The organism is Flavobacterium sp. B167r, from assembly GCF_056824315.1.
In genome coordinates, this window is sequence record NZ_CP124859.1 from 1,319,413 (window position 1) to 1,377,083 (window position 57,671).

The 57,671-nt window shown below is 33.8% G+C and carries 54 protein-coding genes and 2 tRNA genes (1 of these 56 running past the window's edge); 21 read left to right on the forward strand and 35 right to left on the reverse strand.

All coding sequences use genetic code 11. The features are described 5' to 3' along the window. From QLQ96_RS06020 to aspS, 18 genes are all read right to left on the reverse strand, one after another. Window positions 1-681, reverse strand: the start of a protein-coding gene (locus tag QLQ96_RS06020) for a pectate lyase family protein (RefSeq protein WP_482495520.1). The gene continues 2,163 nt to the left of window position 1, outside the view; only the first 681 of its 2,844 coding nucleotides appear in the window; the start codon lies at window positions 679-681; the stop codon falls past the left edge of the window. Between the two features lie 476 nt (window positions 682-1,157). Continuing rightward, window positions 1,158-1,931 (reverse strand): Bax inhibitor-1/YccA family protein, encoded by a 774-nt coding sequence (locus QLQ96_RS06025; protein WP_482495521.1) that lies wholly within the window; start codon window positions 1,929-1,931, stop codon window positions 1,158-1,160. 163 nt (window positions 1,932-2,094) lie between these two features. Further along, a complete protein-coding gene (locus QLQ96_RS06030; RefSeq protein WP_482495523.1) occupies window positions 2,095-3,486 on the reverse strand; it encodes an NADH-quinone oxidoreductase subunit N in 1,392 nt (463 codons plus the stop codon). A 65-nt stretch (window positions 3,487-3,551) separates the two neighbouring features. Beyond that, a complete protein-coding gene (locus tag QLQ96_RS06035; protein WP_482495525.1) occupies window positions 3,552-4,991 on the reverse strand; it encodes a complex I subunit 4 family protein in 1,440 nt (479 codons plus the stop codon). A gap of 10 nt (window positions 4,992-5,001) precedes the next feature. Next, a complete protein-coding gene (nuoL, locus tag QLQ96_RS06040; protein WP_482495527.1) occupies window positions 5,002-6,891 on the reverse strand; it encodes an NADH-quinone oxidoreductase subunit L in 1,890 nt (629 codons plus the stop codon). 6 nt (window positions 6,892-6,897) lie between these two features. Next, window positions 6,898-7,218, reverse strand: a complete 321-nt coding sequence (gene nuoK / locus QLQ96_RS06045) for an NADH-quinone oxidoreductase subunit NuoK (RefSeq protein WP_008466103.1) — start codon at window positions 7,216-7,218, stop codon at window positions 6,898-6,900. Beyond that, a complete protein-coding gene (locus QLQ96_RS06050) occupies window positions 7,218-7,757 on the reverse strand; it encodes an NADH-quinone oxidoreductase subunit J family protein (protein ID WP_482495530.1) in 540 nt (179 codons plus the stop codon). Before QLQ96_RS06050 ends, nuoK begins: the two co-directional genes overlap by 1 nt. After that, entirely contained in the window at window positions 7,758-8,303 is a 546-nt protein-coding gene (locus tag QLQ96_RS06055) for a NuoI/complex I 23 kDa subunit family protein (RefSeq protein WP_482495532.1), read from the reverse strand. Between the two features lie 160 nt (window positions 8,304-8,463). Further along, window positions 8,464-9,522 (reverse strand): NADH-quinone oxidoreductase subunit NuoH, encoded by a 1,059-nt coding sequence (nuoH, locus tag QLQ96_RS06060; protein ID WP_482495533.1) that lies wholly within the window; start codon window positions 9,520-9,522, stop codon window positions 8,464-8,466. Beyond that, a complete protein-coding gene (locus QLQ96_RS06065; protein WP_482495534.1) occupies window positions 9,522-10,553 on the reverse strand; it encodes an NADH-quinone oxidoreductase subunit G in 1,032 nt (343 codons plus the stop codon). The genes nuoH and QLQ96_RS06065 overlap by 1 nt, the downstream gene beginning before the upstream one ends. A gap of 90 nt (window positions 10,554-10,643) precedes the next feature. Then, a complete protein-coding gene (gene nuoF, locus QLQ96_RS06070; RefSeq protein WP_482495535.1) occupies window positions 10,644-12,014 on the reverse strand; it encodes an NADH-quinone oxidoreductase subunit NuoF in 1,371 nt (456 codons plus the stop codon). Between the two features lies 1 nt (window position 12,015). Continuing rightward, window positions 12,016-12,546, reverse strand: a complete 531-nt coding sequence (locus QLQ96_RS06075) for a complex I 24 kDa subunit family protein (RefSeq protein WP_294784027.1) — start codon at window positions 12,544-12,546, stop codon at window positions 12,016-12,018. Between the two features lie 198 nt (window positions 12,547-12,744). Continuing rightward, complete coding sequence (locus QLQ96_RS06080; protein ID WP_482495536.1) at window positions 12,745-13,983, reverse strand: NADH-quinone oxidoreductase subunit D; 1,239 nt, start codon at window positions 13,981-13,983, stop codon at window positions 12,745-12,747. A gap of 21 nt (window positions 13,984-14,004) precedes the next feature. Beyond that, the gene (locus QLQ96_RS06085) at window positions 14,005-14,526 is read right to left on the reverse strand and encodes an NADH-quinone oxidoreductase subunit C (RefSeq protein ID WP_482495538.1); all 522 of its coding nucleotides are present in this window, start codon (window positions 14,524-14,526) and stop codon (window positions 14,005-14,007) included. Window position 14,527: 1 nt separating this feature from the next. Continuing rightward, window positions 14,528-15,076, reverse strand: a complete 549-nt coding sequence (locus QLQ96_RS06090) for an NADH-quinone oxidoreductase subunit B (RefSeq protein ID WP_026727108.1) — start codon at window positions 15,074-15,076, stop codon at window positions 14,528-14,530. A gap of 157 nt (window positions 15,077-15,233) precedes the next feature. Further along, window positions 15,234-15,599, reverse strand: a complete 366-nt coding sequence (locus tag QLQ96_RS06095; RefSeq protein ID WP_306154575.1) for an NADH-quinone oxidoreductase subunit A — start codon at window positions 15,597-15,599, stop codon at window positions 15,234-15,236. Window positions 15,600-15,845: 246 nt separating this feature from the next. Further along, on the reverse strand, window positions 15,846-16,040 hold the full coding sequence (locus QLQ96_RS06100) for a cold-shock protein (RefSeq protein WP_007137066.1): 195 nt from the start codon (window positions 16,038-16,040) through the stop codon (window positions 15,846-15,848). A 308-nt stretch (window positions 16,041-16,348) separates the two neighbouring features. Beyond that, the gene (gene aspS / locus QLQ96_RS06105; protein ID WP_482495539.1) at window positions 16,349-18,100 is read right to left on the reverse strand and encodes an aspartate--tRNA ligase; all 1,752 of its coding nucleotides are present in this window, start codon (window positions 18,098-18,100) and stop codon (window positions 16,349-16,351) included. 157 nt (window positions 18,101-18,257) lie between these two features. On the opposite strand from aspS, the gene QLQ96_RS06110 reads away from it, so the two are divergent. After that, window positions 18,258-19,253, forward strand: coding sequence for a TlpA family protein disulfide reductase (locus tag QLQ96_RS06110; protein ID WP_482495540.1), 996 nt, complete (start codon window positions 18,258-18,260; stop codon window positions 19,251-19,253). 209 nt (window positions 19,254-19,462) lie between these two features. Continuing rightward, complete coding sequence (locus QLQ96_RS06115) at window positions 19,463-19,810, forward strand: toxin-antitoxin system YwqK family antitoxin (RefSeq protein WP_482495541.1); 348 nt, start codon at window positions 19,463-19,465, stop codon at window positions 19,808-19,810. A gap of 195 nt (window positions 19,811-20,005) precedes the next feature. Here the strand turns inward: QLQ96_RS06115 and QLQ96_RS06120 are convergent, their stop codons facing one another. From QLQ96_RS06120 to QLQ96_RS06145, 6 genes are all read right to left on the reverse strand, one after another. Beyond that, complete coding sequence (locus QLQ96_RS06120; protein WP_482495542.1) at window positions 20,006-21,556, reverse strand: PepSY-associated TM helix domain-containing protein; 1,551 nt, start codon at window positions 21,554-21,556, stop codon at window positions 20,006-20,008. Between the two features lie 5 nt (window positions 21,557-21,561). Continuing rightward, on the reverse strand, window positions 21,562-21,861 hold the full coding sequence (locus QLQ96_RS06125) for a hypothetical protein (protein WP_482495543.1): 300 nt from the start codon (window positions 21,859-21,861) through the stop codon (window positions 21,562-21,564). 19 nt (window positions 21,862-21,880) lie between these two features. After that, window positions 21,881-22,213, reverse strand: coding sequence for a hypothetical protein (locus QLQ96_RS06130; RefSeq protein WP_482495544.1), 333 nt, complete (start codon window positions 22,211-22,213; stop codon window positions 21,881-21,883). Between the two features lie 59 nt (window positions 22,214-22,272). Beyond that, window positions 22,273-24,765: a TonB-dependent siderophore receptor gene (locus QLQ96_RS06135; RefSeq protein ID WP_482495545.1), complete on the reverse strand. Its 2,493-nt coding sequence runs from the start codon at window positions 24,763-24,765 to the stop codon at window positions 22,273-22,275. Window positions 24,766-24,983: 218 nt separating this feature from the next. Next, window positions 24,984-26,222: a 2-oxoglutarate dehydrogenase complex dihydrolipoyllysine-residue succinyltransferase gene (gene odhB / locus QLQ96_RS06140; protein ID WP_213258454.1), complete on the reverse strand. Its 1,239-nt coding sequence runs from the start codon at window positions 26,220-26,222 to the stop codon at window positions 24,984-24,986. A gap of 74 nt (window positions 26,223-26,296) precedes the next feature. Beyond that, window positions 26,297-29,071, reverse strand: coding sequence for a 2-oxoglutarate dehydrogenase E1 component (locus tag QLQ96_RS06145; RefSeq protein WP_482495546.1), 2,775 nt, complete (start codon window positions 29,069-29,071; stop codon window positions 26,297-26,299). 116 nt (window positions 29,072-29,187) lie between these two features. Between QLQ96_RS06145 and QLQ96_RS06150 the strand changes: the two genes are divergently transcribed. Beyond that, entirely contained in the window at window positions 29,188-29,739 is a 552-nt protein-coding gene (locus tag QLQ96_RS06150; RefSeq protein WP_482495547.1) for a hypothetical protein, read from the forward strand. 68 nt (window positions 29,740-29,807) lie between these two features. Next, window positions 29,808-30,389 (forward strand): hypothetical protein, encoded by a 582-nt coding sequence (locus tag QLQ96_RS06155; protein ID WP_482495548.1) that lies wholly within the window; start codon window positions 29,808-29,810, stop codon window positions 30,387-30,389. A gap of 125 nt (window positions 30,390-30,514) precedes the next feature. Here QLQ96_RS06155 and QLQ96_RS06160 read toward each other — a convergent pair whose 3' ends face one another. Both QLQ96_RS06160 and QLQ96_RS06165 read right to left on the reverse strand, forming a co-directional pair. After that, complete coding sequence (locus tag QLQ96_RS06160; RefSeq protein ID WP_482495550.1) at window positions 30,515-30,868, reverse strand: hypothetical protein; 354 nt, start codon at window positions 30,866-30,868, stop codon at window positions 30,515-30,517. Window positions 30,869-30,933: 65 nt separating this feature from the next. Then, window positions 30,934-31,908 (reverse strand): polyprenyl synthetase family protein, encoded by a 975-nt coding sequence (locus QLQ96_RS06165; RefSeq protein ID WP_482495552.1) that lies wholly within the window; start codon window positions 31,906-31,908, stop codon window positions 30,934-30,936. Between the two features lie 266 nt (window positions 31,909-32,174). Between QLQ96_RS06165 and QLQ96_RS06170 the strand changes: the two genes are divergently transcribed. The 6 genes from QLQ96_RS06170 (at window position 32,175) to QLQ96_RS06195 (ending at window position 40,510) form a co-directional block, all read left to right on the forward strand. Further along, on the forward strand, window positions 32,175-32,696 hold the full coding sequence (locus QLQ96_RS06170; RefSeq protein WP_095929669.1) for a YceI family protein: 522 nt from the start codon (window positions 32,175-32,177) through the stop codon (window positions 32,694-32,696). Between the two features lie 108 nt (window positions 32,697-32,804). Continuing rightward, entirely contained in the window at window positions 32,805-33,404 is a 600-nt protein-coding gene (locus tag QLQ96_RS06175; RefSeq protein ID WP_482495554.1) for a TetR/AcrR family transcriptional regulator, read from the forward strand. A 96-nt stretch (window positions 33,405-33,500) separates the two neighbouring features. Continuing rightward, complete coding sequence (locus tag QLQ96_RS06180) at window positions 33,501-34,835, forward strand: TolC family protein (protein WP_482495556.1); 1,335 nt, start codon at window positions 33,501-33,503, stop codon at window positions 34,833-34,835. 9 nt (window positions 34,836-34,844) lie between these two features. Further along, window positions 34,845-35,912: an efflux RND transporter periplasmic adaptor subunit gene (locus QLQ96_RS06185; protein WP_482495557.1), complete on the forward strand. Its 1,068-nt coding sequence runs from the start codon at window positions 34,845-34,847 to the stop codon at window positions 35,910-35,912. A gap of 64 nt (window positions 35,913-35,976) precedes the next feature. Further along, window positions 35,977-39,153, forward strand: coding sequence for an efflux RND transporter permease subunit (locus tag QLQ96_RS06190; protein WP_482495559.1), 3,177 nt, complete (start codon window positions 35,977-35,979; stop codon window positions 39,151-39,153). A 118-nt stretch (window positions 39,154-39,271) separates the two neighbouring features. Continuing rightward, window positions 39,272-40,510, forward strand: coding sequence for a TCR/Tet family MFS transporter (locus QLQ96_RS06195; protein WP_482495561.1), 1,239 nt, complete (start codon window positions 39,272-39,274; stop codon window positions 40,508-40,510). A gap of 82 nt (window positions 40,511-40,592) precedes the next feature. Here the strand turns inward: QLQ96_RS06195 and QLQ96_RS06200 are convergent, their stop codons facing one another. Then, entirely contained in the window at window positions 40,593-41,030 is a 438-nt protein-coding gene (locus QLQ96_RS06200; protein ID WP_482495562.1) for a retropepsin-like aspartic protease, read from the reverse strand. Window positions 41,031-41,225: 195 nt separating this feature from the next. Between QLQ96_RS06200 and QLQ96_RS06205 the strand changes: the two genes are divergently transcribed. The 6 genes from QLQ96_RS06205 to QLQ96_RS06230 all read left to right on the forward strand — a co-directional run bounded on the left by QLQ96_RS06205 (window position 41,226) and on the right by QLQ96_RS06230 (window position 47,262). Next, complete coding sequence (locus QLQ96_RS06205; protein ID WP_482495564.1) at window positions 41,226-42,179, forward strand: tetratricopeptide repeat protein; 954 nt, start codon at window positions 41,226-41,228, stop codon at window positions 42,177-42,179. A gap of 130 nt (window positions 42,180-42,309) precedes the next feature. Beyond that, window positions 42,310-43,155, forward strand: a complete 846-nt coding sequence (locus QLQ96_RS06210) for a hypothetical protein (protein ID WP_482495566.1) — start codon at window positions 42,310-42,312, stop codon at window positions 43,153-43,155. A 60-nt stretch (window positions 43,156-43,215) separates the two neighbouring features. Continuing rightward, complete coding sequence (locus QLQ96_RS06215) at window positions 43,216-43,956, forward strand: S41 family peptidase (RefSeq protein ID WP_482495568.1); 741 nt, start codon at window positions 43,216-43,218, stop codon at window positions 43,954-43,956. A 308-nt stretch (window positions 43,957-44,264) separates the two neighbouring features. Further along, the gene (locus tag QLQ96_RS06220; RefSeq protein WP_482495570.1) at window positions 44,265-45,044 is read left to right on the forward strand and encodes a TatD family hydrolase; all 780 of its coding nucleotides are present in this window, start codon (window positions 44,265-44,267) and stop codon (window positions 45,042-45,044) included. Window positions 45,045-45,107: 63 nt separating this feature from the next. Further along, complete coding sequence (locus QLQ96_RS06225; RefSeq protein ID WP_482495572.1) at window positions 45,108-46,244, forward strand: 1-acyl-sn-glycerol-3-phosphate acyltransferase; 1,137 nt, start codon at window positions 45,108-45,110, stop codon at window positions 46,242-46,244. Next, window positions 46,234-47,262 carry an asparaginase gene (locus tag QLQ96_RS06230; RefSeq protein WP_482495574.1) on the forward strand — a complete coding sequence of 343 codons (1,029 nt, stop codon included), beginning with the start codon at window positions 46,234-46,236 and terminating at the stop codon, window positions 47,260-47,262. The genes QLQ96_RS06225 and QLQ96_RS06230 overlap by 11 nt, the downstream gene beginning before the upstream one ends. 36 nt (window positions 47,263-47,298) lie before the next feature. Here the strand turns inward: QLQ96_RS06230 and QLQ96_RS06235 are convergent, their stop codons facing one another. Next, a complete protein-coding gene (locus QLQ96_RS06235; RefSeq protein WP_482495576.1) occupies window positions 47,299-48,537 on the reverse strand; it encodes an MFS transporter in 1,239 nt (412 codons plus the stop codon). Between the two features lie 90 nt (window positions 48,538-48,627). Here QLQ96_RS06235 and QLQ96_RS06240 point away from each other — a divergent pair, with 90 nt between their 5' ends. The 5 genes from QLQ96_RS06240 to QLQ96_RS06260 all read left to right on the forward strand — a co-directional run bounded on the left by QLQ96_RS06240 (window position 48,628) and on the right by QLQ96_RS06260 (window position 51,497). After that, window positions 48,628-49,497, forward strand: a complete 870-nt coding sequence (locus QLQ96_RS06240; protein ID WP_482495577.1) for a LysR substrate-binding domain-containing protein — start codon at window positions 48,628-48,630, stop codon at window positions 49,495-49,497. A 61-nt stretch (window positions 49,498-49,558) separates the two neighbouring features. Continuing rightward, a tRNA-Ser gene (locus QLQ96_RS06245) sits at window positions 49,559-49,645 on the forward strand. A gap of 119 nt (window positions 49,646-49,764) precedes the next feature. Continuing rightward, the gene (locus tag QLQ96_RS06250; RefSeq protein WP_482495578.1) at window positions 49,765-50,769 is read left to right on the forward strand and encodes a virulence RhuM family protein; all 1,005 of its coding nucleotides are present in this window, start codon (window positions 49,765-49,767) and stop codon (window positions 50,767-50,769) included. Between the two features lie 7 nt (window positions 50,770-50,776). Next, a tRNA-Ser gene (locus tag QLQ96_RS06255) sits at window positions 50,777-50,863 on the forward strand. 130 nt (window positions 50,864-50,993) lie between these two features. Then, entirely contained in the window at window positions 50,994-51,497 is a 504-nt protein-coding gene (locus QLQ96_RS06260) for a hypothetical protein (RefSeq protein ID WP_482495579.1), read from the forward strand. 72 nt (window positions 51,498-51,569) lie between these two features. Here QLQ96_RS06260 and QLQ96_RS06265 read toward each other — a convergent pair whose 3' ends face one another. The 7 genes from QLQ96_RS06265 to QLQ96_RS06295 all read right to left on the reverse strand — a co-directional run bounded on the left by QLQ96_RS06265 (window position 51,570) and on the right by QLQ96_RS06295 (window position 57,597). Continuing rightward, window positions 51,570-51,971: a helix-turn-helix domain-containing protein gene (locus tag QLQ96_RS06265; protein ID WP_482495580.1), complete on the reverse strand. Its 402-nt coding sequence runs from the start codon at window positions 51,969-51,971 to the stop codon at window positions 51,570-51,572. 138 nt (window positions 51,972-52,109) lie between these two features. Beyond that, complete coding sequence (locus QLQ96_RS06270) at window positions 52,110-52,616, reverse strand: GNAT family N-acetyltransferase (RefSeq protein ID WP_482495581.1); 507 nt, start codon at window positions 52,614-52,616, stop codon at window positions 52,110-52,112. Window positions 52,617-52,686: 70 nt separating this feature from the next. Continuing rightward, window positions 52,687-53,652 (reverse strand): nitrilase family protein, encoded by a 966-nt coding sequence (locus QLQ96_RS06275; RefSeq protein ID WP_482495583.1) that lies wholly within the window; start codon window positions 53,650-53,652, stop codon window positions 52,687-52,689. A 67-nt stretch (window positions 53,653-53,719) separates the two neighbouring features. Continuing rightward, complete coding sequence (locus tag QLQ96_RS06280; protein ID WP_482495584.1) at window positions 53,720-54,541, reverse strand: AraC family transcriptional regulator; 822 nt, start codon at window positions 54,539-54,541, stop codon at window positions 53,720-53,722. 182 nt (window positions 54,542-54,723) lie between these two features. Beyond that, window positions 54,724-55,482, reverse strand: coding sequence for an SGNH/GDSL hydrolase family protein (locus QLQ96_RS06285; protein WP_482495586.1), 759 nt, complete (start codon window positions 55,480-55,482; stop codon window positions 54,724-54,726). Between the two features lie 65 nt (window positions 55,483-55,547). Then, window positions 55,548-56,330 carry a DUF3050 domain-containing protein gene (locus QLQ96_RS06290; protein ID WP_482495588.1) on the reverse strand — a complete coding sequence of 261 codons (783 nt, stop codon included), beginning with the start codon at window positions 56,328-56,330 and terminating at the stop codon, window positions 55,548-55,550. 88 nt (window positions 56,331-56,418) lie between these two features. Then, window positions 56,419-57,597, reverse strand: a complete 1,179-nt coding sequence (locus tag QLQ96_RS06295; RefSeq protein WP_482495589.1) for an acyl-CoA dehydrogenase family protein — start codon at window positions 57,595-57,597, stop codon at window positions 56,419-56,421. Window positions 57,598-57,671: the final 74 nt, after the last annotated feature.

Sequence of the window (57,671 nt, forward strand, 5' to 3'; positions counted from 1 at the left end):
TCTAACTCCCCATCCGTTTGCAACAGCATCATCACCAACACCTTCAATCGTAACATAGCTTGAAGCGTTGTTTGAGTTTTCAATTACAACATCACCGCCTTCCATAACCGACATATCAGTAATGTTTCCGATTAGACGAATAATAAACGGACGAGTATCTTTTCCTTTTTTAATAGCATAAAGAATGTTTTGTAAACCAATACAAGGATTTGCGCTAGCTCCAGTAATATTCATCGAAATTGTGTTTTTCGTATTTTGAGTAATGTAGAGGATTACCGCATTATCTTTTGGAGTTCCATCTGCTTTGTATCCTCCTGGAACACGACCGCTATCAAAAGCAAATCCATTTCTGTCATGCGCTGTTACAGTTAAGTTGCCTGTTGTAGTTTCTGTTCCTTCTGTACCGTTTATAACGGGCTTTACTTTGACGGTATAAGTTCCAGCTTTAAGGCCTGGAATATCAGCGCGAAAATAAGAGCCATAACTTCTAATAAGCTGGTCGTCTATTTTTTTGTCTGTAAATCCGTTACCAGTGTAGTAAACGTTGTAAGTCTGGGCGCCGCTGACTGGTTGCCATTTTACAAATGCTGATTCTAACCAGCCAGAAGCTTCATTAATACTTTGTGCCCATAATTGGACTGTCATAAGAAAGACAGCCACGAAAAGTAGGTTTTTTTTCATAGTGTTTGTTTTAGATAGTTAATAATAAGTAAGTGGTTTTACTTTCGACTCCAAGCGGTTTAATTGTAATCGATTACACGAAATTATATATTAATTTTTAATACCGTAAATTTTTTACTAAAAAAAATAATATACTTTATTTTTATGGTTCATTAAATGTTAAAAATGCAACAAATTGCACTAATTGTAATTTATTGCATATTTATTTTGGTTTGAGGAAAGCCGTATTTTCTAGCTTTTGATGATTTAGAGGTTAAAGCCTACTGAATTTAGGAGATTCGTAATTTTTTTTAATTACATAAATTACATTTCAAATTTTTGTAAGAAATGGATTATTTTTGAATTTTGAATAACAGATTATTCTTAGAAGTTTTAAGTCAGATTTTATAATTACAAGCTAAAATAGTTTGTAGAAATAAAAAAAGCCTTTCTGATTTTACTCAAAAAGGCTTATGGATTATTTAAAAGAGACTTTATTAGTCTTTACTAGAAAGTTTTGATAAAAGTCTTAAGAATTCAATATATAACCAAACTAATGTGATCATTAATCCCATTGCTCCGTACCATTCCATGAATTTTGGCATTTTTTCTTTTGCACCTTTTTCAATTAAATCAAAATCTAAGAAAAGGTTAAGAGCTGCTATAATGATAACAAAAACACTGATACCAATACTCATCATAGAATTTCCGTAATGAACTGGAACATAGCTCGACGCAAACATTGAAACAATCCAAGAAATTAGATAATAAGTAGCAATTGCTAATGTTGCGGCAACAACAACCGATTTAAATTGCTCTGTAACTTTAACAATTTTGAATTTATATAAACCAAGACAAACTAAAAAAGTAACAAGAGTTGCACCAACCGCATTGATTACGATTCCAGGAAATTTTAATTCAAATATTGCAGAAATACCTCCTATGAATAATCCTTCAAATAAAGCATATCCTGGAGCTAGGTAAGGAGACAACTGCGGTTTAAATGAAGAAACTAATACTAGAATAAAACCAACAATTGCACCTCCAATTGTAGGTAACATTGGATTCATTCCGTTAAAAGCCATCCACCATGTCACCATAGCAGCACCGCTCAAAATAAGAAATAAAATAGCTGTTTTGTTGATTGTTCCAGACACCGTCATTTCTTGATTGTAATCAATAATCTGAGCTTGGTGTACTTCTGTTCTTGGTTCGGCATTTGATGAAAAACGCTTACTGTTTAAGAATGGATTTTTTGAATTAAAGTTCATATTTTAATACATTTAATTGAATTCAAATATATGGAGATTTTTTGAAGCGCAATCTTTGGAAAGAATTTTTTAACATGAATTTCGGTTCTTTATTTAAGGCATAAAAAAATCCATTAAAAACTAATTTAATGGATTTGTAAATATTTTAATTAAAGAGACAATCTTATTTTAATAAGTCTAAAACCAATGAAGGGAATAAACCTAAAGCAATGTTTAAAACAATTGATACTATCGCTGTAGCATAAATAAGGAATGGTCTTCCTGTTCTTTCTTGATTTGGCTCTTTAGAATACATTGCGATGATCAATTTGAAATAGTATCCAACACTAATGATAGAATTGATTACTGCTACGATTACTAAACCAATATATCCTGCTTGGATAGTTTGGTTGAATAAGAATAACTTAGCAAAGAATCCAGAGAAAATAGGAATTCCGGCCATTGATAATAATGAAGCTGTAAGAACAGCAGCCAATAGCGGATTTGTTTTTCCTAAACCGTGGAAGTTTGTAATATCTTCATTATCTTGATCTCTGCATACATATAAAATTACACTGAAAGCTGCAATACCAGCTAATGCATAAGCAGCAGTGTAGTATAATAAAACTCCAGCTGAAGCAGAAACAGTTAATAATGTCATTAACATGAAACCTGCGTGAGAAATTCCAGAGAAAGCAAGCATACGTTTTACGTTTACTTGTCTAAGTGCCATAATATTACCAACAGACATAGAAGCGATAGAAAGAACAACTACTATTACTTCAAATGTGTGTAAAAGGTCTTGATTATCTAATGAAGCAATTAAGTTCATACCAGAAACCAATTTAAATAAAGTTGCAATTGCTACAACTTTAGCCAATGTACTCATTAAAGCTGTTGTTAAAGCTGGAGAACCTTCGTAAACGTCTGGAGCCCAGAAGTGGAAAGGAACAGCAGCTACTTTAAATAACATTCCAACAACCATTAAAATCATTCCGATTGGAAACCAGATCGGCAATTCTGCAGAAAGTGCGCTTTCGTGAATATCACTAATGTCAAAGCTTCCCATTGCACCGTAGATCAAACAGATTCCGAAAAGAATAATTCCTGAAGCGAAAGATCCCATTAAGAAATATTTCATACCTGCTTCGTTACTTTTTATATTCAAACGATCACTTGCGGCAAGTACATATAAAGCAATAGATAAAATTTCAATTCCTAAAAAGAACATTGCTAAGTTTCCAAAAGAAACCATTGCTACAGCTCCGGCCAATAAGAAAACCTTAATTGCAACGAAATCTGAAATTTTTGATTGGTGGTTTTGGTAAAAATTATGGCTTAATGCTACAAGGAAAATAGTCAAAACGATAAACAATGATGAAAAAGCTGTAGAAAACTTACTCACTGCTATCATATTGTTGTAATAACTTTGTTCTGTTCCAAATTCACAGTAATTAAGTGCCAATACACCTATTAAACCTAAAATGGTAATAGGAACAATGGCCTTTCTTAAATTAAGAATTTCAAACAATAGGCAAAAAATACCCAATCCTGTTATAGCTATTAATGTATTCATTTTTATCTTTTTGATTTAGGATTTCAATTTTAAGTGAAATCCTAATTTATTTTTTGTTTAAAATATTAGTTCTTATTGATAACTTGTAAAATAGTTTCCAAGCTTGGTGTAATCAAATCTGTGATTGGTTTTGGATAGAAACCAAAGAATAATAAAACTGCTATGATTACTGCAAATGAAATTCCTTCGTTAAGCGTAACATCGGCAAAAGTTTTAGAATTAGTTTCGCCTAACATTACATGTTGGAACATTTTTAACATATAGTAAGCTCCTAAAATAATAGTAGTTCCGCCAAGAATAGCAAACCAGATATTGATTTGAGATAAACTGTATAATACTGTAAACTCTCCAACGAAGTTAAATGTACTTGGTAATGCAACAGAAGCTAATACTAAGATTAAAAACATTGAGGTGAATTTTGGAGACTGAGTACGGATTCCGCCCATTTCTGCAATTTCTCTAGTTTCATATCTTCTGAAAATTACTTCAGCAGCAAAGAACAATCCTACTACAACAAAACCGTGAGCAATCATTTGAAGAACAGCTCCTCTTAACCCATCAAGTGTTAATGTATAAGATCCAGCAGCGATTAATCCAACGTGAGCAAGAGAAGAATAAGCCAATAATTTCTTTAAATCTTTTTGTCTCAAAGCTACAATAGAACCGTAGATAACTCCAGCAATTCCTAAAGCGATAAAGATGTACATATATTCTTTTGCAGCGATTGGCGCAAGTGGCAATTGCCAACGAATTACACTGTACAATCCCATTTTAAGCATGATACCAGATAAAAGCATTGTTCCAACTGTTGGTGCTTTTTGGTACACATTTGCTTGCCAAGTGTGGAAAGGAATAATTGGAATTTTGATAGCATAAGCTAAGAAGAAAGCCAAGAAAATCCAGAATTGTTCGCAAGCAGATAAGTTTACTTTGTATAAATCTTCAATTAAGAAAGAACCTGCTTTTTGGTATAAATAAATGAAAGCAGTTAACATGAATAATGAACCAGCAAGTGTGTAAATAAAGAATTTAACCACTGCTTTTCTTCTTTCTTCAGCATCACCATTACCCCAAATTAAAGCAATAAAGTAGATTGGAATAAGTGCTAACTCCCAGAAAATGTAATATAAAAGACCATCAGAAGCTAAGAAAGTTCCTGTCATAGCAAAAGCCATGAATAAGATCAAAGCATAAAAACCTTTTGCATTTTTATATTCATTTCCAAAAGAAGAAAATATGATAATTGGAGTTAAAGCGACAGTTAGCAAAAGCATTGCAATTCCTAAACCATCAGCATTTAGCGCAAATGAAATTTTAGGCTGATTGATCCATGCATTAATTAAGCTAATGTTTTCACCAGCTAAAAAATGATTCAACAATACAACCGAACAGCCCAAAGCCGTTAAACTAAAGAACAAAGCTACTTTTGAAGCGAGTTTGTCACCAACAAAATAAGTGGCAAATGCACCAACTAAAAGAATAATTAATATAAGAGAAACGTTCATAGTTATAAAATTATTGAGCTAAAAATATATAAGATACAATGGCACAAAGACCTAACACGAAAACAAATAAATATAATCCGATGCTTCCTGTTTGTAATTTTTTTCCTTGAAAAGCAATTTCGTTTGCTATTTTACCTAATCCAAAAACAAGTGCAGATAATCCTGTCTCAATATAGTCTCTAAAGAATTTAGACAAACTATTAATTGGCTGTACAAATACTGCATCGTAAACTTCGTCTACATAATATTTGTTGTATAATACTTTGCTCAAACCAGTAATGTTTTCATCAGATTCTGGAATATTATCTTGCTTAAAGTATTTAACATAAGCAATTAAAATACCTAATAATCCACCAAGAACTGCAACACCCATTAAAGTGTATTCAGTTGTACCTAAATGGTGTTCTTCACCAGCCGCTTTTGTGAAAAGAGGAGCCAAGTAATGATTCAACCAGCTATTTCCAGGTAAACTAATTAACCCGCCAAAAGTTGCTAAAATAGCTAAGATGATAAGCGGAATAGTAATTAATGAACCACTTTCGTGTAAATGATGTTTTTGCTCTTCAGTTCCTCTAAATTCTTTGAAGAAAGTCAAGAACATTAAACGAAACATGTAAAAAGCTGTCATAATTGAAGCAACCGATCCAACAACATATAATGGAATGCTATGGTGGAAAGCAGTCATTAAAATTTCGTCTTTAGAAAAGAATCCTGAGAACAATGGAACTCCAGAAATTGCTAATGAAGAAATCAACATTGTCCAGAATGTAATTGGCATTGCTTTTCTAAGTCCACCCATTTTACGCATATCTTGCTCACCATGTAAACCGTGAATTACAGATCCAGATCCTAAGAATAAACAAGCTTTAAAGAAAGCGTGAGTGATTACGTGAAAAACAGCTACTTCATAAGCTCCAAATCCTAATGCTAAAAACATTAATCCTAATTGTGAAACTGTAGAGTAAGCCAATACTTTTTTGATATCAGTTTGAACTAATCCAATTGTAGCCGCTACTAATGAAGTGATAGCTCCAATAATTGCAATTACATTTTGAACATCATGAGCCAAGTCAAAAATAAAGTTTAATCTTGTTACCATAAAGATACCTGCAGTCACCATCGTAGCTGCGTGGATTAATGCAGAAACTGGAGTCGGTCCAGCCATCGCATCAGGTAACCAAGTGTATAACGGAATTTGAGCAGATTTACCACAAGCTCCAATAAATAGACATAAAGCAGCAGCAGATAAAGACATTGCAATTGACGGATCAATTTTAATGGTTGAAATTATTTCCTTCAGCTCGCTATAGTCTAAAGTATGGAAAGTATATCCTAAAATGAACATTCCAATTAATAAACCTAAATCTCCAATTCTGTTCATGATGAAAGCTTTTTTCGCTGCATCATTGTAATCTTGGTTTTTATGCCAGAATCCAATTAATAGGTAAGAACAAAGTCCAACACCTTCCCATCCAATGAAAAGAACTAATAAGTTGCTTCCAATTACAAGCGTAATCATAAAGAATACGAACAGATTTAAATACGCAAAAAACTTGTGCATATTCTCATCATCATGCATGTAACTGATAGAGTATAAGTGAATCAAAGATCCAATTCCAGTTACGAAAAGTAACCAAAGAACAGATAATTGATCTAATAAAAATCCAAGATTGATTTTTAAGTTGCTAATTTGAATCCAATCAAATAAGGTAACCTGAATTCCTTTTCCAGTTGAAGTTATTTGATTAAAAAGTAAAAGAGAGACTACAAAAGAAATCGCCACGGCAACAGTTCCGATTGCACCAGAAGCTGTTTTTCCTAAGCTTTTTCCAAAAAAGACATTTACTAGAAAACCTAGTAAAGGAGTTAAAACTAAAATTAATGCTAAATTGGTATCCATTTCTGTTTATCCTTTTAAATTTTTTAAATTATCGATACTAATTGATCCGATATTTCTAAAGATAGAAACTAAAATGGCCAATCCTACCGCAACTTCGGCTGCAGCAACCGCCATCGAGAAGAACACAAAAACTTGTCCTTGCGCATCTTGATGATAAGTTGAAAAAGCAACAAATAAAAGGTTTACCGCATTCAACATAATTTCGATAGACATGAAAACGATAATAGCATTTCGTCTGTACAATACACCAAAAATACCAATACAGAAAAGTACAACACTCAAAAAGATGTAATTTTCAATACCTATTTGATTTAATATATTACCCATTATTTATTTAATTTTTCTTTTTTAGACAATAGAACTGTTCCAATCATAGCAACCAAAAGTAAGATCGAAGCAAATTCGAATGGAACCATATATTCGTCCAATAAAATTTTACCTAAAACTTTAATTGATTGGAAATCTTCTCCAGTAGAATCATATTCACCTACAATTGGTTTCGAGTTAATAAAGATTGTAATCAAAACAATCACTATTAAACAGAAAGAAACAATTGCTCCTAAGCGTGTAATTCTAGGGCGGTGAACTTCTCGTTGTTCATTTAAGTTCATCAACATGATCGTAAACAGGAACAGAATCATAATAGCTCCAGAGTAAACTATTATATGTACAATTGCTAAGAATTGAGAATTTAATAATAAATAATGACCAGCAATCGAGAAGAAACAGATAACTAAATAAATAGCACTGTGAATTGGATTTCTGCTGAAAATAGTTAAAAACGCAGTAATAACGGTAATAAACGCTAAAAAGCAAAAGATAATTTGAACAGTTGTTGCGTGTGCAAAATCGGGAATATGTATCATTTAGTTAGCGTTTTTAAGTTGAGCGTTTTTCATAGCCATTTCTAAAGGCATTACTAATTTATCTTTCCCAAAAATGAAATCTTCTCTTTCGTAACTAGCAGGAACTAAAACTTTAGACTGTGTCAAGTAAATAGCGTCTTTTGGACAAGCTTCTTCACACAAACCACAGAAAATACAACGAAGCATGTTGATCTCATAGATTTCAGCATATTTTTCTTCTCTGTATAAATGTTTTTCGTCTGCTTTACGTTCAGCAGCTTTCATTGTAATTGCTTCCGCAGGACAAGATAATGCGCATAATCCACAAGCAGTACAGTTTTCACGACCTTGCTCATCACGTTTCAACATGTGCTGACCACGGTAAACGGGGCTCATCGTACGAACCTGCTCAGGATAATGAATCGTAACTTTTTTTCTAAAAAGGTGCTTAAGCGTGATAGCCAAACCTTTTACAATCGCCACAAGATACAATCGTTCCAAAAAAGTCATGTCTTTATTTGACACCACTTTTTTTCTACCCGATAATGATATAGTTTCTATTGACATTTTTACTATTATAGTTTATGATTTACAATTTGAGATCAATCAAATTCAAAATCTATTTTATTTTTATTTGAAGCTTAATCCTGCTCTCCGCTGTATCTTTTATGGTGAACCCCACCATAAAAGGATGCCGCTTCGATCAGGGCTAGGGCATTACGGTTTGTTAGAATCCTAAAGCTGTTGCGATATCGTGTCTTAAAATAACAGCACCCGTAATCATAATATTAATAATCGAAAGTGGAATCAAAATTCTCCAACCTAAGTTCATTAATTGGTCATATCTAAATCTTGGAATCGTCCAACGTACCCACATGTAGAAGAATATGAAGAAACATATTTTTACAAATAATACTGCAATTCCTAATAAGTTAGCGGTATTTACACCAACATTTTCCACCATCCATTGCATTCCAGGATAGTTGTAACCTCCAAAGAACAATACAGAAATAATAGTAGCAGAAGTAAACATACTAGCATATTCAGCAAATAAATAGAATCCCATTTTCATTGATGAATATTCCGTGTGGTAACCTCCAATTAATTCACTCTCACATTCTGCTAAATCGAAAGGTGTTCTGTTAGTTTCTGCGAATGAACAAATCAAGAAAATCAAAAATGATAAAGGCTGATAGAAAACATTCCAATTCATTCCCGCTTGCTGTTCAGAAATTACTTTTAAACTCATTGTTCCGGTCATCATTAATAAAGCAATCATTGATAATCCCATTGCAACTTCATAAGAAACCATTTGTGAAGCTGCACGAACAGCTCCCATTAATGAGAATTTATTGTTAGAAGCCCATCCACCAATCATGATACCGTAAACTCCAACAGAAAGAACTCCAAAAATGTATAATAGAGCAATATTTATATCAGTTGCCTGAAGAATAACTTCTCTTCCAAAAACTACTAAATGATCTCCCCACGGAATAACAGCACTTGTCATTAAGGCAGTACTCATGGCAATTGCTGGTCCTACAACAAATAAAAATCTATTCGGTGTATTTGGGAAAAATTCTTCTTTTGAGAATAATTTCATACCATCAGCAAGTGGTTGTAATAAACCTCCCCATCCAGCACGGTTTGGACCAACACGGTCTTGCAAGAAAGCTGCAACTTTACGTTCAGCCCAAGTAGAATACATTGCCATAATCATCGTTACAGCAAAAACTACAACAATTACAACACTCTTTTCTATAATAAACGCACCATCTACCATCATTAAGAGTTTTTATTGTTATTGTATAATGGAATTTCAGCCATACTAATTTTTTTACGGTCAATATCTCTACCCATAAGAATATTCTTTTCAGTATCGATTTGTACTTTCTCAAGTTTTTGAGTGTAGTTATTTTGGTTGATAACAGAATCTTTTTCAAATTCTCTTGGTCCTTCAATAACCCAGTCATTTACATCTTTGTGATCAAAACGACAGCTGTTGCAAATGAATTCTTCAACTTCATGGTACTCATCTTTACGACCTGTAACACGTTGAATTTCTCCACCAAACATCCAAACTGTAGTTTTTCCACAACATCCTGGAGTTGTACATTCTCTGTGCGCGTTGTAAGGTTTGTTGAACCAAACTCTTGATTTAAAACGGAAAGTTTTGTCTGTTAAAGCTCCAACTGGACAAACGTCAATCATGTTTCCTGAAAACTCATTGTCGATTGCTTTAGAAATTCCAGTTGAAATATTAGCGTGGTCACCACGATCTAATACTCCGTGAACTCTGTTGTCTGTCAATTGATCTGCAACTTGCACACATCTTTGGCATAAGATACAACGGTTCATATGTAGTTGAATGTTTGGACCAATATCTTCTGGTTCAAATGTTCTTTTTTCTTCAATAAAACGTGATTTTGGGTTTCCGTGCTCAAAACTTAAATTTTGAAGATCACATTCACCAGCTTGATCACAAATTGGGCAGTCTAATGGGTGGTTGATCAATAAAAATTCTGTCACCGATTTACGTGCTTCCGTAACTCTGGCAGAAGATTTACTATTTACTTCCATTCCGTCCATACATCCTGTTACACAAGATGCCATTAATTTTGGCATTGGTCTAGGGTCAGCTTCACTTCCTTTTGAAACTTCAACTAAGCAGCAACGGCATTTTCCGCCACTCCCTTTTAATTTTGAGTAATAGCACATGGCTGGCGGCACCAAATCTCCACCAATCATACGTGCAGCCTGCAGGATCGTTGTTCCTGGCTCTACGTCTATACTTTGACCGTCTATGGTTACTTTCATTTCTTTATGTCTTAATGTCTAAAGTCTAAAGTCCAAAGTCAATCTACTCAACTTTAAAAACTTTCCAACTTTCGACTTTTTAACTTTTGACTATATTATTACTTTACCGCCTACTAAATGCTTTACTTGTGAAAAAGGTTCAGCAACAAAGTGATCTCTATTTTTGATTTTTTCTGGGAAACGAACGTGATATTCGAATTCATCTCTAAAGTGACGAATCGCAGCTGCTACTGGCCAAGAAGCGGCGTCGCCAAGTGGGCAAATTGTATTACCCTCGATTTTACTTTGAATACTCCACAACAATTCGATATCTTCTTCACGGCCTTGACCGTTTTCGATTCTCCATAAGATTTTTTCCAACCATCCCGTTCCTTCACGGCAAGGTGTACATTGTCCGCAAGATTCGTGGTGGTAAAAACGAGCAAAGTTCCAAGTGTTTCTTACTACACAAGCAGTGTCGTTGTACACGATAAATCCTCCAGAACCTAACATAGATCCAGTAGCAAAACCACCATCACTTAAAGATTCGTAAGTCATTAATCTGTCTTCACCGTTTGCTGTTTTGAAAATCAATTCAGCTGGTAAAATTGGCACTGAAGATCCTCCAGGAACAAATGCTTTCAAAGGTCTGCTAGAAGACATTCCTCCTAAATATTCATCAGAATTCATGAATTCGTCAACACTTAAACCTAATTCAATTTCATAAACCCCAGGATTTTTAATGTGTCCTGAAGCAGAAATTAATTTAGTTCCAGTAGAACGTCCAATTCCAATTTTAGCATAATCATCACCAGAATTGTTTACAATCCAAGGCACAGTCGCAATTGTTTCAACATTGTTTACTACAGTTGGATTTGCCCAAAGACCAGAAACTGCTGGGAAAGGTGGTTTAATACGAGGATTTCCTCTTTTACCTTCCAAAGATTCGATTAATGCTGTTTCTTCTCCACAGATGTATGCTCCAGCTCCACAGTGTACGTGAAGTTCAAGATCATAACCTGTTCCTAATATATTTTTTCCTAACCAACCTGCAGCTTTTGCTTCGGCGATTGCTCTTTCTAAAATTTTGAAAACCCACATATATTCTCCACGGATGTAGATATAAGATAGGTTAGCGCCCAATGCATAGCTTGAAGTAATCATTCCTTCGATCAATAAATGAGGAATATATTCCATCAAGAATCGATCTTTAAATGTTCCAGGCTCAGATTCGTCGGCGTTGCAAACTAAGTGTCTTGGTTTTCCTGATTTTTTGTCAATAAAACTCCATTTCATTCCAGCAGGGAAACCAGCTCCACCACGACCACGTAATCCTGATTTTTTTACTTCTTCAGTAACTTCATCTGGAGTAAGTGTTTTTAAAGCTTTTTCTACAGAAGCATAACCACCATTTTGGCGATATACTTCGTAGGTTTTAATTCCAGGAATATTGATTTTATCTAATAATATTTTTTGTGACATCTTATTTATCGTGTAATATTATTTTATCATCTCTACAATCTGCGATAAGCTGATCGATTTTTTCTTCTGTCAATTTCTCTTTGTAGAAATCTCCCAACTGCATCATCGGAGCGTATCCGCAAGCACCTAAACATTCTACACCAGCAATGGTAAACATTCCGTCTGGAGTTGTTTCGCCCATTTTAATGCCTAATTTTTCAGAAGTATAATCCATTAAATTTTCGGCACCGTTTAAACAACAACAAGAAGTCTGGCAAAACTCAAACATGTATTTTCCAATTGGTTTTTGGTTGTACATGGTATAAAAAGTCACTACTTCATAAACCTCAATAGGTTTGATCTGAAGAATTTCGGCAACTTTATCTTGCAATTCAATGCTTAACCAGTTGTTATGTGCATCCTGAACCTCATGTAAAACAGGCAATAAAGCCGATTTTTGTTTACCTTCAGGATAATGACTAATCAATTCATTGATGCGAGTCATCAATGCTTCTGTCATATTTATTTCTTGTTTGTAATGTTTACGTTCCATTTTAATTTTAGATTTCTGATTTTAGATTTCTGATTTTCACAATCTTTGTCTATAATCTATGATTCTTCAATCATTGTTTAAGTTTTAGATTCTTCAATCTGAATTTTTCAATTCCTAATTATAATTTTTAAATCTAAATTCTAAAATCTGCATTCTCAATCAGCAATCTAAAATCTAAATTCTAAAATCTACAATTTCTTACGCGTCTAATTCTCCTGCAATTACATTTAAACTTGACAAAATTACAATCGCATCAGACAGTAAAGCGCCTTTAATCATGTCTGGATATGCTTGATAGTAAATGAAACAAGGTCTTCTGAAATGTAATCTATATGGAGTTCTACTTCCGTCAGTAACTAAATAAAAACCTAACTCTCCATTTCCACCTTCAACAGGATGGTAAATTTCTGCAACTGGAACAGGAACTTCTCCCATTACAATTTTAAAGTGATAGATTAATGATTCCATATTATTATACACATCTTCTTTTGGAGGAAGGTAATAATCTGGAACTTGAGCATGATATTCGTTTCCAGCTGGCATTTTGTCCAAAGCCTGACGAATAATGCTTAAACTTTCCCAAACTTCAGCATTACGAACACAGAAACGATCGTAAGTATCTCCCGATTTTCCAACAGGAACAATAAAATCGAAATCTTCGTAAGATGAGTATGGTTGTGCAACACGAACGTCATAATCAACTCCGGCAGCACGCAAGTTTGGACCTGTAAATCCGTAAGCCATTGCTTGTTCAGCAGATATAGCACCAACGTTTACAGTTCTGTCAAGGAAAATTCTATTTCTTTCGAATAAGTTTTCGAATTCTTTCCAAGCAACTGGAAATTCTTCAAGAAAAGCCTCGATTTTTTTGAAAGCTTCTGGAGTCCAGTCTCTTTCAAAACCACCAATTCTTCCCATATTTGTAGTCAAACGAGCGCCACAAATTTCTTCGTAAATCTCGTATACTTTTTCTCTAAATTGAAAAACGTATAAGAAACCAGTATACGCACCAGTATCAACCCCAAGAATCGAGTTACAGATTAAGTGGTCTGTAATACGAGCCAGCTCCATAACGATAACTCTTAAATATTGTGCTCTTTTTGGAACTTCAATACCTAATAATTTTTCTAAAGTCATCCACCATCCCATATTATTGATAGGAGAGGAGCAATAGTTCATACGGTCTGTAAGAGGTGTAATTTGATAAAAAGGACGATTCTCAGCGATTTTTTCGAAAGCTCTGTGAATGTAACCAATTGTTGGTTCAGCTTCAAGAATTCTTTCTCCGTCCATTAAAAGGATATTTTGAAAAATACCGTGAGTAGCCGGGTGAGTAGGTCCTAAATTCAGTACAGAAAGTTCGCTTCCGTCTTCGTTTAGTTTCTCCTTAATTATTTTAGCATAACGATGCTCTGGTGGTAATAATAGTTCTGACATTTTATAATGTTGAATTATTTTTTAGCAATTTGTTGTTGTTCTTCCAAAGAATCTGTCGTCTTTATCAGTTCTTCCGCTGTCTTCCATTGGGAATTCTTTTCTCATAGGGAAAGACACCATTTCGTCCATATTTAAAATACGTTTCAATTGCGGGTGGCCAATAAAATTAACTCCAAAGAAATCGTATGTTTCTCTTTCCATCCAGTTTGAACTCAAGAAAATATTTGAAATTGATTTGATCTCTGGTTTTTCACCGCTGATATATACTTTAATTCTCAAACGTTTATTTTCGTACCAGTTATGTAAATGATAAACAATAGCAAACTGACGTTCAGCTTCATTATCTGGATAATGAATTCCGCATAAATCGGTTAAGAAGTTAAAACGTAATTCTGGATCATTTTTAAGGAAAAGAATCAACGCAGTGATTTTATCAGCTGAAGCTTCTAAAGAAAAAATATCTCTTTCTTGCTGAAAGTTAAAAACATCGCTATTGAATGTTTCTACAAGTTTGTCTTGAATTTGGGTATTTTCTAAGGCCATCTTATGAGATATTATATGAAGCTAATAATTCTTGGTATTCTGGTGAGCTTCTGCGTCTCACAGATTCGCTTTTTACCAATTCCTGAAGTCTCATTACTCCATCAACAATTTGTTCTGGTCTTGGTGGGCATCCTGGCACATAAACGTCAACTGGAATTACTTTGTCAATTCCTTGCAGAACAGAATAAGTGTCAAAAACTCCTCCTGAAGAAGCACAAGCTCCAACAGCAATTACCCAACGAGGCTCAGACATTTGCTCATATACTTGTCTTAAAATAGGGGCCATTTTTTTTGAAATAGTTCCCATCACTAATAACATATCTGCTTGTCTTGGCGAGAAACTCACACGCTCAGAACCAAATCGAGCTAAGTCATAGTGAGATGCCATTGTTGCCATGAATTCGATACCACAGCATGAAGTCGCGAAAGGAAGCGGCCATAATGAGTTAGCTCTTGCTAAACCAACTACATCATTAAGTTTTGTAGCGAAGAAACCTTCACCAGTAACTCCTTCTGGCGGCGCAACCATATTTACTTTTGAATCGCTCATTTTATTTTAGATTTCTGATTTTAGATTTTAGATTTTTTCAAATCGTAAAAAGTAAAATCAATTTTTTAAATCAGTAATTTAATTGGAGTTCAAATCTTAAATTTTAATTGAAGATGCGTAAATCTAAAATCAGGAATCTAAAATCTAAAATCTCTATTTATTCCCACTCTAATGCTTTCTTTTTGATGATATAAAAGAAACCAACTAAAAGCAAAGACATGAAAACTATCATTTTTAACATTCCTTCAACTCCTAAGTCTTTGAAGTTTACTGCCCAAGGATAAAGGAAAATAACCTCTACGTCGAATAATACGAACAAAATGGCAACTAGGAAGTATTTTACAGAGAATGGAATACGGGCGTTACCAACAGATTCGATACCACATTCGAAGTTTTTATCTTTAACTTCAGAGGTTCTTCTTGGTCCTAATTTTCCAGAAATAATGATTGTTCCTACCACAAAACCAACAGCTAGAATAAACTGCATTAAAATAGGAATGTAACTGTATTGATCAGATTGCATAAACTTCGATTTTATACTTAAAAAATGAGTCACAAAGATAACTTGGAAGTCTGTAAAACACAAGCTAAAAAAGGATTTAAGTAGGGGGTCGAACCGCGTTTATGTCTAATTTTTATTCATTATAAATAACATGGCGTTATTTTAATATTTTTTTAAGATATAGGCAAAAAAAAAAACGTTTCGAATTTAATCGAAACGTTTTCTGAGACCATTCAGAGGCAAAAAAAATAAATTGCTATATTTTTCTTAGATTACTGCTACTTTAGCAGCAACTTTCCCTTTTCTTCCTTCTTCTTCTTCGTAGCTTACACGGTCACCTTCGCGTAATTCTTCCGCGTTAATTCCTGAAGCGTGAACGAAGATGTCCTTTCCTGTTTCTTCGTCTGTAATGAATCCATAACCTTTAGATTCATTGAAAAATTTTACTGTACCTGTACGCATTGTAATTGTAATAATAATTTATAATAAAACAAATGTAATATATAATATCATACAAAAGACATATACGTGTTAATTTTTTGTAAAAATTATTGATTTACAGTGTTTTTACGTGGTTTATTGAATCAATTTGTTTATAAAATACCATAATTTGCGAATCATTAATTGTAGGAATATAAAAAATACTAATTTGTAAGAATTTGGCAATTCAAAGAAATTATCTAAGATTTTTCTTAGTATTTGGTAAAATTAAAAAAGCCATTGAAATTTCAATGGCTTTTCTTTTTATATAGGGATAAATTTATTTCAAATTAAGCTAAATCTACTTTAATTCGAAGTTCCTTTAATTGTGCATCATCAATTGCAGCGGGTGCGTCGATCATCACATCGCGTCCTGAATTGTTTTTTGGGAACGCGATAAAATCTCTAATTGTTTCTTGACCTCCTAAAATAGCTACCAGTCTGTCTAAACCAAATGCTAATCCACCGTGAGGCGGTGCTCCAAATTGGAAAGCATCCATTAAGAATCCAAATTGAGCTTTTGCTTCATCTTCGGTAAATCCTAAATATTTAAACATTAATTGTTGAGTCGCTTTATCGTGAATACGAATAGATCCACCTCCAATTTCGTTTCCGTTTAAAACCATATCGTATGCGTTTGCACGAACTTTTCCAGGCTCTGTTTCCAGTAAAGCCATATCTTCAGGTTTTGGAGAAGTAAATGGATGGTGCATTGCATGGTAACGACCGCTTTCTTCGTCAAGTTCTAATAATGGGAAATCTACAACCCAAAGTGGTGCAAATTCCTCAGGATTACGCAATCCTAAACGAGTTGCCAATTCCATACGTAAAGCAGAAAGTTGAGCGCGCGTTTTGTTTGCAGGTCCAGAAAGAACAAAAATCATGTCTCCAGGTTTTGCTTCTGTTGCTTTTGCCCAATTTGCCAAATCGTCTTGATCGTAGAATTTATCTACAGATGATTTGTATGTTCCGTCTTCGTTGCATTTTGCATAAACCATTCCAGATGCTCCAACTTGAGGACGTTTCACCCAGTCAATTAATCCGTCGATTTCTTTACGAGTGTAATTTCCAGCTCCCGGAACAGCGATTCCAACAACTAATTCAGCGGCATTAAATACAGGGAATTCTTTATGTTGCGCAAATTCGTTTAATTCTCCAAACTTCATTCCGAAACGAATGTCCGGTTTGTCATTTCCGTATGTTTTCATGGCATAGTCGTAAGTAATTCTTGGGAATTTATCTACTTCAATGCCTTTAATTTCTTTAAGTAAATGTCTTGTCAACCCTTCAAAAATATTCAAAATATCTTCTTGTTCTACAAATGCCATTTCGCAGTCAATTTGAGTAAACTCAGGCTGACGGTCTGCACGTAAATCTTCGTCACGGAAACATTTTACGATTTGGAAATATTTATCCATTCCTCCAACCATTAAAAGCTGTTTGAAAGTCTGAGGAGATTGTGGCAAAGCATAAAACTGACCTTCGTTCATACGGCTTGGTACAACGAAATCTCTCGCTCCTTCAGGAGTAGATTTGATTAAATAAGGAGTTTCAACTTCGCAGAAATCTAAATCAGATAAATATTTACGAACTTCCATTGCCACTTTGTGACGGAATAACAAGCTATTTTTTACTGGATTTCTTCTGATATCCAAATAACGGTATTTCATTCTGATGTCTTCTCCACCATCTGTTTCGTCTTCTATAGTGAATGGAGGAGTAAGTGCAGCATTTAAAATCGTCAATTCAGAAACTAAAATTTCAATTTCACCCGTTGGAATATTTTTGTTTTTAGCTTCACGCTCGATTACTGTTCCTTTTACTTGAATTACAAATTCTCTTCCTAGAGTTTTAGCCAATTCAAAAACAGTTTTATCTGTACGACTTTCGTCGAAAATAAGTTGAGTAATTCCATAACGGTCACGCAAATCGACCCAATTCATAAATCCTTTATCACGTGATTTTTGAACCCAGCCCGCAAGTGTAACTTCGGTATTAATATTTGAAGCGTTTAATTCGCCACAATTATGACTTCTATACATAATCAAAATTTTAGACTGCAAAAGTAAATACAAAATTCAAGATAATATAGTAAAGTGATAAGTTGATGCAGAATAATTTTAAATATTTTGTTAATTCTAAAATTCGAAAGCTATTATTTCTTTAGTTTTGATTCTGTAAAAACTAATAACAATACCTATGAAAAAACTTTTTGTTGCAGGTTTAGTAATTTTTAATGCTTTGAACGCTATCTCGCAAAGCAAAAATCCAGTTAAATTTACGGCTAAAATCGAAAATCGAAATAGTGACACTTTAATAATTAGAGGAAGAGATAATTTTAAACAAGTAATTCCAATTGATAAAAAAGGGGTTTTCGCGGCAACTTTTGATGCTCCAAAAGGATTCTATATGTTTTCTGACGGAACAGAATCTTCAAACCTATATTTAAAACCAAATTCGGAAGTCAATCTGACCATGAATGCCAAAGAATTTGACGAGACAATTGTATATAAAGGTAAAGGTGTAAACGAAAGCAATTTTTTGGCACAGCAAGCATTAAAAGATGAAACTTTTCAAAATGATGCTTTTAAGAAAGAAGCAGCAGAATTTACAGCTCTACTTGATACTAAATTGAAAACAGATACGCAAAAGCTTGAAACGGGCGATTTTGATCCTGAATTTAAAACTGCTTTAAAAGGAAGTTTTCAAAGTTTTCATCAATACGCAACGGCAGAATATTCAAGACAGGTGGCTGCAAATAAAATGGTTGGAAAAGCTTCCCCAAGTTTTGATTATGAAAATTTTAAAGGAGGAAAAACAAAACTTACCGATTTAAAAGGCAAATATATATACATAGATCTTTGGGCAACCTGGTGCGCACCATGTAGAGCAGAGATTCCTTACTTGCAAGAACTTGAAGAAAAGTATCATGGAAAAAACATTGAATTTGTGAGTATTTCTATTGATAAGGCAAAAGACAATGAAAAATGGAAAAAATTCGTAACCGATAAACATCTTGGAGGTACACAGCTTTTTGCTGATAAGGATTGGGAATCTGAATTTGTTGTTAATTACGGCGTAACAGGAATCCCGCGATTTATTTTAATTGATCCAAAAGGTAACATTGTAAGTTCTGATGCTTCAAGACCATCTGATCCGAAGTTGCAGGAGCAGTTAAATGGCTTATTAAATTAATTATTTCGAAATTTACAACGTTATCGTAAAACTGAAATATTTGTAAAATACCAGTAAAACCAGTGCTTGAGCGCTGGTTTTTTCGTTTTATTGATTTTTCCAATGTTAAGCTTTTATCTAATGTTACCAAATTGTTATGTAAAAGTTTTTTTAATGTAAACAATTATATATCTTTGATAAAGATTTCTTAACATTAAAGACCTAAAGATATGAAAAAGAGTGTAATTTTAGCTGCAATATTGTTCTCTGGAATTGTAGTTGCACAAGAAGGAAAGCCTGAATTAGAAGCTGCTGGAAACAAGGTAAAAGCAACCTATTACTATGATAATGGTAAAGTGCAGCAAGAAGGTTTTTTTAAAGACGGTAAATTAGACGGTGTTTGGGTATCTTATGACGAAAAAGGAAACAAAAAAACCGTTGGAGAATACGCAGACGGAATTAAAACTGGAAAATGGATTTACTTTAATGAAGACAGCTTGAAAGAAGTTGCTTATGTTGACAACAAAGTGAGTTCGGTAAAAAGTTTACAGAAAAATGCTTTAGCAAACAGAAATTAATCATATAGTTTCAGATACCTAATTATAAAAAAAACCGTCACGTTTATAACGGGACGGTTTTTTTATGCTTTTACTTTTTTAGATTTCGGGTTTCTCCCAAACCAAATTATAAATCTGCTTACGGGAAGTGTGGCGGCAGTTAAATTCGCAATAGATGCTATAATTTTATAGGCTTTTGAGAAAGTCTACGCTATTTTAAGAAACCGTCTTTTTAGGTTTTAAATGATATGCTGTGTATAATGAAATTGCTGCTAAGAAAATCCAGAAAATATCAATAAAGAAAATCTGAAATTTGTTTTCTATAAAAGAAGTCCAAAACCAATTTCCAGAAACGATTCCGTTTGTAATAGGGATCAAGAATCCTAAAATGCTTCCAGAAATCAAGCAGAATTTATTGGTAAAAGCATCGTTCTTTTTAAGGATAAAGAAAATGGCAAGCAAAAGCCATCCTCCAAAATAAAGAGCATACAAATTAGATTGGCTTAAAGGATAGAAAATTTTGCTTCCGATAAATGCCAATGCCGTAATGGGATACATGCTTAAACAGATTGCGAGATAAATGCGAACAACGGCATTGTTGAAACGTCTTTTCTTTTCTGGCATATTATTTTTTTGTCGCGCAACAAGCCAAATCATTACTCCAGAAATAATGACAAAACAAGTTATAATTCCTAAAATGAAACTTATAATTTTTAAAGCATATCCGCCGTAATCGCCAAAATGAATTCGATACAAAACATTCTTTACAACATCCAAATAAGTCGTTTGCGCGATCGGATCTTTTTTAGCAATTTCTTTTCCATCAGAAATTCTGTAAACTACTTTTCCAATTCCAGTAAATTTTTTATGGCTTAAAAGTTCACCTTCAACCATAACGTGCATATTGGCATCGCCATAGTTTTGGATAAAAACACGAGTAATTTCAAAATCTGCCCAGTTCTTTTTTGTTTTGGCTACAATTTCATTAACATTAAATGGATTGGCCAATTTTTTATTTTCGAATTTATAATCAGGATCAGTATATTCTAATTCTTTATATAATTCATCTTGTTTTCCGTCGTATAAAGCCATGACAGCTGGTGCCACAATTAAAAGTTTAATCATGAAGAATGCTCCTGTAACAGCATAAACAAATTGAAAAGGCAGACCAATCATTCCTAAAGCGGTGTGCGCATCTGTCCAAAGTGTTTTTAATTTTTCTTTCGGACGGAACATGTAAAAGTTGGAGACAATTTTATTCCAATGCAATAAAACTCCAGTTATAATTGCAAATAAGAAAAACAAAGCGACAAAACCAGATAGATAATATCCTGCTGGATAAGGAATTTGCGCCAGAAAGTGCAGACGGTATAAAAGCTCTCCTAGTGAATAGGACTCTTCGTAGGTGTAAGTTTTGTAGTTTTTATTGTCTAAATAAAAAAAATCTCCTGCCTGTTGTTTTTTTGGAGCCAATGTGTCTTTGGTTCCTTCCATGTAAATGGCAACTCTATTTTCTACTGAAGGTTTAGAAATAGTGATATTTCTTCCGTGCAAAACATATTTTTTGTCTAAATGCTGCAGGGCGTCATTGTAATCCAATTGAATTTCTCTTGTGATTGCTGTAGATTCACTTCTTTCCCAATTGATGATTTCATCTCTAAAAAAAGAAAAAGATCCAGCAAAGAAAATTACAAAAAGAACTACACTGATAACGATTCCGCTGACAGTATGTGTATGAAAATAGATATTGTAATGACGGTTATTCATAAATATTATCGTGTCGTATTATAGGTTTGACCCAAATAAATAAAAAGACAAAAAAGTAAAGAAAGCAGAATGTAAATTCCCCATATTTTCCAGCCGCTTTTGGCTAAAAATGCAATGATCATTAAGGCTACCCAAAGGATAAATCCGCTAAAAGCCATAGTTATAAGTACATCTGCACGACTAAACCAAGCCGCTAAAGCCAAATGAAAAGTAACAGAGACAAAGTATCCTCCTAAAATTGCAGCAGTAATTTTGGAAAAACGTGGCCAAAAGGAAGGATTTAGATATTTTGCATTTGCTGGCATAGGATAATTATAATGGATTTTAGTTAAAGTAAAATTCAGTTATGGCAATAAAAATCAGTAAAGCCAAAAGTAGCTTACTGTTAATTTTTTTTAAAGGAGTAAGAATAATGATTAAACTTCCAATTGTCATTAACTGAATAAAAAACATCAAAGTCCCACAGCCTAATGATTGTGTAAAAAGCCACATTGCATAAGCTGATAATAAAAGCGTTAACCCGATAATTTTGGTTGGTTTTGGATTTTTCTGCATCCACTTTTCAAAACCTAAATCATAAGACAATACTGCTCTTTTCGAAGTATAATACAGCGTATAAAAAGCTAGGAAAACGAGAAGACTGGCAATTGTAATCATAATGTTTAAAATTTAAAAAACACCTTCCTATGAAAGAAAGGTGTTTTTATTATTTTTTATTAGAATCTGTACGCGAAGTTCGCAGATACACTTCTCATATTTTTTGGATGAATTGTTGACCAACCATCATATGTGTCAATATTAGCAATATTGTCTAATTTTAATGTCAATGTAAATTTCTCTGTTCCGTAGAAAATAGAAGAATTTAAAACAGTGTAAGAAGGTAATGTAAATTGACCAACTCCGTTTCTGTTCATGATTAAGTTTTTGTCAGCATAGTTTCCTCCAAAACCTAAACCAAATCCTTGTAAATCTCCTTGAGGGAATTTATAGCTTGCCCAAAAGTTTGCAGTGTTTCTTGGCCCCGAGCTCTCAGGTCTGTTTCCTACGAACGAAGGGTCTCCAGCATTTAAGACAGCGTCTACATAACTGTAACCAGCAACAATGTTTAAACCAGCAACTGGATTTGCAACGATTTCTGCTTCAAAACCTTTGTTTCTTTGTTCTCCATCTTGGAAAGAAGTTTGAGTTGGTACTCCGCCTGTAGAACCATAAACAGTGTAAACCTGATCTGTTACTTTGATGTCATAATAGCTAAATGTTGCGTAAACTTTATCTTTAAGAACATTTAATTTAGTTCCAACTTCAAATTGGTTAGCGTGTTCTGGTTTGAAAGTTCTTGGAATAACTGTGCCGTTTAAACCAGTATCAGTTGTTGGAGCTGTGTTGGTAAAACCGTCCATATAGTTGGCAAAAACCGAAATTTTGTCAATAATTGGCTGATAAACTAAACCAAATTTTGGTGAAAAAGAAGTTTGATTAAAATCATCAGCATTTGTAGTAACATCACCAGCAGTCATAAAACGATCTACACGTAAACTTGCCATTGCAGATAATGCAGGAGTAATATTGATTACATCTGAAGCATAAGCACTAATAACTTCTTGTTTTGTTTTGTTATTGTTTGCAGTAGTTTCTGCTATAAGTTTATCAGAACCAGCTTTTGTTAGGTTACCACTGTCACCATCTGTAATATATTTTTTAGGATCTGTAATGCCGAATACGTATTGATTTACAGTTGCTAAATCCAAGTTTCCAATATAAACGGTTCCATTTGATACGTATCCAGAACCATTATCAACTTGACCTCTGTTAAAATAATCTAAACCAACAACAATTCTGTTTCTTAAGTTTCCAAGTTTAAAATCACCGATAAAGTTTTGTTGGATATCTGTTGTTAAAGTTGTTGTATCTTGGTAATTCATTGAACGACCCAAAACAATTCCTTGACTTACCTCTGCAGGTGCAAATTGTGTTCCTTCATATAAATAAGTATAGTATCCTTCAGATCTAGATGATCCTCTAGACAGAACCGTTTGAGAAGTCCATTGATCAGAGATTTTGTAATTCATTTGTCCTTGAAGGGAGTATGAAGGAGTTTCAATTGCAAGTTCATTACTTGTATAAGAACGTTTGTTATCATAACCCAATTCAGCCATATTATGAACTCTTAGTGCCGCACCTCTATCTAAAAATAACATAGTAGGATTGGTCTGTTTGTTGTTCATGAATTCAGTATTAATGAAAAATGAAAGTCTGTCGCTTACTTGGTAAGATAAAGATGGAGCAAAGAAAAATGATTTTCTAAATCCGGCATCTTGAAAGCTGTTTTCTGTATGATATGCTGTATTAACTCTGAAATTAATTTTGTGTTCATCGTCTACAGGAGTATTAATGTCTGCAGTTACACGGTTTAATCCATAACTTCCTGCTGTGTAGCTTACCTCTCCTCCAAAGTGATCGTAAGGTTTTTTAGTAGTTAAGTTGATTAACCCTCCGTAAGAAATTAAACTACTTCCGAATAAAGTTCCAGAAGGTCCTTTAATAACTTCAATTTTGTCAATATTTGCAGGATCAATACTTCCGTTATTTAAAGCAGGTAACCCATTTGTCATTGTTGGCTGTACAGCAAATCCTCTTAGAGAGAAATATCCAGCACCGTCACCACCACGACCAGTAGAAGCCCAAAGCGGAGATAATCCTGGTGCATTTTTAAGGGCATCGTCAATATTTGTAACAACTTGTTCTTTTAAAAGTTCACTAGTAATTGTAGTATAAACTTGTGGGTTTTCAAGATTTTTAAGAGGTAATCTTGATACTTGTTGTGTTTCTTTACGAGCTAGCGGATTTTTTCTGTTGCTGTTTAAAACAACTTCATTTAATTCTTGAGAATTTTCACTAATTCTAAAATCTTCAATAACTGAATCGCCACCATTAAGGCTAACGCTTTTTTCTTTAGAAGAATAGCCAATTCCAGAAACTTTTATTACATAGTTACCTGGTTTGATATTTTTAATTTCGTAGAAACCATTCGCATCTGTGCTAGTTCCTATTTTTGTTCCTTTCAATACTACAGACACATTATCTGCAGCTTGACTATTTGTTAAGCTAATTTGACCTTTAATAGTTGCTTTTTCTTGAGCCAAAGCTGATACGCTGGTCATTAAAGCAAAACAAAAACTCAAAAAAGAAATGGTAAATTTAAACTTCATTTTTATTTAGAATTAATTTTGATAGCGCAAATTTAATTGTTGGACAGCAACTAAGCAAGTTATTTTTATTTATTCTAAATTAAATATTTTTTAAAGGTTAAAATTTACTTTTTTTCAAAAAATTAACATCTTAAGCTAAAATTAAGCCAATCTTAAGCAAAAAAACCTGCTCAAATTAATGAGCAGGTTTTATATTATTGTCAAAAATTACTTTAAAATTACAACTCTAAAGCACGTTTAGCATCGCCATTCATCAATAATTCTAATGGATTTTCTAAAGCTTCTTTTACAGCAACTAAGAAACCAACAGACTCACGTCCGTCGATGATTCTGTGGTCGTAAGAAAGAGCCACATACATCATTGGGTGAATTTCAACTTTACCGTTTACAGCGATTGGACGCTCGATAATGTTGTGCATTCCTAAGATTCCTGATTGAGGAGGGTTGATGATTGGAGTAGATAACATACTTCCGAAAACACCACCATTTGTGATTGTGAAAGTTCCTCCAGTCATATCATCAACTGTAATTTGACCATCACGAGCTCTTAAAGCTAATCTTTTGATTTCAGCTTCAATTCCACGGAAAGTTAAAAGTTCAGCATTACGAACAACAGGAACCATTAATCCTTTTGGTCCAGAAACTGCGATTGAGATATCAGCAAAATCGTAAGCGATTTTGTAGTCACCATCCATCATAGAGTTAACATCTGGATATAATTGTAAAGCTCTTGTAACCGCTTTTGTAAAGAATGACATGAAACCTAAACCTAAACCACCATGTTTAGCTTTGAAAGCATCTTTGTATTCGTTACGAATTTGGTTGATTGGCGTCATGTTTACTTCGTTAAAAGTAGTCAACATAGCCGTTTCATTTTTAGCTGAAACTAGTCTTTCTGCTACTTTACGACGCAACATTGATAATTTTGTACGCTCAGTTCCACGGCTTCCTCCTGTTGGAGTTCCCATAGAAGGTACTGCGTTTACTGCATCATCTTTAGTAATTCTTCCTCCTTTTCCAGTTCCTGAAACTGTAGCTGGAGCAATATTTTTCTCATCTAATATTTTTCTTGCTGCTGGCGATGGAGTTCCTGCTGCATAACTTGTTGCTGCTGGAGCCTGAACTGGAGCTGCTTTTGGAGCTTCTGCTTTTACTTCTGCCTTTGGAGCCTCAGCTTTTGGCGCTTCAGCTGCTGGAGCCGCGCCACCTGCTGGTTTTGCAGCATCAGTATCAATTAAACAAACTACAGCACCTACTGCTACTGTATCACCTTCTTCAGCTTTTAGTGTAATTACACCGCTCATTTCAGCAGGTAATTCAAGAGTAGCTTTGTCTGAGTCAACTTCAGCAATAGCTTGATCTTTTTCTACATAATCTCCGTCTTTTACTAACCAAGTTGCAATTTCAACTTCTTTTATTGATTCCCCTGGTGATGGGACTTTCATTTCTAAAATCATCTTGTTTTTGTTTAAGGTTTTTATGGTTTCAATCCCAATAGCTATCGGGATTGAAACTCAAAACATATTTTTAATTATCTGAATAAATTTTTATCGAATACCATTCTAATTGCATCTGCATGACGACGTTTTGCACGTGTGTAACTTCCAGATGCTGGTGCTGCGTATGCTTTTAACGAAGCTAATCTCCATTTTACAAGATCAAAGTTCATTAGCATGAAACTGTAAGCTCCCATGTTTTTAGGCTCTTCTTGTGCCCAAACATAATCATCAGCATTTGGATATTGTGCGATGATCGCTTTTAATTGTTCAACAGGCAATGGGAATAATTGCTCGATACGAACAACAGCAACATCATTTCTTCCGTTGTTTTCTCTTTCAGCAACAATGTCATAGTAGAATTTACCAGTAACGAAAACTAAAGTTTTTACTTTCTTTTTATCTACTGTATTGTCATCAATTGTTTCTTGGAAACTTCCGTTTGCTAATTCGTCAACTGTAGAGACACATCTTGGATCACGCAATAAACTTTTTGGAGAGAAAACTACCAAAGGTTTACGGAAATTCGTTTTCATTTGTCTTCTCAACAAGTGGAAGAAGTTGGCTGGAGTTGTACAATCTGCAACATACATATTTTGTCTTGCACAAAGTTGTAAGTAACGCTCCATTCTTGCAGAAGAGTGTTCTGCACCTTGTCCTTCATAACCGTGAGGCAATAATAAAACGATACCGTTTTGGTTGTTCCATTTATCTTCTCCACAAGAAATATATTGGTCAATCATGATTTGAGCTCCGTTAGAGAAATCCCCAAATTGTGCTTCCCAGATTGTTAAGGCATTTGGATTTGCTAATGCATATCCGTAATCAAAACCTAAAACACCGTACTCAGATAAAAGTGAATTGAATACGCCAAATTTTCCTTTTTTGTTTTCAATACCATTTAAAAGAATTACTTCTTCTTCAGAATCTTCAACTTTAACTACAGCATGACGGTGAGAGAATGTACCACGCTCAACATCTTGACCTGAAATACGAATATCAAATCCTTCAGTTAAAAGTGAACCGTAAGCCAAAGCTTCTGCAGTTCCCCAATCCAAAGTATTATTGTCATATCCAGTTTTTCTGTCCGTAACAATTTTAGTGATTTTGTTGATAAACTTTTTATCTGACGGTAAAGTTGAAATTGTATCGATAATAGAGTCTAATCCTTCTTTAGCAAAAGTAGTATCTACTTTTTGAAGCATTTGCGTATCAGTTACCTGAACAAATCCGTCCCATTCGTTTTTCATGAATGGAGTAATGATTGTCAAATCTTTTTTACGAGAAGCTTCTAGGTTTTCTTCTAAAGCAGATTTGTATTCTTTTTCTAAAGCATTAACATAAGACGCATCGATTACACCGTCAGAAAGTAATTTCTCTGCGTAAATGTCTCTTGGGTTTTTATGTTTAGCAATGATTTTGTATAAAACAGGTTGTGTGAAACGAGGTTCGTCACCTTCGTTGTGACCGTATTTTCTATATCCTAATAAGTCAATAAATACGTCACGTCCAAATTGCATTCTGTAGTCTAATGCAAAAGATACAGCGTGTACAACTGCCTCTGCATCATCAGCATTTACGTGTAATACTGGAGATAAAGTTACTTTAGCAACGTCTGTACAATAAGTAGAAGAACGAGCGTCTAAGTAATTTGTTGTAAATCCAACTTGGTTGTTGATTACAATATGGATTGTTCCTCCAGTTTTGTAACCATCAAGTTGTGCCATTTGGATTATTTCGTATAAAATACCTTGACCTGCAATTGCAGCATCTCCGTGTACCGCGATTGGCAATACTTTAGAGAAATCATCAGCATAATATTTATCTTGTTTAGCTCTTGTGATACCTTCAATTACAGCTCCAACCGTTTCTAAGTGAGAAGGGTTTGGTGCTAAATTGATGTTGATGCTTTTTCCAGATCTTGTTTTTCTGTCAGCAGTAAGACCTAAGTGGTATTTTACGTCACCATCAAAATATTCCTGATCGTAATCTTTTCCGTCAAACTCACCAAAGATATCCTGAGTAGATTTTCCGAAGATGTTTGCCAAAACGTTCAAACGACCACGGTGCGCCATTCCCATTACGAATTGTTCAACACCTTTTTCTGCAGCTTGCTCAATCAAAGCATCAAGAGCCGGGATGATAGATTCTCCACCTTCTAATGAGAAACGTTTTTGTCCAACATATTTAGTATGAAGGAAGTTCTCAAAAGAAACAGCTTCGTTTAATTTATTTAAGATGGTTTTCTTTTCTTCAGTAGAGAAAGTAGGCTGATTGTTTTGAACCGCCAATTTATCCTGAATCCATTTTACAACGCCAGGATTTCTGATGTACATATATTCAATACCGATATGCTGGCAGTAAATAGCTTTAAGGCGATTTACGATATCTTGCAAAGAAGATGGCGCCATTCCGATTGTTTGTGCAGCATCAAAAACAGTTGAAAGGTCAGCTGTAGTTAATCCGAAGTTTTCAATATCCAAAGTTGGAGATGAAGTTCTACGGTCACGAACAGGATTTGTTTTCGTGAATAAATGCCCGCGCGTACGGTATCCGTCAATTAATTTTAAAACGTTGAATTCTTTCTTTAGTTTTTCTGAAACTTGACTGTAATCTGTGTTGTCGCTAGTCACGTACTCAACTATCGTTTGCACTGGATTTTCGTCATTATAAGTTGTTTGTCCAAAGTCAAAACCTTGAAAGAAACTTCTCCAGCTAGGCTCAACGCTGTCTGGGTTTACTAAATATTGATCGTATAATTGTGCAAAAAACTCGGTATGCGCTGCGTTTAAAAATGAAAACCTATCCATAATATGAGTGAATATACTTTTTGTTATATAGAATGGCAAAAGTACAACAATCACATTTATTTAAATCTTTTTTTTACGTACTTTTACGTAAAAATTTGTTAAAATAAACGTTAACTATGAATAAAATTCACTTTTCAATCGATTGCAGATATTTTTTTGTGATTTTGGCTGTCTTGTTTTCAAGTTATAGTATTGGACAACAAAAATATGTCATTGACAACAGCAACCAATTTTGGGACAAAGTTCAATTTGGAGGAGGCTTAGGTCTCGGATTTGGTTCAGGATATACCAATATTTCGGTAATGCCAAGTGCCATTTATAATATCAACGAAATTGTTGCAGTTGGTGTCGGATTGCAGTTTGGTTATTTATACCAAAAAAATTATTACGAATCGTTTGTTTATGGCGGAAGTTTCATCACGCTTGTAAACCCGATTCCAGAAATCCAATTATCTGCAGAATTGGAACAAGTTAGGGTAGATACCGATTATGAAGAAAATTATTATCATCCCGGTTTTTCTGATGCGTATTGGAATACAGCTTTGTATCTTGGAGCAGGTTACAGAACTAATAATGTAACAATTGGAGCGCGTTACGATGTTCTATATGATCCTAATAAAAGTCTTTATGGCTCTGGATTTATGCCTTTCGTGAGAGTGTATTTCTAAAGTTGCTAAGGTACGGAGACGCTAAGATTCTAAGTTTTACAATTATTGATAAAAATTAAATGCAATTTATGAATGATAAAATTGCTTACACCTCCGATGAACTTTTAGAAATTTTTAAAGAACAGCATCGACTTTGTGGATCATTGGATTGTATGGTTGAAATGTCTTTTGTGTTAACAAAGGATACATTGATTTATGAGTGGAGGGATGCGTTGGATCTTGTTCCTTGGAAACAACTTGCTGAGTTTTTGAATAAGGAATTTAGAATTGAAGTGCCATTAGAAATTTGGAAAACAATTTTAAATCCTGAGGATAAAAAAACACTAGGAGGACTTTGTGATTTTTTAGCAACTGTGGCGATAAAAGAAATTGCAAAACCTATCAAAATTTTAGGTTCAGAATGCTTAACAGTATCAATTTTTAAGCTTCTAAAAAGAAATTTACAAAATAAAGGTGTAGATGTTACAAACTTAAAGCCTTCAACTAAAATTGAAGATTTTCTTATTGTTGATGATAATTTTTCTCCATTAGTAGAAGAAGCAACGTTAACGGGAGTGCAAATTTTTGAGAAATTAGAATATGGAAAATCTTATTCGGAAAGAAGATTTCAATATTGGATTGACAAAGATATTACCAAATTTAATTTATAAAAGAAGTCTAACAGCGGGCAAAGTTGTTACATTCCGAGATTTAGTTCAAAAAATAATTGAAAATAAAAAGTTGGGAGAGCCAATCTAAAAACCTTAGAACCTTAGCATCTTAGTATCTCAGAATCTTATTTAAAATTCTTTCGAAACCAAACCTTCTGCCATTCTCTTTTTAAAATCAAAAAAGCAACCTGTTCAGCAAGAATGACTAAATCTGAACCGTCAAGGCTTTTTATTTCGTTTTCAGGAACGTCAATGATGTAAAGGAGATTTAAGTATTCAGCAAATTTGTACTGAATCATTCGGTAGATTTTTTCGTGAAGTTGGATTTTTAATTCGTCAGGCGAAATGCTTAATGGAAAATCAATTCCTTCATTAGCCAAATTAAAATCCTTGTTAATCTGCTCAATAAGGCTCAGATACAAAGTCTCTGCTTGCGCCTGAGCCAATAAAGATTCGGTATTTACGGGTGCTACAAACATGATATTTTTGATTTTAGATTGATGATTGTAGATTTTTACTGAATACTGACACTGAATACTGAAAACTAGACTTTACGTCCCATTAAATTTTCGCCAAAAGTCCTTAAAACACTTTTCTTTTCAGCATTAATATCCATTTTTTCTAACGTTTCAAAAGCTTTAAAAGTATACATTTCAATTGCTTCCTGAGTTGCTTTTGATGCTCCAGATTCGTTAAAAATTGCTTTTGCAGTTTTTATTTTTTCTGAATTATCTTCTAATTGTAATGTAAATAATTGTTCTAATTCTGAAGCTTTTTCATCAGAAGAAAATTCTAATGCTTTTATATATAAATACGTTTTTTTGTTCTCTATAATATCTCCGCCAACTTGTTTTCCAAAAGTTTCTGGGTCTCCAAAAGCGTCCAAATAATCATCTTGAAGTTGGAAAGCCAAGCCTAAATTCAATCCGAAATCATAAATTAAATCAGCTTCTTTTTCAGAAGTTTTAGATACAATTGCTCCCATTTTCATAGCAGCAGCAACCAAAACAGCTGTTTTATATTCTATCATTTTAAGATATTCCGGAATCGAAACATCATTGCGAGTCTCAAAATCTACATCCCATTGCTGTCCTTCGCAAACTTCCAGCGCAGTTTTGCCGAATAATTTGGCAAGGTTTCTAAAAACAATCGGTTCGTATTGTTCAAAATATTGGTAAGCTAAAATCAGCATGGCATCTCCAGAAAGGATCCCAGTGTTTAAATCCCATTTTTCATGAACCGTAATTTGCCCTCTTCTTAAAGGGGCATCATCCATAATATCGTCATGAACCAGCGAAAAGTTGTGGAAAACTTCAACCGCCATTGCTGCCGGAAGCGCAATCGAATAATCAGTATCAAAAACCTCTGCGGCCATTAAAGTTAAAACCGGACGGATGCGTTTTCCTCCAAGTCCTAAAATGTATTCTATAGGTTCGTAAAGATTTTTAGGTTCTTTATGTATGTTTTGGTTCTGTAGATAATTGATGAAAAAATCTTGGTACTGACTTATATCGTGCATAATGAATTCTGATTTCGAGCCTCAAAGATACAATTCAAATATGAATTTTAATTATTGAAATGATTAAAAGCATATTAAACAATATAAACAGGGTCTTAACCATTCTCATTTCTAAGATGTTAAATTTTTTTATAAAAAACTTGGAAACTTTTTTGGTATTTAGAGTTTCCTGTATATATTTGCACCATTAAAATGGAAACTTAGAACACTGTAAAAGTTTCCATGTAGAGTTTTGAAGATTTATAACTCAACTAAATCAAGTATTTATGAAAACAAAATGGACTTTAGATTCTAGTCAGTCAGATGTTTTATTAGAAATGAGACGATCAAGAACCGCTTATATGGGCGGAAGTACAAATAAATTTGATGGTTATGTAAACATTGAAGACAATGAGATTGAAGATGCTTCTGTTGAATTCTCATTAGATATCAATAACAAAAATGAAAGTTTCCAATCGATAGATGCTTATTTACAGCTTCAGGATTTTTTTGAAGAAGATGAGCATCCAATAATCAGTTTCAAATCGACATCATTTCAAAAAGTAAATCAAAATATCAATTTTTTCAAAGGAGATTTAACGATAAAAGATATTACCAGAGTAGTTGAATTGGATGCTGAATTTTTAGGTGAAAACATTTATAACGGAGAAAAGAAAGTGGCTTTTGAAATTAAAGGCAACATTAAACGTGAGGACTTTGGTTTAGATTTCAGCTCTTTCAATCATTCTTCTGGTGCTGCTTTGGGTAAAGACATCAAACTTATAGCAAATTTAGAATTTAGCATATAAATCTTACTAAAAGAGTAAATTAATGTAAAATTATTACAAAAATATCGGAAACTTTTTTTTAGATTTTAGTTTCCAAAGTATATTTGTAAGACAATTCGAGAATTTAAAATGAAAGAGAAGATTATAGCAAAAGCAAGCGAGTTATTTTTAAAGCTTGGTTTTAAGAGTGTTACAATGGATGATATTGCAGGTGAAATGTGTATTTCTAAAAAAACGATTTACAAATATTTCTGTAATAAAGAGGTTTTAATTGAAGAGAGCACTTCATTAGTTCATAGTCAAGTACACGAAATTATGGATAGCATTGTTGCAAAGAATTACAATGCCATTCAGGAGAATTTTGAAATAAGAGAAATGTTTCGTGATATGTTTAAGAACAATATTGATACTTCGCCAATTTATCAGTTAAAAAAGCATTATCCAGAGATTTACCAAAATATCCTTTCTCATGAAATAGAGCAGTGTACGCAGTGTTTTAAAGAGAATATTGAAAAAGGAATTCGTGAAGGTCTTTACAGAAGCGATTTAAATGTAGAGATATATGTTAGGTTTTATTATACGCTTATTTTTCATATTAACGAAAATACAATATCTGAAAGCGAAGCACAGAGAATAGAACTGGAAGCTTTAGAGTATCATACTCGCGCAATGGCAACAGAGCCAGGAATACAGGAATTGGAAAAGCAATTGAAAAAAATAATTAATTAATCATCATCCAAATATTGTCGTCATTTTTCTGAGAGAGTTGTAAAAGGAGGAAATGACGATGCCATCTCAAATTTTTAAAATAAATATTAACTACTTATGAAAAGAATCTTTCTTATATTTTTGTGTTCTATTGGGGTAACGGCCAGCGCACAAGTTAAAACCTTAACCTTGAAAGAAGCTGTTACATATGCGCTTGAGAACAAAGCCGATGCTAAGAAATCAAAACTTCAGGTTGAGAACAGCGAATATAAAATTCAAGAAATTCGTTCGAGAGCATTACCGCAAATTACGGCTAACGGTAACTTAACTTATAATCCGATTATTCAAACAACAGTAATTGATGGAGCAGGATTTGGTGCGCCAGGAACTACAATTCAGGCTGCATTTGGACAAAAATGGACATCGACAGCTGGAGTTTCTTTAACTCAGGCAATATTTGATCAAGCGGTTTTTACAGGATTAAGAGCGGCACGAACTACTCGCGAATTTTATCAAATCAATAATGAGTTAACAGAAGAACAAGTTATTGAAAGAGTTGCAAATAATTATTATTCAGTTTACGTACAACGCGAAAGATTAATTCTTTTAGACAGCAATTATGTAAATACACAAAAAGTTCGTGACATTGTTCAAGGACAATTTGATAATGGTTTGGCTAAAAAAATTGACTTAGACCGTATTATTGTAAAAATGTCTAACATTGATACAGAACGTCAACAAGTTAAAAACCAGATTGAATTACAAGAAAATTCATTGAAATTTTATATGGGTATGCCTATAGAATCTCAGTTTACAATGCCTAAAGAAGAATTTGAAGTTGTGCCAGCAGCTTTGACAGAAGAGCCAAATGTTGAAAATAGAACAGAATATTTGCTTTTAAAGAAACAAGAAGAACTTTTAGTATTTAATAAAAAAGCAATTCAGGCAGAATATTATCCAACACTTTCATTAACGGCTGGGTATAATTATATTGGTCAAGGTCCAGAACTTCCTTGGTTTGCAAAACCATCTTCTGGAGTATATTGGTCAGATTACTCAGGTATCGGATTGAATTTGAGAGTGCCAATTTTTACAGGTTTCGGAACTCGTTCTAAAGTAAGACAAGCTGATGTTGAAATCAGAACGCTTCAAGAAGATATCAAAGACACCAAACTTTCTCTTGATTTAGATTATAGAAATGCAATGACGCAGATCAATAATAACTTGGTTACAATTGACAATCAGAGAGAAAATATGCGTTTGGCGTTGGAAATTCTTAGCAATACCAAAAATAATTATCTTCAAGGTTTAGCATCTTTAACCGATTTACTAGACGCACAAAATGCATCACTTGAAGCGCAAAATAACTTTACAAGAGCAGTTTTAAATTATAAAATTGCCGAAATTTCTCTAATCAAATCAAAAGGCGAACTTAAAACTCTTATTAAATAACTAATTACAATGAAGAAAACTATTATAACAATCGTAATCATAATTGCATCCTTAGGTGTAATTGGATATATCTTAAATAATAATAAGAAGAAGAATAAAGAAAAAACAGATATCGTTGCTGAGAAAAATGCTGCTGTTTCTGTAAAAGTTTCGGAAGTTAAAACAGAAGAGATTTCATTAGATTTCGTTGCAAACGGAAACTTTGAGCCAATTCAGCAATTAACTTTCTCTGCAGAAAAATCTGGAAAAGTAATCAGTGTTTTAGCTAAAGAAGGTGATTACGTAAGAGTTGGTCAGACCTTGTTAACAATGAGAGGAGATGCTATTAATGTAAATGCACAACAAGCACAAGCGGCTTACCAAAATGCAAAATCTGATTATAGCAGATACGAAAATGCTTTTAAAACAGGCGGTGTAACAAAACAGCAATTAGATCAGGCAAAATTGGCTTTAACAAATGCTGAATCTAACTTGAAACAAGCAAATATCAATGTTGGAGATACGAAAGTTAAAGCACCAATCAACGGATTTATCAATAAAAAATATATTGAGCCAGGTTCTATTTTAGCAGGAATGCCAGCAACTGCAATGTTTGATATCGTAAACGTTTCTAAATTGAAATTAGTAGTTACAGTAAACGAAACTCAAGTTGCGAGTTTAAAAGTAGGAAATCAAATTAACGTAACGGCTAGTGTTTATCCGGATAAAACGTTCTCTGGAAAAATCACTTTTATCGCTTCAAAAGCAGATGAGTCTTTAAACTTCCCAGTTGAAATTGAAATTACAAACAATTCAAACAACGACTTAAAAGCAGGTATGTACGGAACAGCAAATTTTGCTTCAAAACAGCAAAAACAACATCTTATGGTTGTGCCTAGAAATGCTTTCGTAGGAAGTGTGAGCAGTAACGAAATCTTCGTAGCTGAAAATGGTGTTGCAAAATTGAAAAAAGTAACGGCTGGAAGAATTTTAGGCGATCAAGTAGAAGTTATCAACGGATTGTCTGATGGAGAAAAAGTAATTACTACAGGTCAGATTAACTTACAAGACGGAAATACAGTAGAAATTATTAAATAGCCATAAGCTATAAGCCATAAGCCATAAGCTTATTGCCTAAAGCCTACAGCATAAAGCGAAAAAAATGAAATTAGCCGAAATATCCATAAAACGTCCGTCGTTGGTAATTGTATTGTTTACAATTCTGACTCTTGGTGGATTGTTCAGCTACAGCCAATTAGGCTACGAGCTGATCCCAAAATTTGAACAAAACGTTATTACCATTTCTACTATTTATCCTGGAGCTTCTCCAAGTGAGGTAGAAAATACAGTGACAAAGAAAATTGAGGATGCGATTGCGTCATTAGAAAATGTCAAGAAAATCGATTCGAAATCATACGAAAGTTTATCTATTGTTTCGATTACATTGACCTCAAACGCAAAAGTCGATTTCTCTCTTAATGATGCGCAGCGTAAAATCAATGCGATTATTAGTGATTTGCCAGATGATGTAAAAACACCGGCATTAACTAAATTCTCGCTGAGTGATTTGCCAATTATGACGCTTGGTGCCAACGGAAAAATGGACGAAGCAGAATTTTATGACTTAATTGACAAAAAGATCGCGCCTATTTTATCTCGTGTACAAGGTGTTGCTCAGGTAAATATCATTGGGGGTTCTGAGCGTGAGATTCAAGTGAATCTTGATGCTGTAAAAATGCAAGGTTACGGACTTTCTGTTCCTCAAGTGCAACAGACTATTTTGTCTTCAAATTTAGATTTCCCTACAGGAAACGTTCAAACTCGTAATCAAAAAATATTAATTCGTTTAGCGGGTAAATATAAAAGTGTTGAAGAATTAAGAAACTTAGTGGTTTCTTCTCAAAACGGAATTCAAATTCGTTTAGGCGAAATTGCCGATGTTCAGGACACGCAGAAAATTGCTGAGAAGATTTCTCGTGTAGATCAAAAAAGTGCGATTGTATTACAAATCGTAAAACAATCTGATGCGAATGCGGTTGCGGTAAGTGAGCAATTATTAAAAACAATTGCTATTCTTGAAAAAGATTATAAAGTAAATCAGTTAAAACTTGAAGTGGCAAAAGATAGTACAATCTTTACTTTAGAAGCAGCAGATTCTGTTGTACACGATTTATTGATTGCGGTAGTTTTGGTTGCATTTGTAATGTTGTTCTTCTTGCACAGTATTAGAAACTCGCTGATCGTAATGGTTTCTATTCCTGCATCGTTGATTGCAACTTTCATCGGAATTTATTTAATGGGATACACATTAAACTTAATGAGTTTATTAGGATTATCTCTTGTTGTTGGTATCCTTGTGGATGACGCGATTGTGGTTTTAGAGAATATTTACAGACACATGGAAATGGGTAAAAGCCGAATCCGTGCTTCTTATGATGGAACAGCTGAAATTGGAGGAACAGTAACTTCGATTACATTAGTAATCGTGGTAGTATTCTTGCCGATCGCGATGAGTTCTGGATTGGTATCAAATATCATTACACAATTCTGTGTTACAGTAATTATCTCGACAATGTTGTCACTTTTGGCTTCATTTACAATTATTCCTTGGTTGTCTTCTCGTTTCGGGAAATTAGAGCACATTGAAGGAAAGAATTTATTTGGAAGAATTATTCTTGGTTTCGAAAACTATTTAACACGTTTCACTGACTGGGTTTCTCATTTATTGACTTGGTGTTTAGATCACTATATTAAAACTATTGTAGTAGTAGTTATTTTATTCTTCGCTTCGACAATCGGATTAATGGGTGGAGGTTTCATCGGAGGAGAGTTCTTTGCTTCTTCTGATAGTGGAGAGTTCTTAGTTCAAATCGAAATGCCGAAAGATGCTTCGTTAGAGCAAACCAACTTTATGACGCAAAAAGCTGAGGCATTTTTGAAATCACAAGAATACGTTCACAGCCAAATTACAACTGTTGGACAAACTTCTGAAGGTTTTGGAGCATCTCAAGCAACTGCATACAAAGCAGAGATCGACGTAAAAATGATCGAACAAAAAGATCGTACGGATGATGCAAACGTATACGCAGCAAAAATCAAACGTAAACTAGAAAAAGTATTAGTTGGAGCAAAAGTTAAAACAGTTCCAGTAGGTATCTTAGGTACTGCTGAAGATGCAACTTTAGGATTAATTGTAACAGGTCCTTCTACAGAAGCGGCAATGGCTTTTGCGAAACAAGCTGAAGCAGAATTACGTACAATTCCTGGAACAACTGAGATTAAATTAACGGTTGAAGACGGAAATCCTGAAATCAACGTAAAAGTAGACCGCGATAAAATGGCTGCTTTAGGATTAACGCTTCAAACAGTTGGTTTAACTATGCAAACTGCTTTTAGTGGAAACACTGACGGTAAATACAGAGCTGGTGAATACGAATACGATATCAACATCAGATACAATGCTTTTGATAGAAAAAGTATTAAAGACGTTAGTAATTTGATTTTTGTAAACACAGCTGGACAACAAATTAAATTGTCTCAATTTGCTGATATCACAGAAGGTTCTGGACCTTCTCAATTAGAGCGTAGAGATAAATCTGCGTCTGTAACTGTAAAAGGACAAAACGTTGGGGTGCCATCTGGAACAATTGTTCAGCAATGGCAGGTTAAATTAGATAAATTGAAAAAACCAGCCGGAGTAAACTACATCTGGGGTGGTGACCAAGAGAACCAATCTGAAGGTTTTGGTACTTTAGGAATCGCTTTGTTGGCTGCTATCATTTTGGTTTACCTTGTAATGGTGAGTTTGTATGACAGTTTCGCGCATCCATTCGTAGTATTGTTTGCAATTCCGCTTTCGTTCATTGGAGCTATGTTAGCCTTGGCATTAACAAACAACTCATTAAATATCTTTACCATTTTAGGTATCATCATGTTGATTGGTCTGGTGTGTAAGAATGCGATCATGCTTGTGGATTATACGAACCAGAGAAGAGCAGCAGGAGAATCTATCAGAACAGCGCTAATTCAAGCGAATCACGCTCGTTTGCGTCCGATCTTGATGACAACAATTGCGATGGTATTTGGTATGTTCCCAATTGCATTGGCATCTGGAGCTGGAGCTGAGTGGAAAAACGGATTGGCTTGGGTAATTATCGGAGGATTAATTTCGTCTTTATTCCTAACCTTGATTGTAGTTCCTGTAATTTATAATATTATGGAGAAATTAATTCAGAAATTCTCTAAAGGAGAAAAAATCGATTACGAAGCCGAAATGGTTGCCGATTACGAGCATACAGAATTAAGCGAAGACGGTTTTAATCCTAAACATACGCATTAATTGATTTAATTTTGATTTGAAAATCCCGAATTCCTTAATTGGAATTTGGGATTTTTTTATTGGAATTTAAATATACATGAGCTTTTTCGTTTATTTGTATTGCCTTACAAAAATTATTATGCTACAAAGAGACAAGTCTGCAGCAATTGGTTTTATTTTCATAACCATGTTAATAGACATTACGGGATGGGGAATTATTATTCCTGTAATACCAAAATTAATTGAAGAACTGATTCACGGAGATATCAGCGAAGCCGCAAAAATCGGTGGCTGGTTAACTTTCGCGTATGCGATAACTCAATTCGTTTTTGCTCCTGTAATTGGAAATTTAAGCGATAAATTCGGAAGAAGGCCAATCATTTTAATTTCTCTTTTCGGGTTTTCATTAGACTATCTTTTATTAGCATTTTCGCCAACTATTGTCTGGCTTTTTATAGGAAGAATTATTGCTGGAGTTACAGGTGCAAGTATTACAACTGCTTCAGCCTATATCGCTGATGTTAGCACTCCTGAAAACAGAGCTAAAAACTTCGGGTTAGTAGGTGCCGCTTTCGGATTAGGTTTCATCATAGGGCCAGTTATTGGTGGACTTTTGGGTCAATACGGATCAAGAGTTCCTTTCTATGCCGCTGCAATTTTATGCATGGTAAATTTCCTTTACGGATTTTTCATTTTACCAGAATCGCTTAAAAAAGAAAACCGAAGATCATTCGACTGGAAACGTGCGAACCCAATTGGAGCTATTTTAGGTTTAAGAAAATATCCAACATTAATTGGTTTAATTGCAGCAATATTTCTTTTGTATGTCGGTTCGCATGCGGTACAAAGCAATTGGAGTTTTTTCACAATCTATCAATTTAAATGGGATGAAAGAATGATCGGAATTTCATTAGGAATAATAGGTCTTTTGGTAGGAATTGTACAAGGAGGATTGGTGCGTTTCATTAATCCGAAAATTGGAAATGAGAAAAGTATTTATATTGGTTTAGCCTTATATACAATCGGAATGTTACTGTTTGCTTTTGCAACAGAAAGCTGGATGATGTTTGTCTTTTTAATTCCGTATTGCCTTGGAGGAATTGCTGGACCAGCTTTGCAATCTGTTGTTGCAAGTAAAGTAGAACCAAGCGAACAAGGAGAAATTCAAGGAACTTTGACCAGTTTAATGAGCGCTTCTTCAATCATTGGTCCGCCAATGATGGCGAATACCTTTTACTTTTTTACACATGACGATGCACCATTTAAATTTGCAGGAGCACCTTTTATTCTAGGAGGAGTTTTAATGTTACTGAGTACAGTAGTTGCTTATTTTTCATTGAAAAAACATGCCGTTCCAAAAGGAGAAATTGAGAATTAATAAATATGATAAAAACAAAAAAGTCTTCAGTAAAATGAAGACTTTTTTGCTATTTGTTTGTTAGTTAAAAATATTGAAATTTCTATTTGAGGTACAAATAATGATTAAAATAATCAATAATCGCTTTTCCTTCTAATAAAACGTCAGCGCCAATAATGCCGTGAACAGGTTTCGCTTTGTAAGATTGCAAAGCTTCGTTTACATGCGAAAGGTCAAAAATTACAATGCTAAAACCTTTGCTTTTCCAGCTTCCCAACTGCAGTTTATTTTGAGAAGAAATTTGAGTCTTCATTCCAGTTCCGCCAGCTCCAGAAGCTTTTGTTTTGGAGTTTTTCGCGGCCAGTTCAAAACGTTCAATAGATTCAAAACCCACGCAAGTATTTGATGCGCCTGTATCTAAAATAAAACTCCCAGAAACACCATTAATTTTAGCTTTAATCTGCAAATGCTGTGTTTTAGTTATTTTAAACTTTATTTTTTTGTATTTCTCTATTTTGAGAATTTCGTGAAGATTTTCCATTGCTGTAATGATTGAAAACCAAAAATAAGCCAATTACAGTCAAAAAACTAACTATACAAAAAGATTATATCAAATAGAAAGCAATAAAAAAGACTAAATTCATTCGAGTTGTTTTTTATTATTACTGTGAAAATGATAAGATTGTGATTACTTTTTAAGATTCTTTTTTTTAAATTAGCATTATAATGTTTTTTTATGGATATAAATACAATTCATCCTGATCAAAAATATATAGACGGACTCGCGGCAAACGATTCAGCAATTATCGAAATGATATATACAAAATTTGCCCCAAAAGTCATCCAGTTTATAACCAATAATTCAGGAAATAGAGAGCAGGCCCAGAATGCAATTCAGCACATTTTGACGCTGCTGTTTAATTATTCGAAAACAAATGAGCTTGTTTTGGATTGTTCGTTTGATGCCTGTTTTTTCTCCTTATGCAAATCATATTGGCTTAGAGAATTAGAAAATTCTGCTCATAAAGACGTTACAATTTATGAGAATGTTGTCTCAAGAAATGAATCGGCTTATGCGATAATTGAGAAAATTGAAGATTTTGAACGAAAAGAAAATGAATTAAAAACACAGCAGAATAACGATGCTTTTATCGAAAACCTATCAAAAATAGCAGATAAGTATTTTAAAAAGAAAAAAAACAAAGTGCCATCGCTAAAACCTTGGTATTACATTGCGGCATTGTCCATGCTCATTATGGCAGGATTATTTTTCTTTGACACGAATCATTATCCTAATTTTGAAGATTATAACCATCCAGAAAGCGCTTATTTTACAGAAAGAGGTGTTTCTGAAACAATTTTAAAGCAAGCAGAGAATAATTTCAACGGAAAAAGATATGAAACTGCGATTCCGATTTTTGAAAAGATTTTGAAAGAAAACAATTCAGACGAAATTAAATATTTCTATGCGGTTTCATTATTGCAGGCTAGTAAATATCCAAAAGCCGAAAATATCTTTAAAGAATTAGAAGCAGGAAATTCTGTTTACAAAGAAAAAGCCAAGTGGAATCTAGCTTTGTCTAAGCTAAAACAAGGAAAATATAAAGAATGTAAAGAGATCTTACAGACCATTTCGCAGGACTACGAAGGCTACGATGTTGTGGAGCAACTTTTGGAAGATTTGGAATAAAATTGCAATTATTAAGAAAAATTTTATCCCTTTACGGAAAACCTCAATCGAATTTGGAATTTTAGTTCTAAATTCGATTTTCTTTTTTAAGAACTAGCCCAAAGCAACTTAACCTAACCAATAAACCAAAATGAAAAATATTTTACTGATTTTTCTACTTGTTTTTTGTCAAACCACTTTCGGTTTGAATAAAATTACAGAAACCGAAAAACTAGTAGCAACCTGTAAAGTGTGGGGCTTCTTAAAATATTATCATCCAAAAGTTGCAAGCGGAGAATTGAATTGGGACAATCAGCTTTTGGAAAAATTACCTTTAATAGAAAAAGCACAAACCAAAGAAGAGGTTTCTTTAATCTTAGAAAATTGGATTGATGATCTTGGTCCAGTAAAAGAAATAGCACCAATTGTTGCACCAAAAGACGTTAAGTTTTTTGATAAGAATTTCGATTTAAGCTGGTTTAATAATAAGTTGTTTTCTAAAAAGCTTTCAAAAAAATTAAAATTTATTGAAGAAAATAGATTTCAGAGCGATGAAGAATTCGATTATAAATTTGATGGTTTTAAAAAGTTAAAAAACTATTTTGATCTTGATTATAACAATAAGAATTCTAGGTTGTTAATGATTTTTGCTTACTGGAACTTACTTGAATATTATTTTCCGTATAAGTATGTGATGGATCAAAAATGGGATTTGAGTTTAGAAAAAGCGCTTCCTTTTATTGTACAGGCAAAAAACGATACCGAATTTTATCTTGCAATGAAAAAACTGGCAAGTAATCTCAATGACAGCCATGTTGAGTTTGTAGATTATGGAAGTACAGCTGCCTGGAGGAAATTAAATTATTTTCCTGCAACAGGTAAAATAATCGAAGATAAACTGGTTGTTACAGAAATTTTAGGAGATAGTCTTGCCGAAGCAGATAATATTAAAATAGGAACGGTAATCACGAAGATAAACGATAAAAGTATTAAATAGTTTATCGACGAAAATAGAGATTTAATTTGTGCATCAAATGAAGCTAAATATCTGGATAAAGTGCTGTATCCTATTTTAAGAAGCGAATCTGAAAATGTCAAAGTAGAATTTTTAGAAGATGGAAAGTACGTGACCAAATCAATGTTTTGGTCTAATTACCATGATTCTCATAGAAATGAATTTAAAAAGGGAGCTCAGAAAAAGAAAGATAAATTTAAACTTCTCGACAATAATATTGGCTATGTTAATATGGGAGTTATAAAAGACCAACATATTCCGGATATGATTGAAGCTTTAAAGTCGACAAAAGCGATTGTTTTTGATATGAGAAACTATCCTAATGATACATGGAAAGAGATTTCGGATTTTTTAAATGCTGAGGAAAAGAAGTTTTGCGATTATACTGAACCGTATTTAAAATACCCCGGAAAATATCAATGGGTCGAAGGCCGAAAATGCGGCTTTAATAACAAAAATCATTATAAGGGAAAAGTGATTGTGCTTTTAAATGAAAAAGCATTAAGTCAGTCAGAATGGACAGCAATGTGTTTTCAAACAGCAGGCAATACAACCATTATTGGAAGCCAGACAGCAGGAACAGATGGAAATGCAGTTGACATTGATTTTAAAGGATTTCATACCAGATATACAGGACTAGGAGTTTATTACCCAAATGGAAAAGAAACGCAACGCGTAGGAATTGTACCCGATATTGAGATAAAACCAACAATTTTAGGTATTCAACAAGGCAAAGATGAAGTTTTGGAACGAGCTTTGCTATATATTGAAACAGATAAATAAAACCTCGTTTGTCATACTGAAGAACGAGGGGTCGCACTAGCTGATCGAGAGAAAAAATGGGGGTTTTCTTTTCGAAGCTTCTTGTGAGGCCCTTCGTTCTTCAGAATAACAAAATAATTGGTTGTTATTATTCAAACCTTTGTTAAAGTTTAAACCTTTGACAAAGGTTTTTTCTTTTTTAGCCAGACATAAAAATCCGTTTTTATTCGCGTTTTCACGAAAGTGAATCCGTTTGATGAGTGTACCAATTACACGAAATTGCTATTCTTTTATTATTGTCGTAATTTTGGCGTTTTAAAATTAAAGTCTTGAATTCAACACCCATTATTACCGATACTCACACGCATTTATATTCTGAAGAATTTGATCAGGATCGTGACGCCATGATTCAACGTGCCATCGATGCCGGAGTTACTCGTTTTTTTATTCCCGCAATAGATGCTGCGGCAACGCAATCTATGTACGATTTAGAGAAAAATTATCCTGAAAATATATTTCTAATGATGGGTTTGCATCCCACTTACGTGAAAGATAATTATCTGGAAGAACTGACGCATGTGGAAACAGAATTAGCAAAGCGAAAATTCTACGCAGTTGGCGAAATCGGAATCGATTTATATTGGGATAAAACACATTTAAAAGAACAGCAAATTGCTTTTAAAAGACAAATTCAGTTGGCAAAACAATACAAATTGCCCATTGTAATTCATTGTAGAGAAGCTTTTGATGAAATCTTTGAAGTGTTAGAAGAAGAAAAATCTGAAGATTTGTTTGGGATTTTTCATTGTTTTTCCGGAACTTTAGAACAAGCAGAGCGAGCAATTTCTTATAAAATGAAATTAGGAATTGGAGGCGTAGTTACTTTCAAGAACGGAAAAATTGATCAGTTTTTAAATCAAATCGATTTGAAACATATCGTTTTGGAGACAGATTCGCCGTATTTAGCGCCAATTCCTTATAGAGGAAAAAGAAATGAAAGCAGTTATTTGGTAAATGTTATTACTAAATTAAGCGATGTATATAATGTTTCTGCAGAAGAAATTGCAGCAATTACAACCCAGAATTCGAAAGACGTTTTCGGGATTTAACCATGACCTTACAAAACTTTAATTTTTTTTTTGTTCTTTTGCCCACTTAAACCCAAATAAATAATGCAGAGATTTGATGCCATTCGACCGTTTTATGATTCCGAAATAAATGAAGCACTTCATGGTGTTGTCAATCATCCTATGATGAAAACCATGATGAACTTTACTTTTCCGGACGTTGAAGATGAGGTTTGGAAGGAACAGTTGAAGAAAACACATTCCATTCGTGATTTTCAATGCAATTTTATTTACAACACCATCCAGAAAGTTTTAGAAAAAAGTTCTGAAGGTTTAACGACTTCAGGTTTTGAGAAACTAGAACCGAATACTTCTTACTTGTTTATCTCCAATCATAGAGATATTCTTTTAGACACCACTTTATTAAATGTATGTTTGTTTGAACATGGTTTGGTAATGACCGCTTCGGCAATTGGAGACAATTTGGTGAAGAAAGCTTTCTTGGCAACCTTAGCGAAATTAAATAGAAACTTCTTGGTTTTAAGAGGATTAACGCCTCGTGAAATGTTGCAAAGTTCTAAATTACTTGCCGAATACATGGGACAATTATTGCTTCGCGAAAATCGTTCGGTTTGGATTGCACAAAGAGAAGGAAGAACAAAAGATGGAAACGACGAAACCAATCCAGGAGTTTTAAAAATGATCGGAATGGGTTCTGACGAAAAAAACTTAATGGATTATTTCAAGAAATTGAAAATCGTTCCAGTTTCTATTTCATACGAATATGATCCGACAGATGTTTTGAAAATGCCACAATTAATGGCAGAAGCAAACAACGAAGTTTACGTAAAAGATAAAAACGAAGATTTCATGACTATTTTAAGTGGTATCATGGGAACTAAGAAAAGAATACACATTTCTGTTGGCGATGTTTTAGACACAGAAATCGATCAGATTGTAGCAGAGAATGATAATGTAAACAAGCAAGTTCAGGCTTTGGGGCAAACTATCGATGATGTGATTTTGAAAAACTACCAATTATGGCCGACTAACTTTATTGCTTACGATATTTTAAACGAAACAAATAAGTTCGCTCACAAATATAAAGAGAATGAAAAACAGCTTTTTGAGCGTCGTTTAGAAATGAGAATCGGAAGTGATAATCCTGTGACAAGACAAGGATTTTTAGCAATGTATGCAAATCCTGTTGTCAATAAATTAAAATACCAAGATGTCATCTAAAGCTAAAATATTATTGATTTATACCGGAGGAACCATCGGTATGAGCAAAGACTTTGAAACGGGAGCGCTTAAAGCCTTCAATTTTGGTAAATTAATTCAGAAAATTCCAGAAATTAAGCAATTGGACTGTGAAATTGAATCAATTTCATTTGAACATCCAATTGATTCTTCGAATATGAATCCTCAAATGTGGACTAAAATTGCCACAATTATTGAGGAAAGTTACGCATCTTTTGACGGATTTGTGGTTTTGCACGGATCAGATACGATGTCGTATTCGGCTTCGGCATTGAGTTTTATGCTCGAGAATTTAGCCAAACCAGTGGTGTTTACAGGTTCGCAATTGCCAATTGGAGATTTGCGTACCGATGCTAAAGAAAACTTGATTACAGCCATTCAGATTGCATCACTTTTAGAAAACGGAAAACCAGTTATTACAGAAGTTTGTTTGTATTTTGAATATAAATTATACCGAGGAAACCGAACTTCTAAAGTAAATGCAGAACATTTTAGAGCTTTTACGGCACCAAATTATCCAGAATTAGTAGAGTCTGGCGTTCATTTAAAATTAAACAGACATTTATTTCTTCCTGTAAATAAAAACGCAAAACTGATCGTTCATAAAAACTTAGACAATCACGTTGCGATCATTAAAATGTTCCCTGGAATGAGCGAAATTGTTTTGGCTTCAATCCTTGCAACTTCTGGTTTACGCGGAATTATTCTAGAAACTTACGGTTCAGGAAATGCACCAACCGAAGATTGGTTTTTAAATCTAATTGAAAAAGCCATCAAATCGGGAATGTACATCGTAAACGTAACACAATGTTCAGGCGGAAGCGTGAATATGGGACAATACGAAACGAGTACGGCTCTTAAATCTCTAGGAGTTATTTCTGGAAAAGACATTACTACTGAAGCAGCAATTACAAAATTAATGTATCTGCTTGGACATGATATTGCTCAAAACGAGTTTAAAGATATTTTTGAAACTGCTCTTCGTGGAGAGATTTCGTAAATAGAAATTTGGAATTTAATTTTTGGAACTTTTCTTTCAATTAGAATTTTTATAAGTAACCGGGCAAGTCTCCAAATCCTCAATTGCTTTATGTTTTTTATAATACAGATAAACAACTACAGAAATAATACAGATAACCCCTTGAATAGCAACGGTAGCTCTTACGCCTAAAAAGTGAGAAACATAACCGATTATTAAACTTCCCACAGGAATCATTCCCTGATACGCCATCATGTAATAGCTGATGCTTCTAGAACGCATATTTACAGCACTATGAGTCTGAATGTAAATATTGATAGAAGAAGTTTGTCCCATCATTCCGATTCCGCTTAAAGTCATACAGATCAAAGCAATTGTAATACTGCTTGAAACAGACAAAATAATCACACTGAAACCAAGAAGTAAACTTGCTGAGATCATCAATTTATTCATGTTTTCGGCAGATTTTAGATTGGCTAAATAAATTGCAGATAAAACAGAACCAATTCCGGCCGCACTTTCAAACCAGCTGAAGGTTTCTGCGTTTCCATTGAAAATATCTTTTGCAAAAACAGGCATTAAAGTATTAAAAGAAATTACAAATAAACTGCTGCAAGTTAGCATCATAAGCATTCTGGCCATTTCGATTTCTTTCTTTACATAATCCAAACCTTCTATAAGATCATCCATCATATTCAGTTTGTTTTCTGCTTTAATATGCGGTCTTATTTTCATCATCATTAATGAAATTAGAACGGGAACATAACTCACGAAATTTCCAATAAAACAAATATCCTCTCCATATTGGTGCAAAATAATTCCGGCAAGCGCTGGGCCTGCAATACGCGCAAAGTTGTTCATAGTTGAGTTAAGCGCCACGGCGTTCGGAAGATCTTCTTTATTGTCGACAATATCAATCATCATCGTTTGGCGGCATGTCATATCAAAAGCGTTGATAATTCCTTGAATAAGACTCAATGTAAGTATGAAATTGATATTGTATATTTTGAGATAAATAAGCAAAGCCAAAGTTCCTGCCTGAAGCATGGCAAGAGATTGCAAAAAAAGCATTGTTTTGTGTCTGTCATAACGTCCAATAATACTTCCTGCCAAAGGTGCTAGAAACAAAGACGGAATCATGCTTAAGAAAGTTGCCAAACCTAATAAAAAAACAGATCCTGTGATGCTGTATACCATCCAGCTCACGGCTGTTTTCTGCATCCAAGTTCCTATAACAGAGACGGATTGACCGTAGAAAAATAATTTGAAATTTTTTGATTTTAACGCTTTAAACATGGCTTGAAATATTTAATACAAAGGTCGGGATTATGATTTCATTAGAAAAATTAATAATTTTACTGATAATAAGTAGTAAAACTTATCAATATGGAACTTTATCAACTGCAATATTTTATTAAAACGGCTGAGGTTTTGCATTTTACAAAAGCAGCCGAATTGTGTTTTGTGACACAATCGGGACTTTCGCAGCAAATTAAAAAACTCGAAGAAGAGCTTGGTTTGCCTTTGTTTAAGCGAATCGGAAAAAAAGTGCAATTGACAGAAGCGGGTTCGGTTTTTTTAATTCATGCCAAAAAAGTGGTAGAAAATGTAGAAAACGGAAAACAAGCAATCGAAGATTTAAACGAAATGATTGGCGGCGAATTACGCATTGGCGTGACTTATATTTTTGGTTTATTGATTCTGCCAGTAGTAAATGCATTTGCAAAAAAATACCAAAACCTTAAGATTGTTGTAGAATATGGAACAACAGAAGCTCTTGAACAAAAATTGATCGATAACGAATTGGATTTGGTATTGGTTATTTCGTCGCATGAAATTGAAATGCCGATTCAGAAAGTGCCTTTATTTGCTTCGAATATGGTTATGGTCGTTTCTAAAAATCATGCTTTAGCAAATTTGGATAAAATTGCTTTCAAGAAAATTGAGGAGATTCCGCTGATATTGCCAGGCAAAGGTTCCAATTCGCGCGAATATGTCGAAGAACTATTTAAGAAGTTTAATATGAAACCTAAAATTTCGATAGAACTCCAATCTATTCATGCCTTGCTGCAAATGGTAGAAAATAGTGATTGGGCTACAATTGTTGCCGAGATGGCCCTAAAAGACTGGGGTAACTTAAGAGCTATACAAATTACAGGAGTTTCTACAAAAAGAGATTCGTACATGTTGACGATAGGAGGCTACCAGAAAAAAGCAGTAAAGTTGTTTATGGAAGAATTTAAAAAAAGTATATAAAAGGAACTTGGGTTTTGCTTTTGTAAAGTCAGATTTTTTTGTGTTATTTGCAGACCCAAATAGAAAGGTGTCCGAGTGGTTTAAGGAGCTAGCCTGGAAAGCTAGTATATGGGTAACTGTATCGAGGGTTCGAATCCCTTCCTTTCTGCAAATTTTTATTTAAAATAATACCAAACCTCGAAATTTATATTTCGAGGTTTTTTTATTAACTTTCTCTAGTTGATAAAACTATTTGTTTTAATATACACACTATAAAATCCTTTTTAAATGGAAAAGCAGGAATTTATTTTTTACAAGACTGTTGACGGAAAGTCTAATTTAGCTCTTTTTGCAAAAGATGGCGATGTTTGGATGAACCAAAATCAATTAGCGGAACTTTTTGACACCTCTAAACAAAACATAAGTCTACATGTTATAAATGTGTTGAAGGAAAAGGAGTTAGATAAAGATTCAGTTGTAAAGGATTACTTGACAACTGCCTCTGATGGTAAAAAATATAATGTTGCGTTTTATTCTTTACCTATGATTTTGGCAATTGGTTTTAGAGTGCGAAGTATAAGAGGAACACAGTTTAGGCAATGGGCAAACAAAAATCTGCAAGAATATATGATTAAGGGTTTTGTAATGGATGACGAACGTCTTAAAAACCCAAATGGAAGAACAGATTATTTTGATGAATTACTCGAACGGATCAGAGATATTCGAGCTTCTGAAAAAAGATTTTATCAAAAAGTTCGCGATCTTTTTGCTTTAAGTAGTGATTATGATGTCACAGATAAAGCTACTCAAATGTTTTTTGCAGATACACAAAATAAGCTACTCTATGCTATTACAGGAAAAACAGCTGCAGAAATTGTAGTTTCTCGCGCCAATGCAGAGGCTCCAAATATGGCACTTACAAGTTGGAAAGGCGGTATTGTGCGCAAACAGGATATTTATACAGCAAAAAATTATCTTACTGCTAATGAAATAGATTTACTAAATCGCTTTGTAGTGGTGTTTCTTGAAACGGCCGAATTAAGAGCAAAAAATGCACAGGATATTACCATGAATTTCTGGAAAACAAATGTTGATCGAATTATAGAGTTTAATGACAAAGAAGTTCTAACTCATAAAGGAAAAGTAACGCATTTGCAAATGGAAGAAAAAGTCGATGCTATTTATGAAGAATTTAATAAGCAACGTAAACAGCTTGATGCTCAAAAGGCAGACGAAGAGGATTTAGAAGAGTTGAAACAATTGGAAGATAAACTTAAAAAGAAGTCTAAATAATAATTAAGGAGAGATTTTCGAGTGGTTCAAAAAGCAAGCTTGGAAAACTAGTATAGAGGTAACTGTATCGAGGGTTCGAATCCCTTTTTCTCTGCTGAAAATTTTAAAACCCTGTAATTTCATTTGTTGAAATTACAGGGTTTTTCGTCTTATTATGGTTTACCGTAAATTATAAACGAATTGTCATCATAACTTTGGTTTTATTAATCAAAAAAAAAATAGAAATGAAAAAATCAATCTTACTTTTACTATTACTTTTTATAATTTACGCCTGTGAAAGTTCTAAGAAAAATCAAGTTGAAGATGTATCTAATGAACAGCTTGAAACTCAAAAAAAAGAATTAATTATTGATATTTTAAGTATAGTAGGGAAAGACAAAACAGCAGTTGAAAAAGTTTTAGGCAAACCTGAGAATACGGACACAGTAAAACCATCAAATACACCTTGTGTAAATAAAGGTTGCGATAAATTGATCTATAAATCAGGTAAATATGAAGTTGTGTTTATAAATGATAAAGCCGATTGGATTACAATTTTCAATGTTTCACAATTTGACACAACAATCGAGACCATAGGACTATTAGGTTTAGAAATTGCTGAACCTGACTTTAATAGTCCTCTTAATGTGATTAGATGGAAAGATATTCAGAATATTAAAGAAATTAATTTTTTTGATAATGGTTCAGGAAAGCTGGATTATATTTACATTAAAAGTGAGACCGAATAAAATTAATTTCTATAGCTAAAAAGAGATCTTTTTATCAAAAATCTCTTTTTGTTTATATTAAAAAAAAAAGAATTATTTCCCTTTCAACAACTTCTCCAAATATTCATTTTTATCTTTTTCAGCCTGAACTAAACGTTCATAAAGTTCCACAACTTTGTCAAGCGGATTAAATGTACAATTATAATTGTTGGAGTTGAATATTCCATTTCCACCAGTACTATTGTCATAGAAATTATTAAAATAATTAATCACATTTTCTTCCGTGAAATTTTGAATTGCTTCGACAGTAACACCAAGAGCCTTTGCAACTTCTTTTAGTTTCTCATCATCAATTGTTTCGCTATTTTCCATAATCGAAATTGCCTGCTGATTTGTTCCCAAAGCCTGTGCAAGCGCTTCTTGTTTCATGTCTTTCAGCTCACGAATGCGACTGATTTTGCGCCCTATGTGATATGGTTTTGTTGTTGTGCTCATACACCAAAGGTATTTAAAATTTTTAGAGGAAATCGGTTTTAGTAAAAAACAGACTTATTTTTGTAAAATACAAAAATATAGTTTTATGTAATATTTTTCACAAGAAAAAACACTTTGAAGGTTTTGGTTTGAATCTATTTACAGTTTAATCTCAAATAAACTAAAAGAGCCTTCTTTATAATGTTCTGGTAATTCTGGTGTCCATTCAATTGTGCTTATGCCTTTGTATTCGAAACCGCAGCTAGTGTAATATTTGTTTATTCGTTCGTTTCCGCTGTGTGTATCTAAGCGAATGTATTGTTTGCTATTTTCTTTGGCATAAATTTTTGCCCATTCCACAATTTTTTTGACATACGATTGTCCTCTAAATTTTGGATTAGTAGCAATGCGATGCAAATAAACTGCGGGATCTGCGGCTGCTTCTTTCCAGATAATATCATCATTAAAAGTAAGCACAAAAGTACAAGCAACTTCATCTTCTTCTTTGATTATAAAATGTCGGTTTTCTGCAATTTCTTTTTCAATAAGAGATTTTTCAAAACCTCTCCAGCTTTTATTATTGACCGTTTTTTGATAAGATGTTGCCTGATTATAAATATCGAAAACAGCATCGATATCTTCAGGTGTGGTTAAAAGAAATTCCATTGAATTGTATTCTGTAAATTAATGAATCTTCAAAGATAAATCTTTCAATACCTTTAAGGAATTGAAATGTTTAATTTATGTTTTTTTTATCAGAGCTCAGCCAGACTACATTTTGTTCAGATTTGTGGTTTTGACCAATAATATCTTTGTATAATTCTGGTCTTCTAGCTTTTAGATATCGATTTCCTCCAGCTTGAATGCATTTTTCGGGAGTAAATACAGCGGTTGCAAAAGAATCTTCAAAGGTGTGACATTCTGCCAGAATATCTCCAAAAGGATCAATAATCATTGAGTGTCCATTTTTTAATTGCTCATCATCCATTCCAATCGGATTTGAAAATACGGCATAAATAGCATTGTCATAAGCTCTTGCAGGAAGCCATTTCATTAACCAGTCGCGGCCTTTCATTCCTTCAAATTCCAATCGTAAAGAAGTAGGATCGGTTTCTCGGTTTTCCCAAAGCTGGGGTGAAACAAAACCAGCGCCTGGACGTGTAGAAGGGGTACACATTGTTACGTGTGGCATAAAAATAATGTCAGCGCCTAGAAGTTTTGTCGCTCGCACGTTTTCAGTAATGTTATTGTCGTAGCAGATTAAAATACCGCATTTCCAACCTTCTATTTCAAAAATGCAATATTGGTCTCCAGCGGTTAAATGTGGATTTATAAACGGGTGTAGTTTTCGATATTTAGCCACTAAACCATTTTTATCAACACAGACATAGGCTTTAAATAAATTATTATTTTTATCTTTTTCGAAAAGTCCAGCGAGTATTACGATGTTGTTTTTCTTAGCAATTTCGATCAATTTTTGAATGCTTTCTCCGTTCGGAATTACTTCTGCTAAGTCTAACATTTGTTCTTTTGATAGATTTCTTGCAAAAGTATACCCAGTAATAGAACATTCATGAAACGAAATCACATCACATCCCTCTAACGATGCTTTTTGAGAAAGTTTTTCAATTACCGATAAATTATAAATCGTATCTCCGCTTTTGTTTTCAAACTGGGCTGTGGCTATTTTTAGATTTTTCATATTGTATTATTTAATATGAGTCAAAAATAGTTTTCGCAATATTTCAAAAATTGTACAAAACCGACATTTAGTGTGTAAGAGGTGAAAATCTTTCTATCAGATTGTTGGTTAATTTTCTGGTATTATAAAAATATTCGCCTGGCGTTATTCCAGTATGTTTTCTAAATTCTTTTATGAGATGTGATTGATCTGAAAATCCGGCATCGTAAGCAATTGAAGTTAAATTGGCATCATAAGGTTTGTTTTTTAGCAGTTTCAGAAAATGATGCAATCTAACAATGCTTCCAAATTTCTTTGGATTTAATCCAACACATTCTTTAAATTTTCTCTCCAATTGTCTTTCCGAAAAACCAGTATATTCAACCAATTGTTTTACAGATAAATGTCCCTTATTGGCAATAATGAAATGCAGACAATTGTTTATTATCAATTGATTATAAGTTGGATTTGCGACAATTAGGGAACTGAAAAAATGATTCAAAAATGCTAGACGTTCTTGATTATTTTGTTCTGACAATTTTTCCTGAAGCATTGCGGCTTTTTTTCCAAACAGGTCTTCAATTGGAACAATTGAATTTTGAAATTCACCTGCAGGAATTCCTAATAGCTGATTTATTCCGTTGGGTTGAAAAACAACAATTATAAGCGTTATTTGGTTTTCTGAGTAAAGATCTTTAAAACTGTTAAGCTGTCCGTATAAGAATGAAGCTGGCAAATATTCTTTTACTTTATCTTTAATCTCAGAAATTAATCGGTTTTGTATAGAGAAAACAAGTCCATTATTACCATCAGAGAACAATCGAAGTTTTTGAACAGCATAATCCTTATTTTCTAAAAACAGATAATGTTTAATATAGGGAGCTAATTCTTTTGATGGTAAAACCTGCATGATTAAAATGAATTTGACGAAACCATTTGAGCAAAATTAGCTGTTTTTTCTTGAAAAAACTAAAACTTCTAATCTAGCCCCGATAGGAGCGATATCCTTTTATGGCGGGGTTCGCCATAAAAGATATAGCGGATAGCGGGACTAAACTTGTTTTGAAAACGAATATTCTGCTGCTAAAAAAACTAATCATTCAAAGCGCTTTTTACTTTCGGCATCATCTTATCTACAAACATTTTATAAGCGGCTTCTGAAGGATGCAAACCATCTGATGCGACCAGACTTGGATTGTTAAGTCCTTCGCGCGTGATTTCTGTAATTGATACAAAAGCAATTTGATTGTTGTTGCAATAATTTTCTGCAAAATTATTGTATTGCGTTATTTCTGCCGAAATTTTATTGCTTTGGTTTCCTGCAAGTGCTTGTCCGTATGGCGTATACGCGTAGTCTGGAATAGAAATTACGACAACATTTTTTTTATCGCCTTTGGCAAGCAAAATGGCTTTGTTAACCAATTCTGGAAATTCTTTTTCGTAAACAGAGAAGTTTTTATGCTGGTATTGATTGTTGACACCAATTAAAAGTGTCACCAAATCGTAATTGGGTTCTGGATTTTGAGAATCAATTGCCGAAATTAAATTGGATGTTGTCCAGCCAGTTGTCGCAATAACTTTTATCGAAACCGTGCTGGAATACATGGCGCTTAAACTTGTTTTGAGCTGTTCTGGAAAGCGGCAAGTTGCACAAACGCTTTGACCAATAGTATAACTGTCGCCTAAGGCTAAATAATTTACTTTGCTGGCAACTGGAGGTTCTGGTGTCTTTGGAGGACTTACAACTGGCTGATTTGCGCCAGGAGGGGTAGAGTTGTTTTCTTCGGCGTTGCAGCTTAAAAGAAAAACTGAAAATATAACGGTAACTATTTGTTTAAAATGTGGTTTCATAATTTTTTAAATTAGATTCTATTGGCTTAAACAAATAGTTACGTTAAATATATGGGTTTGGATTTTTAAACCATTTCGGTTTTCATCACAATTTCTTCTTCGATGGCGTTCCAAAGTGCGATGCGCCTTTCTAGGGCAAGAATTGACACTTCTTCAACTTCTTTCCATTTTTGGGCATCATCTTCACATAATTCTATGATCATTTGCATTGCCATTGGTCCGTGTTCGTCGGCATCTAATTCGATATGTCTTTCAAAATAGTATAGCAATTTTGCTAAATCTGTATCTGGAAGATTTTTTTGGAAATTCTTCAAAATCTGAGTAAACATGCTCGGAATCAAATCTTCTCTTCCAAAAGTAAATGCTGCTGCAATTTCGTGTGGTTTTCCTTCTTCGATTACTCTAAAGGTAAAGTCCAAGAACGATTTTACATTTGGATGCAATGAACTTTGTTTAATGGCAACAAATATATTTTGAAGCGAATGTACTTCTGATAAAAAGCTTAAAACTCCAGTTGTATTGGCTCCACAATCTTCCATTGCTTCTAAATACATTTCGTAATGGCTTTGTCTTCTTCCGTCAATTGTTAAATCTGTTTCTTCTGCAAGAACAATTTCATTGATTAAATAACGGGTTTCAGGATTTTTAGTAGCAAACCAAGGTGTTGTTGTGCAAGTAAGTTTGGCTTGTAAAGCTTTTAAAAGTGACATAAAATCCCAAACAGCAAAAACATGAGTTTCTAGAAAGCTGTGCAAGTCATCTATGTTTTGAATCTTATTGTATAAAGAGTGATTTAATAGTTGATCTTTTTGTGTTTGTATGCTTTTGTTTATCGTTTCGATATTCATTTTAAAAAATTTTGATGCAAAGATAAAAAGCTTCTCTGTTAGAAGAAGCTTTTTAGATTGTTTTTGTATATATTTTAATAAATATCAATTATTTAAACGCAGGAATTCCGGTAACATCCATTCCAGTTATCAATAAATGGATATCGTGAGTTCCTTCATAAGTGATAACACTTTCTAGGTTCATCATGTGGCGCATAATCGAGTATTCGCCAGTGATTCCCATGCCTCCAAGCATTTGTCTAGCCTCGCGTGCAATGGTAATTGCCATGTTTACGTTATTACGTTTTGCCATAGAAATTTGTGCGGTTGTAGCTTTGCCTTCGTTTCTTAAAACACCTAAACGCCAAGTTAATAATTGTGCTTTTGTGATTTCGGTAATCATTTCTGCAAGTTTTTTCTGCTGTAATTGAGTTCCTCCAATTGGTTTTCCAAACTGAATTCTCTCTTTTGCATATCTTAAAGCGGTATCGTAACAGTCCATTGCCGCTCCGATTGCTCCCCACGCAATTCCATAACGAGCTGAATCTAAACAGCCAAGAGGAGCTCCTAAACCAGATTTGTTTGGTAAAAGGTTTTCTTTTGGCACTTTAACATTATCAAAAATTAATTCTCCTGTTGCAGATGCACGAAGCGACCATTTATTGTGAGTTTCTGGAGTTGTAAAACCTTCCATACCGCGTTCTACGATTAAACCATGAATTCGGCCTTCTTCATTTTTGGCCCAAACAACAGCAATATCAGCAAAAGGAGCATTTGAAATCCACATTTTTGCACCATTTAAAAGATAATGATCTCCCATATCTTTAAAATTAGTGATCATACTTCCTGGATCTGAACCGTGATCTGGTTCTGTCAAACCGAAACAGCCAATGAATTCTCCTGTCGCAAGTTTTGGCAGGTATTTCATTCGTTGTTCTTCGTTTCCGTACTTCCAGATTGGGTACATTACCAATGAAGATTGTACAGATGAGGTAGATCTTACACCAGAATCGCCTCTTTCAATTTCTTGCATAATCAAGCCGTACGAGATTTGATCTAGTCCTGCACCACCATATTCTACTGGAATATAAGGGCCGAAACCGCCAATTTCGCCAAGACCTTTTATAATTTGTTTAGGAAATTCTGCTTTTTGAGCATATTCTTCTATAATAGGAGAGACTTCTCTTTTAACCCAAGCACGTGCTGATTCGCGAACTAATTTATGCTCGTCTGTTAACAAATCGTCTAAGTTATAGTAATCTGGAGATTGAAATAGATCTGGTTTCATGTTATGTAATTTTAGCAAAGCAAATTTAAGCAATAAAAATATAACAAATCACCACTAAATTGTTATATTTTTAT

Excerpts from the sequence above, each read along its gene's own strand:
- QLQ96_RS06025 (WP_482495521.1), bottom strand. The coding sequence starts at position 1,931 with ATGAACTTTAATTCAAAAAATCCATTCTTAAACAGTAAGCGTTTTTCA.
- QLQ96_RS06030 (WP_482495523.1), bottom strand. The coding sequence starts at position 3,486 with ATGAATACATTAATAGCTATAACAGGATTGGGTATTTTTTGCCTATTG.
- QLQ96_RS06035 (WP_482495525.1), bottom strand. The coding sequence starts at position 4,991 with ATGAACGTTTCTCTTATATTAATTATTCTTTTAGTTGGTGCATTTGCC.
- nuoL (WP_482495527.1), bottom strand. The coding sequence starts at position 6,891 with ATGGATACCAATTTAGCATTAATTTTAGTTTTAACTCCTTTACTAGGT.
- nuoK (WP_008466103.1), bottom strand. The coding sequence starts at position 7,218 with ATGGGTAATATATTAAATCAAATAGGTATTGAAAATTACATCTTTTTG.
- QLQ96_RS06050 (WP_482495530.1), bottom strand. The coding sequence starts at position 7,757 with ATGATACATATTCCCGATTTTGCACACGCAACAACTGTTCAAATTATC.
- QLQ96_RS06055 (WP_482495532.1), bottom strand. The coding sequence starts at position 8,303 with ATGTCAATAGAAACTATATCATTATCGGGTAGAAAAAAAGTGGTGTCA.
- nuoH (WP_482495533.1), bottom strand. The coding sequence starts at position 9,522 with ATGATGGTAGATGGTGCGTTTATTATAGAAAAGAGTGTTGTAATTGTT.
- QLQ96_RS06065 (WP_482495534.1), bottom strand. The coding sequence starts at position 10,553 with ATGAAAGTAACCATAGACGGTCAAAGTATAGACGTAGAGCCAGGAACA.
- nuoF (WP_482495535.1), bottom strand. The coding sequence starts at position 12,014 with ATGTCACAAAAAATATTATTAGATAAAATCAATATTCCTGGAATTAAA.
- QLQ96_RS06075 (WP_294784027.1), bottom strand. The coding sequence starts at position 12,546 with ATGGAACGTAAACATTACAAACAAGAAATAAATATGACAGAAGCATTG.
- QLQ96_RS06080 (WP_482495536.1), bottom strand. The coding sequence starts at position 13,983 with ATGTCAGAACTATTATTACCACCAGAGCATCGTTATGCTAAAATAATT.
- QLQ96_RS06085 (WP_482495538.1), bottom strand. The coding sequence starts at position 14,526 with ATGGCCTTAGAAAATACCCAAATTCAAGACAAACTTGTAGAAACATTC.
- QLQ96_RS06090 (WP_026727108.1), bottom strand. The coding sequence starts at position 15,076 with ATGAGCGATTCAAAAGTAAATATGGTTGCGCCGCCAGAAGGAGTTACT.
- QLQ96_RS06095 (WP_306154575.1), bottom strand. The coding sequence starts at position 15,599 with ATGCAATCTGATCAATACAGTTACATTCCTATTTTAATGCAGTTTATT.
- QLQ96_RS06100 (WP_007137066.1), bottom strand. The coding sequence starts at position 16,040 with ATGCGTACAGGTACAGTAAAATTTTTCAATGAATCTAAAGGTTATGGA.
- aspS (WP_482495539.1), bottom strand. The coding sequence starts at position 18,100 with ATGTATAGAAGTCATAATTGTGGCGAATTAAACGCTTCAAATATTAAT.
- QLQ96_RS06110 (WP_482495540.1), top strand. The coding sequence starts at position 18,258 with ATGAAAAAACTTTTTGTTGCAGGTTTAGTAATTTTTAATGCTTTGAAC.
- QLQ96_RS06115 (WP_482495541.1), top strand. The coding sequence starts at position 19,463 with ATGAAAAAGAGTGTAATTTTAGCTGCAATATTGTTCTCTGGAATTGTA.
- QLQ96_RS06120 (WP_482495542.1), bottom strand. The coding sequence starts at position 21,556 with ATGAATAACCGTCATTACAATATCTATTTTCATACACATACTGTCAGC.
- QLQ96_RS06125 (WP_482495543.1), bottom strand. The coding sequence starts at position 21,861 with ATGCCAGCAAATGCAAAATATCTAAATCCTTCCTTTTGGCCACGTTTT.
- QLQ96_RS06130 (WP_482495544.1), bottom strand. The coding sequence starts at position 22,213 with ATGATTACAATTGCCAGTCTTCTCGTTTTCCTAGCTTTTTATACGCTG.
- QLQ96_RS06135 (WP_482495545.1), bottom strand. The coding sequence starts at position 24,765 with ATGAAGTTTAAATTTACCATTTCTTTTTTGAGTTTTTGTTTTGCTTTA.
- odhB (WP_213258454.1), bottom strand. The coding sequence starts at position 26,222 with ATGATTTTAGAAATGAAAGTCCCATCACCAGGGGAATCAATAAAAGAA.
- QLQ96_RS06145 (WP_482495546.1), bottom strand. The coding sequence starts at position 29,071 with ATGGATAGGTTTTCATTTTTAAACGCAGCGCATACCGAGTTTTTTGCA.
- QLQ96_RS06150 (WP_482495547.1), top strand. The coding sequence starts at position 29,188 with ATGAATAAAATTCACTTTTCAATCGATTGCAGATATTTTTTTGTGATT.
- QLQ96_RS06155 (WP_482495548.1), top strand. The coding sequence starts at position 29,808 with ATGAATGATAAAATTGCTTACACCTCCGATGAACTTTTAGAAATTTTT.
- QLQ96_RS06160 (WP_482495550.1), bottom strand. The coding sequence starts at position 30,868 with ATGTTTGTAGCACCCGTAAATACCGAATCTTTATTGGCTCAGGCGCAA.
- QLQ96_RS06165 (WP_482495552.1), bottom strand. The coding sequence starts at position 31,908 with ATGCACGATATAAGTCAGTACCAAGATTTTTTCATCAATTATCTACAG.
- QLQ96_RS06170 (WP_095929669.1), top strand. The coding sequence starts at position 32,175 with ATGAAAACAAAATGGACTTTAGATTCTAGTCAGTCAGATGTTTTATTA.
- QLQ96_RS06175 (WP_482495554.1), top strand. The coding sequence starts at position 32,805 with ATGAAAGAGAAGATTATAGCAAAAGCAAGCGAGTTATTTTTAAAGCTT.
- QLQ96_RS06180 (WP_482495556.1), top strand. The coding sequence starts at position 33,501 with ATGAAAAGAATCTTTCTTATATTTTTGTGTTCTATTGGGGTAACGGCC.
- QLQ96_RS06185 (WP_482495557.1), top strand. The coding sequence starts at position 34,845 with ATGAAGAAAACTATTATAACAATCGTAATCATAATTGCATCCTTAGGT.
- QLQ96_RS06190 (WP_482495559.1), top strand. The coding sequence starts at position 35,977 with ATGAAATTAGCCGAAATATCCATAAAACGTCCGTCGTTGGTAATTGTA.
- QLQ96_RS06195 (WP_482495561.1), top strand. The coding sequence starts at position 39,272 with ATGCTACAAAGAGACAAGTCTGCAGCAATTGGTTTTATTTTCATAACC.
- QLQ96_RS06200 (WP_482495562.1), bottom strand. The coding sequence starts at position 41,030 with ATGGAAAATCTTCACGAAATTCTCAAAATAGAGAAATACAAAAAAATA.
- QLQ96_RS06205 (WP_482495564.1), top strand. The coding sequence starts at position 41,226 with ATGGATATAAATACAATTCATCCTGATCAAAAATATATAGACGGACTC.
- QLQ96_RS06210 (WP_482495566.1), top strand. The coding sequence starts at position 42,310 with ATGAAAAATATTTTACTGATTTTTCTACTTGTTTTTTGTCAAACCACT.
- QLQ96_RS06225 (WP_482495572.1), top strand. The coding sequence starts at position 45,108 with ATGCAGAGATTTGATGCCATTCGACCGTTTTATGATTCCGAAATAAAT.
- QLQ96_RS06230 (WP_482495574.1), top strand. The coding sequence starts at position 46,234 with ATGTCATCTAAAGCTAAAATATTATTGATTTATACCGGAGGAACCATC.
- QLQ96_RS06235 (WP_482495576.1), bottom strand. The coding sequence starts at position 48,537 with ATGTTTAAAGCGTTAAAATCAAAAAATTTCAAATTATTTTTCTACGGT.
- QLQ96_RS06240 (WP_482495577.1), top strand. The coding sequence starts at position 48,628 with ATGGAACTTTATCAACTGCAATATTTTATTAAAACGGCTGAGGTTTTG.
- QLQ96_RS06250 (WP_482495578.1), top strand. The coding sequence starts at position 49,765 with ATGGAAAAGCAGGAATTTATTTTTTACAAGACTGTTGACGGAAAGTCT.
- QLQ96_RS06260 (WP_482495579.1), top strand. The coding sequence starts at position 50,994 with ATGAAAAAATCAATCTTACTTTTACTATTACTTTTTATAATTTACGCC.
- QLQ96_RS06265 (WP_482495580.1), bottom strand. The coding sequence starts at position 51,971 with ATGAGCACAACAACAAAACCATATCACATAGGGCGCAAAATCAGTCGC.
- QLQ96_RS06270 (WP_482495581.1), bottom strand. The coding sequence starts at position 52,616 with ATGGAATTTCTTTTAACCACACCTGAAGATATCGATGCTGTTTTCGAT.
- QLQ96_RS06275 (WP_482495583.1), bottom strand. The coding sequence starts at position 53,652 with ATGAAAAATCTAAAAATAGCCACAGCCCAGTTTGAAAACAAAAGCGGA.
- QLQ96_RS06280 (WP_482495584.1), bottom strand. The coding sequence starts at position 54,541 with ATGCAGGTTTTACCATCAAAAGAATTAGCTCCCTATATTAAACATTAT.
- QLQ96_RS06285 (WP_482495586.1), bottom strand. The coding sequence starts at position 55,482 with ATGAAACCACATTTTAAACAAATAGTTACCGTTATATTTTCAGTTTTT.
- QLQ96_RS06290 (WP_482495588.1), bottom strand. The coding sequence starts at position 56,330 with ATGAATATCGAAACGATAAACAAAAGCATACAAACACAAAAAGATCAA.
- QLQ96_RS06295 (WP_482495589.1), bottom strand. The coding sequence starts at position 57,597 with ATGAAACCAGATCTATTTCAATCTCCAGATTACTATAACTTAGACGAT.